Here is a 57,262-nt window from a genome sequence, read left to right on the forward strand (position 1 = left end):
GCCGCAGCACTGGTTCGCCGACGACGTCGTCGAGGGCGTCGGGCGCGTGGCGCGCACGGCCCGCGAGCGCGGCGTCTCCCTGGCGATCCACACCCACGTCAACAGCGCCCAGTCGGTCACACCGGCGGTGGCGCGCGCGTCCAGGGCCATGCTCGAGGCCGGCGTCCGTGACGTGCGCAACCAGGGTGTGCTCATGCGCGGTGTCAACGACACCCCCGAGCGGCTCCTCGACCTCTGCTTCGCCCTCGCCGACGGCGCGATGATCACGCCGTACTACTTCTACATGTGCGACATGATCCCGTTCGCCGAGCACTGGCGCGTCTCGCTCGCCGAGGCCCAGCGCCTCCAGCACGAGATCATGGGCTACCTGCCCGGCTTCTCGACCCCGCGCATCGTCTGCGACGTGCCGTTCGTCGGCAAGCGCTGGGTGCACCAGGTCGAGCAGTACGACCGCGAGCGCGGGATCTCCTACTGGCGCAAGAACTACCGCACCTCCATCGAGGGCGCCGACACCGAGGCGCTGTCGCGTGAGTACGTGTACTACGACCCGATCGACACCCTGCCCGAGTCCGGCCGGCAGTGGTGGCGCGACGCCGTCGACCACGAGCAGGTGCTCGCGGCCGCCACCGAGCAGGCCGCCTCGAGCCGGGCCGCCGCACAGTCCCAGCTCGTCTGAGCGACGCCGCCCCGGACACGTCCCGGGGCGGTACGGGCCCCGACCGTAGACTGCGGCGGTGACCTCCCGCTCCCCCGCCACCCGCGTCCGCATGCCCCGCGCCGAGCGAGAGGCGCAGATGCTCGAGGTGGCCGAGGGCGTGTTCTCCGAGCGCGGCGTCCAGGCCGCGACGATGGACGAGATCGCCGAGCGCGTCGGGGTCACCAAGCCCCTCATCTACGACTACTTCGGCTCCAAGGAGGGCCTGCTCGCCGCGACGATCGAGCGGGCCCGGGGCCAGCTCATGTCGGCGCTCATCGACGCCTGGGAGGGCGCCGACGACGCACCGGTCCGCGAGCGGGTGGCCGGCGTCGTGCACGCGTTCTTCGCCTTCATCGACGCCCATGACGCGGCGTTCGCGCTGCTGCGCACCGAGGGCGCCCTCATCGGCGAGGCGTCCGACTCGGTCGAGCGGATCCGCCAGCAGACCGCCAAGGCCTTCGCAGAGGGACTGCTCGCGCTGCCGCAGTTCGCGGCGCAGGCCCCGACCCGGGTCACGGCGATGGCCGAGGTGCTCATCGGCGGCTGCGAGCGGCTCGCCGTCTGGCGCGGCACCCACCCCGGCGGCATGGATGCCGACGAGGCCACCGAGATCGTCGTGACGACGATCTGGGACGGCCTCGCGAGCATCGGCGCAGGTGCTCCCCGCCCGACCACCCCGTGAGCCGCCGCCAGCAGGGCCCGGCCGGTCCGACGACGCAGGCGACCCTCGCCCTCGACCGTGCGAAGGTGGCCTGGACCGGCCACCCGTACGACCACGACCCCGCCACCGCGAGCTACGGGCTCGAGGCCGCGGAGGCCCTCGACGTCGAGCCGTCACGCGTGCTCAAGACCCTGCTCGTCGACACCGGCCGGGGCCTGGCCGTCGGCATCGTGCCCGTCGACGGCCAGCTCGACCTCAAGGCTGTCGCGACGGCGCTCGGGGTCAAGTCGGTGACGATGGCCGACCCGGCCGCCGCCGAGCGGAGCACGGGCTACGTCGTCGGCGGCATCTCCCCGGTGGGCCAGAAGCGCGCCCTGCCCACGGTCCTCGACGCCTCGGCCCTCGAGCACGACACCGTCCTCGTCTCCGGCGGCCGACGCGGCTTCGACGTCGAGCTGACCCCTGCCGACCTCGCGACCGTCACGCGCGCCGTCACGGCCCCGATCGCGCGCCGGTGAGGGCCGTCGCCGGGACGACGCGGCTCGGGCGCGTGCGTCTCATCCTCATCCTCGCCGCCCTGACCATGGTCGGGCCGTTCTCCATCGACACGGTCTTTCCCGCCTTCGACGTCATGACGCGCGAGCTCGGCGCCGACGCCGTGGCGATGCAGCAGACGCTGAGCGTCTACCTCGCGACGTTCGCCGTGGCGAGCCTCTTCCACGGCTCGCTGTCCGACGCGGTCGGGCGCAAGCCGGTGATCCTCGTGGGCTGCGCGCTCTACGCCCTGACGAGCGCCCTGTGCGCCCTCGCACCCAGCATGCCCATGCTCCTGGGGGCCCGCGCCGTGCAGGGCCTCGTGGCCGGTGCCGGGATGATCGTCGGGCGCACCGTCGTTCGCGACCTGTTCGACGGGCCGGCGGCCCAGCGGTTCATGTCGCACATCTCGGTGATCTTCGCCGTCGCGCCGGCGCTCGCCCCCATCGTCGGTGGCTGGATCCTGGGCTGGGGCCAGTGGCGCACGATCTTCTGGGTGCTGACCGCCTACGGGGTCGTCCTCGTCGTGGCGACGCTCGTCGCGCTGCCCGAGACGCACCCGGCCTCCCAGCGGATCCCGTTCCGGCCGCGCCCGCTCGTGGCGTCGATCGCCTCGGTGGCCGGGGACGCGTCGGTGCTGCGACTCGGCGCGGCCGTGGCCCTCAACTTCGCGGCCCTGTTCCTCTACGTGTCGTCGGCGCCGGCCATCGTCGTCGACCACCTGGGCCTCGGCCCCCGCGACTTCGGCGTGCTCTTCGTGCCGCTCGTCGTGGCGATGATGATCGGCTCGCTGCTCACCGGGCGGCTCGCCGGACGGGTGCGCCAGGGCGTCTTCGTGCTCGCCGGCTTCGTCGTGTCGCTCGCGGGCAGCGCCTTCGCGGTGGTCTACCAGGCCGTGGCCGGCACGCCCACGACGCTGTGGACCGTCCTGCCGGTCGGGGCGATCTCGCTCGGCGTCTCGCTCGTCTTCCCCATCCTGACGATCGCGATGCTCGACCTGCGCCCTCGTGAGCGCGGCACGGTCTCCTCGTTCCAGTCATTCCTCAGCACGTGCGCCAACGCCCTCGTGGCGGGCGCGCTGTCGCCGCTCGTCAGCGGGTCGCTGACGACCCTCGCGGTCGTCGCGGGCGTGCTGACGGCGGGCGCGATGGCCCTCTGGGCGTGGCACCGCCAGACGCACCTCGCGGCGTCTCGGGCCCCCGTCCCGGCCGACGCGCCGGCCGAGGAGCCTGTGGCCCGGCTCTGACGCGTCCGGCCGGCGGCCGGCCTGCGACCGGCTGGACGTAGGCTCGGGCGAGTGATCCAGCGCCGCGACGTCGACGAGGCCCTCACCCGCATCCGCGACCACGTGCGGACCACCCCAGTCATCGAGGTCGGCCACGACCTCGACGACGTCCTGGCTCCGGGGGCCCGCGGTGTGCGGATCCTCCTCAAGCTCGAGCTGCTCCAGCACACCGGGTCGTTCAAGGCGCGCGGCGCCTTCAACCGGATCCTCGCGGCCCGTGAGCGTGGGCTGCTCGACCCGGAGGTCGGCGTCGTCGTCGCGTCCGGCGGCAACGCCGGCATGGCCAACGCCTACGCCGCCGTGCACCTCGGCGTTCCCGCGACGGTCTTCGTGCCGGAGACCGCCCCTGCCGTCAAGGTGGCCCGCCTCGAGGCCTACGGGGCGCGGGTCGTCCGTTCCGGCACCGAGTACGCCCACGCCTACGAGGCCGCCCAGGTGGAGGTGGCCCGGTCCGGCGGCCTGCACTGCCACGCCTACGACCAGCCCGAGATCGTCGCCGGCGCAGGCACGCTCGCCCCTGAGCTGCTCACCCAGGTGGGCGAGGTCGACACCGTGGTCGTCGCCGTCGGTGGGGGCGGCCTCATCGGGGGCGTCACCGCCGGGCTCGACGGCCGGGCACACGTCGTCGGTGCCGAGCCCACGGGAGCCCCGACGCTGCACCGGGCCCTCGAGGCCGGGAGGCCCGTCGACGTGCCGGTGTCCGGGGTCGCGGCCGACTCGCTGGGAGCCCGTCGGCTCGGTGACATCGCGTTCGAGGTGACCTCACGGCTCCCGGTGCAGAGCGTCGTCGTCGGGGAGGACGCGGTGGTCGCGGCCCGGGCCCTGGTCTGGGACCGCTGGCGCGTCGTCGTCGAGCACGGGGCCGCCACGGCGCTCGCGGCCCTGACGTCCGGGGCCGTCACCCCCGTGGCGGGCGAGACCGTCGTCGTCGTGCTCTGCGGGGCCAACACCGACCTGTCGACGCTCTGACGCGTCCGGCGCGGGCTGCCCTGCCCCGCAAGGGCGCCGGGCGCTAGTCGGACTCGCGGGGCAGCGCGGACGCGCTGCGCCCCTCCCACGGCGTCGAGAGGACGACCGTCGTGCGGGTCGAGACGTTCGCGGCAGACCGGATGCGTGCGAGGAGGTCCTCGAGGTTGCTCGGCGTGCCGACGCGCACCTTGAGGATGTAGCTCTCGACGCCGGCGACCGAGTGGCAGTCCTCGATCTCGGCGATGTGCGCGAGGCGCTCGGGCACGTCGTCGGGGGCGCTCGGGTCGAACGGCGTGACGGAGATGAGCGCGGTGAGCGACAGGCCGATGGCCTCGGCCGACACGGTGGCCGTGTAACCGGTGATGACCCCGCGCTCCTCGAGGCGCCGGACGCGCTGGTGCACCGCGGACGTCGACAGGCCCGTCGCCTTGCCGAGGTCGGTGTAGCTCATGCGGCCGTCGGCGAGCAGCAGGCCGACGAGGCGACGGTCGAGTTCCTCCATGGCCGAAGGGTAGACCAGCGCCCGGGTGCCGGACGCGGTGTTCCTCATGGCGGTACGGGCGCGAGTCCCGACCCCCTCCCGCGGCCCCGCTAGTCTCGGCGCATGGCGACTCCCCGGCTCGTGCTCCTCGACTCCGCCTCGCTCTACTTCCGGGCCTTCTTCGGTGTGCCCGAGGTGGTCGGCCCGAGCGGCGTGCCGACGAACGCCGTGCGCGGCCTCCTCGACATGATCGCCTCGCTGGTCGAGCGCGCCCGCCCGACGCACCTGGCCGCCTGCTGGGACAACGACTGGCGTCCCGCCTTCCGCGTCGAGGCGATCCCCTCCTACAAGGCGCACCGGGTCGCGAGCCGGGGCGAGAACGAGCTCAACGGCGAGGAGGCACCGAAGGCGCTGTCGGTGCAGGTGCCGATCATCATCGACGCCCTCAAGGCCCTTGGCCTGGCCCGGGTCGGTGTCGACGGGCACGAGGCGGACGACGTCATCGGCACGCTCGCCACGACGTGGACCGGGCGCATGCCCATCGACATCGTCACCGGCGACCGCGACCTCTTCCAGCTCGTCGACGACGCGCACGACGTGCGGGTGGTCTACACGGCGCGTGGCGGCGTCCGCTCTCCCGACTTCGTCGACGAGGCCTTCATCGCCGAGAAGTACGGCGTCCCGAACGGTCGCGCCTACGCCGACATGGCGGCCCTGCGCGGCGACACGAGCGACGGCCTGCCCGGCGTGGCCGGCGTCGGCGAGAAGACGGCCGCCAAGCTCATCACGACGTACGGCACGCTCGAGGCGCTCCGCGCCGCGATCGACGGCGGCGACCCCGCCATCAAGGGTGCGCAGCGCGCCCGGCTCGAGGCGGCCTCGGACTACCTCGACGCCGCGCCCCGCGTCGTGGAGGTCGTGCGCGACGCGCCGATCGCCGACATCGACCTCGCGCTGCCCACGGCCGTCGCCGATCCGGCGCTCATGTCGCGGCTGGCCGTGGAGCACGGCCTCACGTCGTCGTTCGACCGCATCGTCAACGCAATGGGCATCGACTGAGCGCTGCATTTCCGGACCGGGCCGGTTTCGGCCCATACTGGATGGTGCCTGCTCAACGACAGCCCCGACGTCATCTCGCCAACAGCCCCTTCCAGCGTGACCCAGTGCCGGAGGTGGAGAGCTACGCCGTCGGCGACCGCGTCTCCCACGTCCGGCACGGCCTCGGCGTCGTCATCGCGACGACGGCGCACACGGTGACCGTCAAGTTCGCCTCGGCCAACGTGCGCGTCGAGAGCCCCTACGCGCGGCTCACCCGCCTCTGACGCTCTCAGCGACCCCCGCAGACGACGAGGAGGTCGGCCCCGGACGGGACCGACCTCCTCACCGCGGCCTCAGCGGCCGCGGACGTCAGAGTGCGTCAGCGTTGCTCAGAGAGCGCGGACGCGCATCGCCTGCGGGCCCTTCGGGCCCTGCTCGACGTCGAACTCGACGGCCTGGTTCTCCTCGAGGCTGCGGTAGCCGTTGCTCTGGATCTCCGAGTAGTGGACGAAGACGTCCGGACCCTCGGTCGGAGCGATGAAGCCGAAGCCCTTCTCCGAGTTGAACCACTTGACTGTTCCCTGCGCCATGTCTGGCTCCTTCAGGTTGTTGGATGGACCACCCGGTCGGGTGGTCCGGTGTCGCCACAAACGCGCGACTCCAGAACCTTCAGGAGACGAACGCTCGCTCACGTACCTTGCGAGCGTGCTGAGAACACGAGCACCACAAAACGTCGACGGACGCGAAGCCTAGCCGACGGGGCGCTCGGGCGGCGACTCGTCAGTCGATGCGGTCGGCGGCGACGACGCCGCGGAGCACTCCGTCGGAGGCGCGTCGCGCGGTCTCCTGCAGGGCGGGGTCACCGGCATCGGTCAGCTGCCCGAGCAGGTCGACGACCTGCTTGCACCGCCGCACGAAGTCGCCCGCGGCGAGGTCGGTGCCGCGCAGGACGTCCTCGAGGCGCTGGCCACTCGCCCACCGGTGCACCGACCAGGCGATCCCGGCGTCGGGCATGCCCGTGCGCGGCAGCGCCAGGGCGCCCTCGGCGTCCTCGAGGTCGGACCACAGCGCGACCATGCGGTCGTAGGCCTCGCGCACCTCGTCGTTGGGCCAGCGCGGCGCGAGCCCTCCGTCCTCGCGACGCGGCTCGTGCACGAGCGTCGAGACGACGGCCGCGAGCGACGGTGCGTCGAGCCGGCGCCACAGGCCCGCTCGCAGCGACTCGGCCGCGAGGAGGTCCTTCTCGGTGTAGAGCCGGCGCAGCCGGTCGCCCTCGACCGTGACGCGCGTGCCACCGTCGGTGAGGTAGCCCATCTCGCCGAGGAGGTCACAGATGCGGTCGAAGGTCTTGGCCACCGAGTTGGTGCGCCCGTCGATCTTGCGCTGCAGGCCCTGGGTCTCGCGCCCCAGCCGGAAGTACCGCTCGGCCCAGCGGGCGTGGTCCTCGCGGTCGGGGCAGCGGTGGCACGGATGGGACCGCAGGTCGCGCCGCAGCTCCTCGATGCGCGCCTCCGTCGGGTCCTGCGGGGGTTCGGCGGACCGTCGCGGCGGCGGGTCGTGCGGCACGGTCGCCCGCATCGTGGCCGCGAGGTCGCGGCGGGCCTTGGGGTTGCGGGCGTTGAACTGCTTCGGCACCCGCATCGTGCCGAGCGGCTCGACCGGCGTCGGCACGTCGTGCAGCGTCAGACGACGCAGGTGGTGGTCCTCGGTGACGACGGTCGGCGAGGCCGGGTCGCCCTTGCCGCCCCGGTTGGGCATGACCACCACGGCGAGGCCGCTGTGCCGGCCGGCCGGCACCCGCACGATGTCGCCGATCTTGAGGTTCTCCAGCGAGATCGCCGCCGCAGCGCGCATCGAGGCCGAGCGACGCTTGGCGCCCTCCTTCTCGAGGGTACGGATCTCCTCGCGCATCGCCGCGTACTCGGTGAAGTCGCCGAGGTGGCAGGTCATCGACTCCGCGTAGCCGGCGAGGGCCTCCTCGTTGCGGCGCACCGTGCGCACGAAGCCGACGACGGCCCGGTCAGCCTGGAACTGGGCGAAGGAGGTCTCGAGGATCTCGCGGGCGGTGTCGCGGCCGAACTGGCGCACGAGGTTGACCGCCATGTTGTACGTCGGCCGGAAGCTCGAGCGCAGCGGGTAGGTGCGCGTCGAGGCGAGGCCGGCGACGGCACCGGGGTCGAGCCCGCGGCCGTACAGGACGACGGCATGGCCCTCGATGTCGATGCCGCGACGCCCGGCACGGCCGGTCAGCTGGGTGTACTCGGCCGGGGAGATGTCGACGTGGCTCTCGCCGTTGAACTTCACGAGCCGCTCGAGCACGACCGTGCGGGCGGGCATGTTGATGCCGAGCGCGAGGGTCTCGGTGGCGAACACGGCGCGGATGCGTCCCTGCGTGAACAGCTCCTCGACGACCTCGCGGAAGGTCGGCAGCATGCCGGCGTGGTGGGCCGCGAAGCCGCGCGCGATGCCGTCGACGAAGTCCCAGTAGCCGAGCACCGAGAGGTCCTCGTCTGCCAGCCCCGCGACGCGCTCCTCGACGACCCGGCGGTTGCGCTCGCCGTCGGCCTCCGGGATGAGGCGCATGCCGCTCGCGAGCAGCTGTCCGACCGCGGCCTCGCACCCGGCACGGCTGAAGATGAAGGTGATGGCCGGCAGCAGGCCCTCGCGCTCCAGGCGCGTCACGACCTCGGCGCGGGTGGCGCCGCCGCCGGGACGGCCACCCCGGGCGAAGCCGTTGCCGCCCTCGCCCCCGCCGGGACCGCGGCCGCCGCCACGCCGGCCACCGTTGTTGCCACCACGCCCCGGACGACCCTTGTTCCGGCCGCCTCGGTTGCTGACCCAGTGGCTGTCCCAGGCGCCGCGCTGCTCGGTGCCGCGGATCGCGTGGACGAGGTCGGGGTTGACGCCCACCTCGACCGTGGGTCCCGACGCCGACGCCTCCTCCTCGACGAAGAGGTCGAAGAGCGTCTGGCCGACCATCATGTGCTGCCACAACGGCACCGGACGGTGCTCGGAGACGATGACGGCGGTGTCGCCGCGGACCTCCCCGAGCCAGGCCCCGAACTCCTCGGCGTTGCTCACCGTCGCCGACAGCGACACGACGCTGACATCGGGCGGCAGGTGGATGATGACCTCCTCCCACACGGCTCCGCGGAAGCGGTCGGCGAGGTAGTGCACCTCGTCCATGACGACCCAGCCGAGCCCGCGCAGCGTGGCGGAGCCGGCGTACATCATGTTGCGCAGCACCTCCGTCGTCATGACGACGATCGGCGCCTCGCCGTTGACGGACGAGTCACCGGTGAGCAGGCCGACCTTGTCGGCGCCGTACCGACGCACGAGGTCGGCGTACTTCTGGTTGGACAGGGCCTTGATCGGCGTCGTGTAGAACGCCTTGCGGCCGGTGGCGAGGGCCAGGTGCACGGCGAACTCACCGACGACGGTCTTGCCCGCACCGGTCGGGGCCGCCACGAGCACGCCGCGGCCCTCCTCGACGGCACGGCAGGCCTCGGTCTGGAAGTCGTCGAGCGGGAAGTCCAGCCCGGCGGTGAACTCGGCCAGCTGGGGCCAGGTGGGGATCATGCCGCCTCCCCCACCGAGTCGGCAGGGTCGGCGGGCACGACGACCGCGAGGGCCCCCGGCACCACCTCGGCCTCCACGGGCAGGTCGGCGAACGCCTCTCCATCGGCTTGTGAGTGGATACCGCTCGCCTCCAAGCGAACTCGCCGGGCGCGATGGATCTCGACGGCCGGGTGGGTGGTGTGCGCGCCGGAGTAGACCTTCGGGAAGACGCGCAGGAAGGACGGGATGGACAGGGCGTGCACGACCATGACGTCGAGCAGACCGTCGGCGACGTCGGCATCCGGACACACCTTCATGCCGCCGCCGAACGAGGACGTGTTGGCCACGGCCACCAGCATCGCCCGGGTCTCGAGCCGCTGCCCGTCGAGCTCGACGACGTACGGGATGGGCCGGAACACCGGCAGCTCGCGCAGGACGGCCAGGTTGTAGCGCATCTGGCCACGCGGCCACCGCATCCGGCGCGCTCGCTCGTTGACGACGGCGTCGAAGCCGGCCCCGAGAACCCCGCCGAACCACTTCTCCCCCGCGACGCCGTGGCTGACCCGGCCGAGGTCGACGTGCCGGGTGCGCCCGCTGGTCAGCAGGTCGACCGCGGCGGCCGGGTCGCGCACCGGCAGCCCGAGGTTGCGGGCGAAGTCGTTGCCGGTGCCCGCCGCGACGACCGCGAGGCGCGTCGAGGACGTGGCGCACAGGTTGACGCCGAGATGCACCATGCCGTCGCCCCCGACGACGACGAGCGTGTCGACGCCGTCGGCCACGGCGGCGAGCCCACGGGCCCGCGCCTGGGCGTAGTCGGTGCCGGACACGTCGGTCACCTCGTGACCGGCCGCGACGAGCAGACGACGCGTCTGTTCACCGAGGGCGGCGCCGGCCCCCTTCCCGGACGTGGGGTTGACGACGAGGGCGACGCGGTCGGGCACAGCCGAACGCTACAGGGCGGACGCCTCGTCGTCCGAGACCTCCAGCCAGTCGGGCCGGTCGCCCTCCTTGCGGCGGTCGAAGAGGAAGGCCAGGCCCACCGACGCGAAGTACAGGGCGATCATCGGGGTGGCGAGGAAGAGCATCGTGTACGCGTCGGGCGTCGGGGTCATGACGGCCGCGAAGACGAAGATGATCATGACTGCCGGACGCCAGCCCTTGAGCATGGCCCGGGCCGGCAGCACCCCGACGAGGTTGAGCGCCACGAGGAAGACGGGCAGCAGGAACGCGCACCCGAAGGCGACGATGAACTTCAGGACGAAGTTGAGGTAGGACGTGGCGTCCTGGAGGTTCGCCGTGCCGGCCGGGGTGAAGCTGAGCAGCACCGTGACGGCCTTGGGCACCATGACGAAGGCGAAGAGGCAGCCCGCGAGGAAGAGCGGGACGGCGGCGACGACGAACAGCCGCGCAACCATCCTCTCCTTCTTCGTCAGGCCCGGGACGATGAAGCCCCAGATCTGGAAGAGCCAGATCGGCGAGGCGAGGATGACACCGGTGAACAGCGACACCGTGATCTGGGTCGCGAAGGGGTCGGTCATCCCCGAGAAGTTGATGTTGATGAGGCCCTGACGCTCGGCCGCGAGGTCCTTGAGCGGCTTGATCAGGGCGTCGATGAGGCGGTCGTAGTAGATCCACCCGACGACGCCGCCGACGAGGATCGCGACAGCGCTGATGACGATGCGGTTGCGCAGCTCGCGCAGGTGGTCACCGAGGGACATGCGCCCTTCGGGATTGCGCTTGTGGAGCAGCGATGGCATTCAGTGCCGCCGTGACGGGTCGGGCTCGGGCAGGGTGGTGGTTCGCGCCACCGCTCAGAGGGTCGTGTCGCGGCGGACGTCGGACGTCGCGTCCGTCGTGCTCGCGGTGGTGCCGTTGCCCGCCGAGCCGGGGCCACCGGCGGGGCCGGACGCGGCGCGGAGCCGGTCGGCCTCGGCGCGAGCCTCCGCCGCGCGACGCTCGGCGTCGGCGAGACGGGCCTCGGCGGCCAGACGCTCGGAGTCGGAGTCGACGGCCTCGCCGGGCACGGTGGAGCGTGCGGCATCGCCGGACTGGCCCGCCTTGCCGTCCTTCTTCAGCTCGTCGACCTCGGACTTGAAGACGCGCGCCGAACGACCGAGGCTGCGCGCCATGTCGGGCAGCTTCTTCCAGCCGAACAGGGCGATGAGCACGATCGCGATGACGATCAGTTCAGGGCCACCAGGAAGCTGCATGGTCAATCTCCTCGTTGAAGCGCGGCCCGGACGTCGGGCCGTCAGGTGCAGCATCGGCGCTGCAGGTGACCAGCATACGTGCGCGTGGTGAACACCGGCCTCCCGACGCCGCGTTGACCACGATGTGGGCGGACGGCCCGTCGGTCGGTGGTCGGTGGTCAGCCGGCGGTGTCGTAGGCCGCGAGGGCCGCACGCGCCTCGCCGGCGACGGCGTCCGCGAGCTCCGGAGGCGACACGACGCGCGCCTCGCCACCGAGGCGCAGCACGAGCCGCCGCACGAGCGCCGGGTCGGCCACCTTGAGCGTCACCCGCAGCGAGCCGTCGGCCAGGCGCTCGACGCCCTCGTTCGGGTAGTAGTCGGCCACCCAGGCGGCCCACCGGCTCGCCTCGAGCACGACGGTGAGGTCGTCGGCACTGGGCACGAAGACGTCGTCGAGGTCGCGCGGGCGGGCCTGCTCGGGCGGGGTGCCGTCGGCCTCGAGCACCTCGACCGCCTCGATGCGGTCGAGCCGGAACAGGCGCACCGCCTCGGCGCGGTGGCACCAGCCCTCGACGTACCACTGGGCGTCGAGGTTGACGATGCGCATGATGTCGACGTCGCGCTCGGTGCGCTCGTCGCGGGTGGCGACGTAGTAGTGCAGGTGCACGCGACGGCCACGCGCGAAGGCGTCCTTGAGGGGGGCCATGGCCTCGTGCTGGCTGCCGTCGTCGAGGTCGAGCGCGATGCGCCCGGCGGGGTCGCCGGCCGTCGTGGCGACGGCGCGACGCAGCTTGCCGAGGGTGCGCTCGGCGACGTCGGACCCGACGAGGCTCGAGCCCAGGGCCTGCAGGCCGGCGGTGAGCGTGATGGCCTCGTCACGCGTCAGGCGCATCGGCTCGGCGATGTCGTCGGCGTTGTCGAGGTAGATGTGGCCGCTCTCCCAGTCGGCGTCGATGAGCTCGGCGTGGCCGTAGCCCGGCGTGCCACAGACGAAGAGCAGCTGGAGGTCGTCGACGACCTGCTCGGGCGAGACGCCGAACTCGGCCGCGGCGTCGGCGATGGGCACCCCGCGGTGCTGGAGCAGCCAGGGCACCATGTCGAGCAGCCGCCCGAGGCGCTGCGTCGCGGTCTCCTGCGGGCGGCGCGCCGCGGCGCGTCGGGTGTCGGTCATGCCTGCTCCCCCGTGCGTTCGTGAGCCCCTTCGTGAGCCCCTTCGTGAGCCCGTGCGGCGCCCGTGAGGGTGGCCCGGACGGCGTCGACGAGCTCGGCCGGCGACACCGCGACGGCGTCGACCCCGAGGGCCACGACGTCGCGCTCGGTCACCCCTCGTCGGTAGGGCACCTCGACCTCGTCCCAGCGCCCGCCCAGCTCGGTGGTGCGGGCGGCGTGCCGGCGCAGGGTGTGGCCCCGGCCGGTGCGCAGGCGCACCACCGCCGTCCCCTCCGGCTCGGCGGGCTGGGCCTCGAGCGCCACCTCGGGCACGTGGTCGGCGGGCACGACGTACGACCCGGCCCGGCCCTTGCGGCGCACCTGGCCCTCGAAGCGGCTGAGCCGGAAGGCCCGCTCGTCCTGCCGGTCGACGTCGAAGCCGGTGACGTACCAGCGCCCGTGCCAGTTCTTCAGCGCCCAGGGCTGGACGTGCCTAGTGGTCACCGAGCCGTCGTTCTTGCGGTAGTCGAAGGTGATCGGCTGCAGGGCCGTGACCGCGGCGTGGACCGCCTCGAAGGCCGGCTCCTTGGTGCGAATGCGCGGCTCGGCACCGGCCGCGACCGACTCGTCGATCTCGACGCCGGACAGGCGCAGCTTGCGCAGACCGGCCGACGCGGCACCCGAGACGCTCGCCGTCGACCACGTGCGGGCGGCCAGCGCCAGTGCGGCCACCTCGTCGGGCTCGAAGGCGATCGCCGGCAGGGTCGTCTCGCTCGAGTCGATGCGGTAGCCGACCTCGTCGTCGAAGAGGACGTCGATGACGGTCGTCGAGATGGGGATGCCCATCTCGCGCAGCTCGTCCTTGTCGCGCTCGAACATGCGGTCGAACGCCTCGTCGGAGCTCGCCTGGGCGTAGGCGGGCAGGGACTCGCGGATCCGCTGCTTCGACACGGGTCGGCGCGCGGACTTCAGCGCGAGGATGAGGTTGAGCAGCCGTTCGGTCTTCTCGGCCGAGGCGGACGCGGGCATCGACGGCCTTTCCTGCTGTCGTGGACCGGCTGGGCGCCGGGCAGTCCGACGCTACCCGAACATGCGATCGATAGGGTTCACCCATGATCCAGTGGCGCCGGGGTGTCGTGGCGCAGGTCCGGGCGCGCTGGGCCGGCGCGGTCGAGTACACCGTCGACCTCGAGTCCGGGGAGGCGCTGCGCGCCCTCGGCTACGTCGACGCCGTGGGGGTGCTCGAGCCGGGCACCGGCGTCCTGCTCAACACGACGGCCCTCGAACGGGGCCTCGGCACCGGCGGCCTGGCGCTCGTCGTGGCGGCGCCCGACGCCCTGCCGGCACCGGTCGCCGACGTCCACGCGGTGCCGGGCCACCTCGTCAAGGCCCGCTACACCCCGACCCAGACCATGGTGCTCGGTGTCGACGAGCAGGACAGCGAGCACCACGCGGTGCTGCGCGACGCCGACGACCTCACCGGGATGCCGGTCGTCGTCGCCGACCTGCACTCCAGCCTGCCGGCCGTGCTCGCCGGCCTCCGTGACGCTGACCCGACGCTCCGGGTCGCCTACGTCATGACCGACGGGGGCGCCCTGCCGATCGACTTCTCCCGCACGGTCGCCGGGCTGCGCGAGGCCGGCTGGCTCGAGGCGTCGGTGACCGTCGGGCAGGCCTACGGAGGCGACCTCGAGGCGGTGAACGTCCACACCGGCCTGCTCGCTGCGCGGCTCGTCGCGGGGGCCGACGTCGCGATCGTGGCCCAGGGGCCGGGCAACCTCGGCACCGGCACCCGGTGGGGCTTCTCGGGCACCTCGGCGGGAGAGGCGGTCAACGCCGCCGGCACCCTGGGCGGGCGCCCGGTCTGCGCGCTGCGGATCTCGGAGGCCGACCCGCGCGAGCGGCACGTCGGGGTGTCCCACCACAGCCGCACCGCCTACGGACGCGTCGCCCTCGTGCCCGCCGACGTCGCCGTCCCCGTGCTCGAGGGGGCGTTCGGTGAGCGGGTCCGCGCCGAGGCGCGCGAGCTGTGCGACGCGTCGGGCGGGCGGCTCACGGCGCGCGAGGTGGGCGTCGACGGCCTCGAGGAGGCCCTGCGGGCCACGCCCGTGGCGCTGCGGACCATGGGCCGCGGATACGACGACGACCGCGCCGGTTTCCTCGGCGCGGCCGTCGCGGGGCGGTTCGCCGCCAGCCTGCTACAGGGTCTGTGAGCTCTTACCTCACATCATCCAGGTCGACGACGAAGATGAGGGTCTCGCCCGGGGCGATGGCGCCGCCGGCGCCGCGCTCGCCGTAGGCCAGGTGCGAGGGGATCGTCAGCTTGCGACGCCCACCGACCTTCATGCCCTGGATGCCCTTGTCCCAGCCGGGGATGACCATGCCGACGCCGAGGCGGAAGTCGAGCGGCGCGCCACGGTTCCACGAGGAGTCGAACTCCTCGCCGGTCGAGTGCGCGACGCCGACGTAGTGGGCGCTGACGGTGTCACCGGCCTTGGCCTCGCGGCCGTCGCCCTCGATGAGGTCCTCGACGACGAGGTCGGCCGGCGGCTCCCCCTCGGGGAAGTCGATCTCGGGCTTGGTGCGGTCGGGGTCGAGTGCCATGCTGCGTTCCTCTTCCTCAGGTCGGGGGTCGGCGCCCAGTCTGTCAGTCCGCGCGCCGGCCGTGCAGCCGGCCGGACGCGGACCGCGTGGACCGTGTGCGCCGGCGCTCAGTACGCGTCGAGGATGTCGACGACGAAGACGAGGGTGTCCGTACCCGAGATCTTCGGCGGGCTCCCGGCCTTGCCGTAGCCGTCGGCCGGCGGGATGGCGAGCAGGACGCGGCTGCCGACCTTCTTGCCGACGAGCGTCTTGTCCCAGCCCGGGATGACGGCGCCGACGCCGATCGGGAAGTCGGCGGCCTGGCCACGCTGCCACGAGGAGTCGAAGACGCTGCCGTCCTTCCAGAGCACGCCGTGGTACTGCGCGGCGATCGTCTGGCCCTTCTTGACGACCGGGCCGCTGCCCTCGACGAGGGTCGCCTGCTGCAGGGTCGTCGGGGCGGCCGACTTCGGGATGGTCACCTTCGGCTCCTTCGCGGTGCCGTTCGGGAACGTGACCGTCGGCAGGCCCGCGGGGCTCGCGGCCTGGGTGCCGTCCACCTTCGTCGGGCTCGCGTGGACGTCGGAGACGTCGGCGACGACGACGATCGTGTCGGTGCCGGAGACGCCGAGCTGCTGGTTGCCGGCCGAACCGAAGCCCTTGGCCGGCGGGATCGTGAAGGCGATGCGACCACCCTTGGTGGCCCCGACGAGCCCCTCGGTGAAGCCCGCGACGATGTCGCTGCGACCGAGGCGGTAGCCCTCGACCCCGCGGCCTTCGGCGTAGCCGTCGTCGATGAGCTTGCCGTTGGTGCCGTTGTAGATGCGGGCCTTGAGCAGGACCGTGTCGGCCTTCGTCGCCGCGGGTCCGCTGCCCGGGGTCAGCACCTTGTGCTCGACGTCCGCGCTCTTGATCGGCGTGGCACCGAGGGCGACCTTCGGGACGGTCTTGAGGTCGACGGGGCCGGTCGCGCTGACGCCCTTGAGGGCGACCGACGCGGCCACGGTGCTCGACGCGGTGCTCTGCCCGGAGCCGCCGGACTGCGAGCCGCAGGCGGTCAGGGTGGTGGCGCCCAGGGCGAGGGCGAGGAGGGCGGCGGTACGGGCCGCGGGTCGGTGGGAACGCACAGGGGTGTCTTCCGTTCGGGTCTGGCGGTCAGTGACGGTGCCGGTCGGAGGGGCGGCAAACCCGGCCACTGTAACGCCGACGCCTAGGCGGCACCCACAGCGTCCTGACAGGTCGCCGTGCGAGCCCCGTGCGAGTCGTCGTGCGACCGCCCGCGCTCAGAGCGGCCGCTGCACCACCGGCGAGCGCTCGATGGTCTCCATGAGCCGCTCGACGCGCTCGTCGACGGAGCGGAACGGGTCCTTGCACAGGACGGTCCGCTGCGCCTGGTCGTTGAGCTTGAGGTGCACCCAGTCGACGGTGAAGTCGCGGCCGTGGGCCTGGGCGGCGCGGATGAAGTCGCCGCGCAGCTTGGCCCGGGTGGTCTGCGGCGGGCGCACCTTGGCCTGGAACACCTCGACGTCGGAGGAGACGCGGGCGGCGCGGCCGTGCTTCTGCAGGAGGTAGTGGAGGCCGCGTCGGCGGTTGATGTCGTGGTAGGCGAGGTCGAGCTGCTGGATGCGCGCGTCGCCGAGGGTCAGCCCGTGCTTGGCGCGGTAGCGCTCGATGAGCCGGTACTTGATGACCCAGTCGATCTCGGTCTCGATGGCGCCGAGGTCCCCGGCGCCGATCGCGTCGAGGGCCCGGCCCCACAGCTCGATGACCTGCTTGGTGTCCGGGCTGTCCATGCCCTCGCGGTCGATGAACTCGATCGCCTTGTCGAGGTACTCGCGCTGCATGTCGAGCGCGGACAGCTCGCGGCCGTTGGACAGGCGCACCGTGGCGCGGCCGGTCGGGTCGTGGCTCATCGTGCGGATGGCCCGGATCGGGTTCTCCATCGACAGGTCGCGCATGACGACGCCGGCCTCGATCATCCGCAGGACGAGGTCGGCGCTGCCCACCTTGAGCAGGTTGGTCGTCTCGGACATGTTGGCGTCACCCACGATGACGTGCAGGCGGCGGTAGCGCTCCGCGTCGGCGTGCGGCTCGTCGCGGGTGTTGATGATGGGGCGGCTGCGGGTCGTGGCCGAGGACACGCCCTCCCAGATGTGGTCGGCGCGCTGGCTCACGGCGAACGACGCCCCGTGCGCGGTGGCGACGACCTTGCCGGCGCCGCACGTGATCTGTCGGCTGATGAGGAACGGGATGAACATGTCGGACACGCGCTGGAAGTCGCCGGTGCGCCCGAACAGGTAGTTCTCGTGGCAGCCGTAGGAGTTGCCGGCGGAGTCGGTGTTGTTCTTGAAGACGAAGATCTCGCCCTCCACGCCGTCGTCGCGCAGGCGACCCTGGGCGTCCTCGACGAGGCCCTCGAGGATGCGCTCCCCCGCCTTGTCCTGGATGACGAGCTCGCGCACCGAGTCGCACTCGGCCGTGGCGTACTCCGGGTGGGACCCGACGTCGAGGTAGAGGCGGGCGCCGTTGCCGAGGAAGACGTTGCTCGAGCGGCCCCAGGCGACGACGCGGCGGAACAGGTAGCGCGCCACCTCGTCGGGTGTGAGCCGCCGTTGGCCCTGCGTCGTGCAGGTGACGCCGTACTCGTTCTCGATCCCGAAGATCCGCCGCTCCATGCACCAACTCTAGGCACCGTCTTCCGCCCCCGGCGTAGGACCTGCCGCGTTCGGTGCGCCGGAGGCGTGCGCGTGGTGTGCTGGCGCCATGACCTCACCCGCGTCCTCGGTCCTCGTCCTCGGCGGCACCTCCTGGCTCGGTGGCCGCGTCGCCGCCCTCGCCCGGGAGGCCGGGCACGACGTCACCTGCCTGGCCCGGGGCGAGTCCGGCACGGTCCCCCAGGGCGTCACGCTGGTGCGGGGCGACCGGTCCCGGCCGGACGCCTACACCGACCTGCCCGACCGGCGCTGGGACCTCGTCGTCGACGTCGCCCGCCAGCCCGGGCACGTGCGCAGCGCGGTGGGGGCCCTCTCGGACCGGGCGGACGCGTGGGCGTTCGTCAGCTCGTGCTCGGTGTACGCCTCGCACGCCGACCACGCCGCCGACGAGTCGGCCGCCGTGCTGCCCGCTCTCGAGGCAGACGAGGCGACGGCCGAGCAGTACGGCGAGGGCAAGGTCGCGTGCGAGCAGGCGGTGCTCGACGCCCGCGACGGCGCCGCCCTCGTGGCGCGCTCGGGCCTCATCGTCGGCTCGGGCGACCCGAGCGAGCGCTTCGGCTACTGGCCCTCGCGCTTCGCGCTCGCCGCCCGCGACGGCGGCCCGGTCCTCGTGCCCGAGCAGACCGACAGGCCCGTGCAGTGGGTCCACGTCGACGACCTCGCCGCGTGGCTGCTGTCGGCCGGCCTGGCCGGAACCACCGGCGTCGTCAACGCCTCCGGGGCCACGACGCCGCTCGGCGCGGTGCTCGACGCGGCCGCGGACGCGTCGGGGTTCGTCGGCGAGCGGGTGCCCGCGAGCGACGAGGCGCTCGCAGCCGCGTCGGTCGAGGAGTACATGGGGCCGCGCTCGCTGCCCCTGTGGCTGCACGACGTCGACTGGCTCGGCTTCCAGGACCGCGACACCTCGGCGGCGCGGTCCCTCGGCCTCGCCCAGCGCCCGCTCGCCGACACGGTGCGCGACGCCCTCGCCTGGGAGGAGCACCTCGGGCTCGACCGTCCGCGCACCAGGGCCGGGCTCGACCGGGCCGACGAGCTCGCCGTCATCGCCGGGATCCGTTCTCGCTGAGACGGATCCGGGTCAACCGGTCGGCGCGAGGTCCGCGTAGTCCGAGCGCGCGACCGGCGTCGACGTGAGGGCACCGCGGGCGTCCGGCACCGGCACCACGCGCGTACCGCTGACGAGCTGCACGTCGCTGGCCAGCGTGTTGGCGCTCACGGTGAAGACGATCTGGGCGACGGCCAACTGCTGGTCGCGCAGGGCGAGCCGGTCGAAGCCCGTCGGGACGGTGACGCGCGCCGTCCCCTGCATCGTGAGGTCGGCCGCGAGGGAGCGCGTCGACACCGGGACCGCCGAGCGCAGCCCGTTGGCGAGCTCGACCTCGTTGAGCGGCTGGGTCAACGCGTCCAGGACCGGCCCCATCCCGATCCCCTCCGGCACGGTCCGGGTGACCCGCTGGAGCCGGTCACCGTGCACGAGGTAGACCTGCATCGTCAGGGGCACGGCGTCAGTGCGTGCGGTGCTGCTGGCCCGGTCGGGGCCCGGCGGCTCGGGCAGCTGGAGCGGGACCGGCTCGGCCTGCGGCGTCAGCGTGCATGCGGCAGGCAGGAAGAGGGCCGTCAGGCCGAGCACGGCCGCGGCACAGCGCCGGCCGGGTCGACCGGACCGACCGTTGCCGTTGCCGTGCTCAGCGAAGTGGGAGGTCGACGACAAGCCGGGCACCCCCTTCCGGTGACTCCTCGGCGTGCACCGTGCCCCCGTGGGCGGCGACGTGGCGCTGGACGATGGCCAGGCCCAGACCGACGCCCTGGCCCGGGTCGCCCCCGGCCCGGGAGAACCGGTCGAAGACCCGGGTGCGCTGGGCGGTGGCGATGCCGGGCCCTGCGTCGTCGACGGTGATGTGCGCGGCGTCACCGACGCGTTCCACCCGCACCCTCAGGCAGCCGCCGCCGTGCGTCTCGGCGTTGCCGACGAGGTTGGCGACGACCCGCTCGAGGCGTCGCTTGTCGACCGCGCCCAGGAGGTCGGCGCCGTCGGCGACGCTCGTCACGGCGCGCCCGGCAGCGGCGTCGGCGGCCCGACGCGTCAGCTCGCCGACGTCAGCGCGCTCGAGGACGAGCCCCTCCCCCGCGTCGTGGCGCGAGATCTCGAGCAGGTCGACGACGAGGGTGCGGAACCGGTCGAGGTCGTCGGCGAGCAGGTCGACCGGCTCACGGACCGACTCCGGGAGCAGGGCCCTCCGGTTGGTGATGACCTCCATCGAGTTGAGCATCGTCGTCAGCGGAGTGCGCAGCTCGTGGCTGACGTCGACGGCGAACCGGGAGTCGGCCCGCACCCGGTGCTCGAGCTCGTTGACGGTGCGGTTGAACGACGCGGCGAGCGGGTCGAGGTCGGGGTCGCCACGTGGCACGAGCCGCGCGTCGAGGCGACCGCCGGCCACCTCACCGGCGACCCGCGTCAGCTCGGTCAGGGGCCGCAGCGCGACGCCGCTCGCCCACCGCCCGAGTGCCGCCCCGACGAAGGTCGTGACCACGGCCACCGACGCGAGGACCCACCCCATCGTCGCCAGCGTCTGGTCGAGCTCGACGAGCGAGAACACCTCGAACACCGCGTCGCCCGGACGGTTCACCGGCATCCCGACGACGAGGTAGAGGCCGCCGTCGACGCCGACCCGCTGCGTGGCGCCCTCGCCGTGCGAGACCGTCGCGAGCAGCGCGTCGGGGATCGCCCCCGGCGCGAGCTCCGACTTCGTGCCGTACCAACGCCCGTCGACGAAAGCCACGGACGCCGCGGCGTCGTTCGAGGGCAGCCCGCTGACCACCGACGCCGGCGAGGCGCCCGGCCGGGACAGGCCCGCCTCCAGGGAGGCGCGGTCCAACGCCGTCTCGGTGACGGCCACCTGCTCGCGCTGGGCGAGCAGGTAGCGCGACACGACGACCCACGACACGACCGAGAGCAGCGCCGAGATGGCGAGCGCCAGCAGTCCGAAGGACAGCTCCAGACGGGCCCGGAGGGAGAGCGCGCGCCACGGCCTCGCCCGACGCCGTGGGCGCGAGACGCTCTGCGCCGCAGGCACGTTCGCCGCCTCAGCCTGCGAGCCGGTAGCCGAGGCCCCGAGCCGTGACGACGTGCCGCGGGTTGGCCGGGTCGCGCTCGACCTTCGTGCGCAGCCGCCGGATGTGCACGTCGACGATGCGGCTGTCGCCGAAGTAGTCGTAGCCCCAGACCCGGTCGAGCAGCTGCTCCCGGCTGCAGATGCGGCCCTCCGCCGTGGCCAGCTCGACGAGGAGCCGGAACTCGGTGCGGGTCAGGCCGACCGGGGCTCCGGCGAGCGTCACGACACCCTCCTCGACGCCGATGACGAGGTCGCCGGACACGATCTGGCGCGGCGCGCGGCCACCGAGCAGCGGCTCGGTGCGTCGCAGCAGGGCGCGGATGCGGGCCGCCAGCTCCTTGGCGACGAGGGGCTTGGTGACGTAGTCGTCGGCGCCCGACTCGAGGCCGGCGACGACGTCGTGGCTGTCGGTGCGCGCCGTGACCATGATGACCGGCACCTCGCTGCCTCGGCGCACCTCGCGGCACACCGAGAAGCCGTCGCGGTCGGGCAGCATGAGGTCGAGCAGCACGACGTCCGGCTCGCCCTCGGCAAGCCGCTCGAGGCACTGCCGGCCATCGGCCGCCTCCAGCACCGTGAAGCCCTCGTCCTCGAGGGCCAGCCGCAGGACGCGCCTGACGCGGGCGTCGTCCTCGACGAGAAGCACCCGTCGCCCCATGGCGTCAATATACGTCGGCGTCCGTCGAGGGGCCGGAAGACGAGTCGGTCCGTGACGGCTGCGTGACCACCGGGACCGCTTGTGTGACGGTCACTTTGCGATCTCGTGACATCGCCGCGGACGCCCTCGGCGCAGGACCTCCACCTGCCTAGCGTGGCGACGACGGCCGCCGCACCACCGGCGGCCGCACCGGCCGGCGGTCGGTGACCCCGACACCAAGGGAGAACGAGATGCCACACAGGACGTGGACAGTGGGCGCCATGGCGGCCGTGACCGCCGGCGCTCTCACGCTCGCCGCCTGCACGTCCAGCGGCGGAACCGGCGGCACCACCACCGGCGCCAACGGCGGCTCCTCGGCGACGCCGGTCAAGGGCGGCACGCTCAACATGCTCGGCAGCGGCGACGTCGACTACATGGACCCGAACGTCAGCTACTACTCCATCGGCTACCTCGCCCTGCGGCTGTGGAGCCGGCAGCTGTTCACCTACCCGGCGCTCGACGGGCAGACGACCAAGCCGGTGCCCGACCTGGCCGAGGCGGTTCCGACGCAGGGCAGCGGGATCAGCAACGACGGCAAGGTCTACACGATCAAGATCCGCTCGGGCGCCAAGTGGAACACCTCCCCGCCCCGCCAGGTGACGGCGGCCGACATGGTGCGCGGGGTCAAGCGCACGTGCAACCCGGTGCAGCCCTTCGGCGGACTGCCCGACTACCAGAACCTCATCGCCGGGTTCAAGGCCTTCTGCGACGGGTTCGCCAACGCCGGCAAGACGCCGTCGGCCCTGGCGGCCTACATGGACAAGACGCCGTTGCCCGGCGTCGTCGCCAAGGACGACCAGACCGTCGTCTTCACGCTGAACAACCCGGCCAGCTACTTCGTCGACATGCTGACGCTGGCGGCGTTCTCGCCCGCGCCGAAGGAGTGGGACGCCTACCTGCCGGGCAGCGCCGAGCTGGGCCAGCACACCCTGTCGGACGGCCCGTACCAGATCGACTCGTACACCCCGACGAAGAGCATCAACTTCAGCCGCAACCCGGCCTGGGACGGCGCCACCGACCCGGTCCGCAAGGCCTACGTCGACAAGGTCGTCATCAACGAGACGGTCACCCAGGACTCGACCCAGCAGCAGCTGCAGACGGGGACGCCGAGCGCCGACATGGAGTTCGACAACTTCCCGCCGCCCTCCCAGCTGCCCGCGCTCATCGCCAAGAAGGACCCGAACCTGACGATCGGGCCGTCGGCGTCGTCGAACCCGTACATCGTCTTCAACACGGCCTCGCCGAGCAACAACAAGGCGATGCAGAACGTCAAGGTGCGGCAGGCGATCGAGTACGCGCTCAACCGGACCAACCTCATCCAGGTGCTCGGCGGGCCGAACCTCAACGAGGCCCTGAGCCACGTGCTCCCCTCGGTCATCGTCGGCGGTGAGCAGAACTTCGACCTCTACCCGTACGACGCGGCCAAGGCCAAGCAGATGCTGTCCGACGCCGGGTTCCCCAACGGTCTGTCCGTCAAGATGCTCTACCGCAACGCCTCGCAGGGCAGCAGCAAGGTGTTCCAGACGGCCCAGCAGGACCTGTCCAAGGCCGGCATCACCGTGCAGGGCGTGCCCTCGCCGAACGCCGACTTCTACACCAAGTACCTGCAGGTGCCCTCGGTCGCCAAGCGCGGCGTCTGGGACCTCGCGGTGGCCGGGTGGGGTGCCGACTGGTACGGCAACGCGGCCCTGTCGTTCTTCAACCCGCTGTTCTCCGGGGAGCCCTCCTTCCCGCCCGTCGGCAGCAACTTCGGGCTCTACGACAACCCGGGGACGAACGCCCTCATCCAGCAGTCCGCCGAGGCACCGACGCAGGAGGGCGCGGCCACCCTGTGGGCCAAGGCCGACCGCAAGGTGATGGAGGACGCACCGTTCTTCCCCATCACCAACCCGAAGCAGGCCAACTACCACGCGAGCCAGGTGATGAACCCCGTCTACGTGCCGTCGATGCAGAACTACGACCCGACGAACGTGTGGCTGACCGCCGACAAGCAGGGTGGCTGACGGTCCACGACCCCGACCGTCACACTCCCACCCGCCGTCCCCGTGGGCCCCTTCCGGGCCCACGGGGAACCCTCCGGAAAGGCGATCCGATGGCCCTGCTCGAGGTGCGCGACCTGTCCGTCTCCTTCGACACGCCCGACGGGGTGGTGCAGGCCGTGCGCGGCCTGTCCTTCCATGTGGAGCGCGGCACGACCCTGGCCATCGTCGGCGAGTCGGGCTCCGGCAAGAGCGTCGCGACGCAGACGATCACCGGACTGACGCGTGGGGCGCGCGTGTCGGGATCGGCGACGTTCGACGGCGTCGAGCTGCTCGGGGCGCCGGCCAAGACGCTCCAGCGCATCCGAGGCGCCCGCATCGGGATGATCTTCCAGGACCCGCTCTCGAGCCTGCACCCCTACTACACGGTGGGCTGGCAGATCGTCGAGATGATCAAGGCGCACCGGCCTGACACGGCAACCGCCACGGCCCGGGCCCGCGCGGCCGAGCTGCTCGCCCTCGTCGGGATCCCCAACGCGGCCGGGCGGCTCGACGACTACCCGCACCAGTTCTCCGGCGGCATGCGCCAGCGCGCCATGATCGCCATGGCGATGGCGCTCGACCCAGCCCTGCTCGTCGCCGACGAGCCGACGACCGCGCTCGACGTCACGGTCCAGGCCCAGGTGCTCGGGGTCATGCGCCGGCTCCAGGAGGAGTTCGGCACCGCGATCGTCCTGATCACCCACGACCTCGGTGTCGTGGCGCAGATGTCCGACGACGTCGTCGTCATGTACGCGGGCCGCGCCATGGAGCGTGCCCCGCGGCGGACCATCTTCTACCTCGGCCACCACCCGTACACCCGTGGTCTGCTCGCCTCGCTGCCGGCCCAGGGCGGCACCCGGGCGCGCCTGACGCCGATCGGCGGCACCCCGCCCTCGCTCATCGACCCACCGACGCGGTGCCCCTTCGCACCGCGCTGCCCAGAGGCGTTCGACCGGTGCTGGCGTGAGCTCCCGGTGCTCGAGCCCGTCGCCAACGACCCCGAGCACACGTCGGCGTGCTTCCTGCCCAAGGACAGCGCCTCGCTCGGCCGGTCGGGCACACCGGAACGCCGCACCCCCGACCGGCAGGAGGAGCCGGCATGACCGCGAACCCCGAAGCCCCGGCGACCACGACGACGCGGCGCTCCCCGGACGCGCCGCTGCTGACCGTCGACCACGTGTCCAAGACCTTCCCCGTCCACTCCGGCGGGTGGCGGCGTGGTGGTGCGGCGGTGCACGCCGTCGACGACGTGTCGCTCGAGATCCGCGCCGGCGAGACGCTCGGCCTCGTCGGCGAGACGGGCTGCGGCAAGTCGACCCTGGCCCGCTGCATCGCCCGTCTGTACGAGGTGACCGACGGCACCATCACCTACGACGGTCGCGACGTCACCCACCTCCAGCGGCGCGACCTGCGCGCCGTGCGCCGCGAGGTGCAGATGATCTTCCAGGACCCGTACGGCTCGCTCAACCCGCGGCGACGGGTCGGGTCGATCATCGGCGACCCCTTCGTCATCCACGGGATGGGCTCGGGCCGGGACATCAAGAAGCGCGTGCAGGAGCTCATGGAGCGCGTCGGGCTCAACCCCGAGCACTACAACCGGTTCCCGGCCGAGTTCTCCGGCGGCCAGCGCCAGCGCATCGGGGTGGCCCGGGCGCTCGCGCTCCAGCCCCGCCTCGTCATCTGCGACGAGCCGGTCTCGGCCCTCGACGTGTCGATCCAGGCCCAGGTCATCAACCTGCTCATCGACCTGCAGGACGACTTCGGCCTGACGTACCTGTTCATCTCCCACGACCTGTCCGTGGTCCGGCACGTCAGCGACCGCATCGCCGTCATGTACCTGGGCAAGGTCGTCGAGATCTCCGCGACGGAGGACCTCTTCTCGACGGCCCGACACCCGTACACCAGGGCACTGCTGTCGGCCCTGCCGATCCCCGACCCCGACGTCGCCGACAGTCGCAGCCAGACCATCCTCGTCGGCGACCTGCCCTCCCCCACCGATCCCCCGCCCGGCTGCCACTTCCACACCCGCTGCCCGCGCGCCCAGGCCGACTGCTCCGCATCGGAGCCACCGCTCGAGTCGGTGCTCGACGACCCGCCGGAGCACCGGACCGCGTGCTTCCACCCGCTGGCCGCCGGCGAGGAGCTCGTCAGCGACGCGGCGGCCCTGCCCGACCTGACGGCCCACCCCGGGGCCGCGGACACCGGCGGCACCGACGCCACGACGACCACAGGAGGTGAGCAACCGTGAGCGGCATCCTGCCCACGCCGGCGTCCAGCGAGGACGTCGCGCCAGAACCGCCCGTCCCGGGAGAGGGCGGAGAGGGCACGGCACAACGGGCCATCGAGGGCCGCAGCCCGTGGCTGCTGGCCTGGCAGCGCCTCCGCCGCGACCGCGTCGCCATGATCTCGCTCGTCGTCATCGTGCTCATCATCCTCATGGCCGTGTTCGCGCCGCTCGCCACGGCGATCACCGGCCACCCGGTCAACGAGCAGTACCGGCAGACGGGACTGACCCCGGACGGCCTGCCGACCCCACCCTCGAGCGAGTTCTGGCTCGGCACCGACGACCTCGGCCGCGACATCTTCGTCCGGATCGCCTACGGCGCGCGGATCTCGCTCCTCGTCGGCGTCGTGGCGACCGCCCTGACCGTCGTCATCGGCGTCATCATCGGGCTCGCTGCCGGATTCCTCGGCGGCATCGTCGACACCGTGCTCGCCCGCCTCATCGACGTGGTGCTCTCGATCCCCTTCATCCTCGTGGCGGTCGCCCTCGTGTCGATCACCGGTCCGAGCCTGCTCGTGACCGTGCTCGTCATCGGCTTCTTCAGCTGGGCGTCCGTCGCCCGCATCGTCAGGGGCCAGGTCCTGTCCCTGAGGGAGCGCGAGTTCGTCGAGGCCGCCCGATCGCTCGGCGCCTCGGACACCCGGATCATGTTCGTCGACGTCATGCCCAACATCCTGGCGCCGGTCATCGTCTACGCCTCGCTCCTGATCCCCGTCGTCATCGTCGTCGAGGCCACGCTGAGCTTCCTCGGGCTCGGCCTGCCGCCCCCCACCGCCGACTGGGGCGGCATGATCAGCGACTCGCAGAACTACTACACGGTGGCCTGGTGGTTCGTCGTCTTCCCCGGCCTGGCGCTGCTCGTCACGACGCTCGCCTTCAACCTGTTCGGCGACGGCATCCGCGACGCCTTCGACCCCAGGGCCGACCGGATCACCGCCGAGGTGCAGGCCAGCACCGTCGAGACCCCGGCCAGCAGCATCGCGATCGAGGCCGGCACCGTCGAGAAGGCCGCAGAGTAGGAGGCTGACATGTCCCGGTTCCTCGTCCGCCGCATCGCCCTCGGCGTGCTCGTCATGTGGCTCATCACCGTCGCGGTCTTCGCGCTGTTCTTCGTCGCGCCCAACAACGTCGCGCGCACGCTCGCCGGACGCCAGGCGACGCCGGAGACCGTGGCCCTCATCTCGCACCGGCTGGGGCTCGACCAGCCGGTGTGGAAGCAGTACCTCGACTTCCTGGGCAAGGCCGTGCGTGGCGACCTCGGCTACGACTACTACCACCAGGTGCCGGTGACCGAGATCATCGGCGCGGCGCTGCCCATCACCCTGTCGGTCGTCGTCGGCGGCGCCATCATCTGGATCGTGCTCGGGGTGACGAACGGCGTCCTGTCGGCGATCCGGCCCCGCTCGGCCCTCGACCGGTCGCTGACCGCCTTCAGCCTGTTCTTCTACTCCATGCCGACCTTCCTGCTCGGCCTGCTGTTCCTCTACTTCTTCTACTTCCGGCTCACCCTCGCGGGGATCGACTTCTTCCCGGCCGGCGGCTACGCGCCCCTGACCGACGGCTTCTGGCCGTGGGTCCAGCACCTGATCCTGCCCTGGTTCACGCTCGCCCTCGTGTCCGCGGCGACGTACACGAGGCTCACCCGCGCCTCGATGCTCGACGTCCTCGGCGAGGACTACGTGCGCACCGCCCGCTCCAAGGGCATCGGCGAGCGGCGTGTCATCCTCCGGCACGGGCTGCGGGCCGCCCTGACGCCGGTCGTGACGCAGTTCGGCATCGACGTCGGCGCCCTGCTCGGCGGCGTCGTCGTCACCGAGACGGTGTTCTCGCTCCCGGGGCTCGGCAAGACCGCGATCGACGCGATCAACCAGCAGGACCTGCCGGTCATCATCGGGATCGTCCTGTTCGCCTCGCTCGCCGTCGTCGTCGCCAACATCGTCGTCGACATGGTCTACGCCGTGCTCGACCCGCGGGTGCGCCTGCACTGACGCGTCACTGACCCGCCCATCCTGAGGAGTGTCTCGGTCGCGAGACGATTCACCGTGCCGTCTCACTGGGCGTCCGTCGGTGTGATACCAACCGGGGTGGGCCTGACACAATGACGGCTGTCCCCTCACGCCCCCCTCCACCTCCCTGCATTGGACGGAAATGATCGACAGACCCAACTTCAAGTTCGCCCGCCGCGGTTACGAGCCGGAGGAGGTCGACTCGTTCATCGAGCAGCAGAACCGGACCCTCCAGGCGGCGAAGAAGGATGCCGCGGAGCGCAGCGTCGAGCTGACCAAGCTCAACGCCGCCCTGACCGACCTGCGCGGACAGCTCGGACAGCAGTCGCGGGTCATGGCCGACCTCAAGAAGAACAGCTCCCCGACGCCGGCGCAGACCTTCGCCGACCTCGGTGAGCGGATCGCCCAGATCCTGACGCTCGCCGACCAGGAGGCCTCCGAGATCCGCGACAAGGCCCAGGCCGAGGCCGAGGAGATCCGCGAGCGGGCAGGCAAGTCCGCCAACGAGCTCAAGTCGACGACGACCTCCTACGCCGAGCAGGCGCGCGCCCGGGCCGACGAGGAGTCGGTGCGCATCATCGCCCAGGCCAACCGCGAGGCGCAGGCCGTGCTCGCCGAGGCCCAGAGCGTCGCGGCGGCCCAGCGCCAGGAGGCCGCTGCGGAGTACGAGAACCACCGTCTCAAGGCCTCCCAGGCCTCGGCCGAGCTCGAGGTCAAGCTCGCCGCCCGCCGCGACGCCTCCGAGAAGGAGTTCGACCAGCGTCGCCAGCAGCAGGAGGCGGCGTTCTCCGAGAGCGACTCGCGCCTGCGCCAGCTGAGCGAGCGCGCCGAGCACGACGCGCAGGAGATGCGCACGCGCGCCCAGCGCCTGCTCGAGAACGCCCAGTCGCAGGCCGACCAGATCGTCTCCGAGGCCCGCGACCACTCCTCCCGCCTGCGCGAGGAGTCCGACCGCGAGCTCTCGGCGGCGACGGCCCAGCGCGACAGCATCACGGCTCAGCTGACCAACGTGCGCCAGATGCTCGCGACCCTCGGTGGCGGCGCGCTCATGGACAGCCTCGGCACCCCGGAGAAGCCGGCCAACGCCACGCCGCCGGTCGAGGCGACGCCCTCGCCGGCCGAGGAGGCCATCGCCGAGGCCCAGCAGCCGGAGCCCGCCGCGGACGCCGAGGACGCCGCGGACGCGACCGACGAGGACGCCCAGGACGACGCCCCCGTCGCCGAGGCGAGCGACGAGGCCGAGGGCACCGACGCGTCGGACGAGGACGACCAGACGTCCGAGGCCGACGCCGAGGAGAGCGCCGAGGGCAAGGCGTCCTACGGCTCGGACCAGGCGTCGTACTACCAGCGCGGGACCGTCGGCACGCGACGCTGACACCCGCTCACGCCACTCCCGGCAGCTCACGATCCGGCCGGGGACACGACGGAGGCCGCCCACCAGCAGGTGGGCGGCCTCCGTCGTCGACGCGGTCGGTCAGGACGGCGCCGGTGTCGTCGGGTCGTCGCCTGACGCGTCGGGCGCCACCGTCCCGGCCTGCGCCTCCGGCGCCTCCGGCGTCCCGGCCGCCTCGGGAACCGGCGTGGCTCCCTCGAGCAGGCGCGTCAGGACGGGGCCGACGACGCGTCGGAAGGACCGGCGCGGCCGCGCACGGTCCAGCACGGCAACCTCGAGCTGTGACGCGTCGAGGATGCGCCGGTCCCCGTTCTCACCCTGGCCGAGGACCTCGACGGCGAGGCGCAGGACCTCACCGAGGTCGAGGCCGGGACGCCAGCGCGTGCCGATCCGTTCCTCGGCGGCGTCGCTCGCACCACCCATGACGACGAACCCGCGCTCGTCGGCCACCGAGCCGTCGTAGGTGAGCCGGAAGATCTGGTCGTCGTCGACGGAGGTCCCGACCTCCGCCACGACGATCTCGATCTCGAAGGGCTTCGACTCCTGGGTGAAGACCGCACCGAGGGTCTGGGCATAGCTGTTGGCCAGGGCCCGCGCCGTGACGTCGGCGCGGTCGTAGGAGTAGCCGCGCAGGTCGGCGAAACGGATGCCGGCCACCCGCAGGCTCTCGAACTCGTTGTAGCGCCCGACCGCCGCGAAGGCGATGCGGTCGTAGATCTCCGAGACCTTGTGCAGGGCCCGCGACGGGTTCTCCGCGACGAAGGCGATGCCGTCGTCGTAGCCGAGGACGACCACCGACCGGCCGCGCGCGATCCCCTTGCGCGCGAAGTCGGCCCGGTCCTTCATGACCTGCTCGGGCGGCACGTAGAACGGCATGCTCATCGCGCACCTCCGGGGTTGTCGCGGCGGGCGGCGACGACGTGCTGGACGTGGCCCTCGAGGACCTCCTGGCCGACGAACCGCGCACCGGCGTGGTCGATGACCGAGACCGTCGGCCAGATCTGGCGGCCCAGGTCGGGACCGCCCGTGGCGGAGTCGTCGTCGGCGGCGTCGTAGAGGGCCTCGATGGCGATGGCCACGGCCTGGTCCTCGCCCATGCCGGGGCGCCAGAGCTTCTTGAGCGCGCCCCGGGCGAAGACCGACCCGGAGCCGGTCGAGTGGTGCCCGCCCTCCGGGTAGCACCCGCCCGTGACGTCGTAGGAGAAGATGCGCCCGATGCCGGAGTCGAGGTCGTAGCCGGCGTACACCGGGACGACGGTGAGGCCCTGCATGGCGAGGCCGAGGTTTCCGCGGATCATCGAGGCCAGGCGGTTGGCCTTGCCCTCGAGGGACATGATCGTGCCCTCGATCTTCTCGTAGTGCTCGAGCTCGACCTGGTAGAGGCGCACCAGCTCGACGGCGATGCCGGCCGTGCCCGCGATGCCGACGACGCTGTACTCGTCGGCGACGAAGACCTTCTCCATGTCGCGGTTGGCGATGAGGTTGCCCATCGTCGCCCGGCGGTCGCCGGCCATGACGACGCCGCCCTCGAAGAGGAGGGCGACGATCGTCGTGCCGTGCGGGGCCTCGATGCTCGTGCCGACCGGCAGCGGGCGACCGGCGGGCAGCAGCTCGGGCCGGAACGCCGACACGAACTCCGTGAAGGAGGACGAGCCCGCCGCGAGGTAGGCGTCGTCCAGGCGTCGTGGGCGGCCCGGCGCGGGAGGGGTCACTGGCCGCCCTTCTGGACGAAGCCGCGGACGAACTCCTCGGCGTTCGACTCGAGGACGCCGTCGATCTCGTCGAGGACGTTGTCGATGTCGTCGTCGAGGCCCTCCTTGACCGCGGCGCCCGCAGGGGCGGCGGGCGGGGCGTCGGGCGCCTCCGGCGGGTCGTCCTCACGACGCTGCGGCTTGGCGTGCTCCTGACCCGGCATGGCGACCTCCTGGATGTTGGTGAGCCCGGCAGACAGGTGGGCTCATCGCTCACCACGACCCTAACGTGTGGGCCCTGTCCGACCGAGCACCATCCGGGCGGCGCCGCACCGGCCAGTGGTGCTGCTCGGCGCTACTCGGGCGTCGCGAGCCCACGCAGCAGGGCGGCGACGTCCTCGCTCTCCTCGAGCAGCCCGCCCACCTGGGCGCGCGTACCGCGCTCGGGGTCGAGGATCGGCACGCGCTGCAGGCTCGCGTGCCCGGGCACGTCGAACACGACGGAGTCCCAGCTGGCCGAGAACACGTGCGGCGTGAACCGGCGCACGCACTCGCCACGGAACCACGCCCGGGTGTCCTCGGGCGGCATCGTGCGGGCGGCCCGGACCTGCTCGGGGGTCACGAGCTCGAGGGTGCTGCCGCGGTCGCGCAGGCGGTGCACGAGGCCCTTCTCGGGGCGCACGTCCGCCCACTGGATGTCGATCGCGGCGAGCCGGTGGTCGTCCCAGGCGAGACCGTCGCGCGAGCGGTACCCCTCGAGCAGGCGCAGCTTGGCGACCCAGTCGACCATCCTCGCGGCCGACCAGACGTCGCTGCCGAGACGCGTCAGGACGTCCTCCCAGAGCGTCATGACCTCGGTGGTGGCCTCAGGCACCGGGTCGTCGCCCCGCGCGTCGAGCCACTTCCGGGCGGCCTCGAGGTACATCCACTGGACGTCGAGGGCCGTCATCGTGCGCCCGTCGACGAGCTCGACCCTCTCGGTGAGCCCGGGGTCGTGCGACACGGCCTGCAGGGCCGCCACGGGACGCCGCACCGACCAGTCGGCGGCGAGGTGGCCGTCCTCGATCATGCCGAGGACGAGCGAGGTCGTGCCGACCTTGAGGAGCGTCGAGACGTCGAGGTGCGTGGCGTCGCCGATGATGACGTGCAGCCGCCGGTAGCGGTCGGCGACGGCGTGCGGCTCGTCGCGGGTGTTGATGATCGGACGCTTGAGGGTGGTCTCGAGGCCGACCTCCGTCTCGAAGAAGTCGGCGCGCTGGGAGATCTGGTAGCCCGCTCCCCTGCTGTCGACGCCGAGCCCGACGCGTCCGGCGCCACAGATCACCTGGCGCGTCACGAAGAACGGGATGAGGTGGCGCACGATGTCGGCGAACGGTGTCCGGCGCGGCATGAGGTAGTTCTCGTGCGTGCCGTAGGACTGGCCCTTGCCGTCGGCGTTGTTCTTGTAGAGGTTGACCGGCGCCTGCCCCGGGCGGGAGGCCAGCAGCCGCACCGACTCCAGGGCCACGGCGTCGCCGGCGCGGTCCCACGTGACGGCGTCGCGCGGCAGGGTGACCTCGGGCGAGCTGTACTCGGGGTGGGCGTGGTCGACGTAGTACCGGGCGCCGTTGGTCAGCACGACGTTGGCGAGGGTCGGGTCCTCGATGTCAGTCAGCTGGCTCGGGTCGGCAGTCTGCCGGTCGAGCTGCCAGCCGCGAGCGTCGCGCAGCGGGTCCTCGAAGGCGTAGTCCCAGCTCGACTGGTTGGACCGGATGCCCTGGGCCGCGGCGTACACGCTGACGACCTGACCGGAGAGGAACATCGGGTTGGCGAGCGGGTCGCCGGGCACCGAGATGCCGTACTCGGTCTCCAGGCCCATGATCCGACGCACCGTCATGGCCCGACCCTAACCGTCCGGTCCGGGGTGCCCGCGGACGCCTCCCACACGCCGGACGCCTCCCGCGCTAGAGGGCGCCGACCTTCTGGAGGCGGTTGAGCGAGAACCAGCCGAACGGGATCGGCAGCCAGTACGTCGCGAGCCGGTAGAGGATGACCGCCGGCACCGCGACCGCGCTGTCGACGCCGATCGCCGTGAGGCCGAAGGACATCGCCGCCTCGATGCCGCCCAGACCACCGGGCGTCGGGACCGCCGAGCCCACGATGGCGCCGGCGAAGTAGACGACCGCGACGGAGGCGACGCTCGGCTCGACACCGAAGGCGCGGGTCGCGAAGACGAGGGCCGCGACGAACGACATGTCGAGCAGCAGGGCCCCGCCGAGCAGCCGCACCAGCCGGCGCGGGTGCTGGAAGGTCTCGAGCACCTGAGGCATGGCCGAGCGCACCTGGGGCAGGACGCGTTCGGTGAGCAGGGTCCGGATCCTCGGGACGGCGAGCAGCCCGAGGGCGGCGATGACGACGGCGAGGATGACGGCGACGAGCACCGGCGACGGGCTGAACGACACCGACGGGCCCGTGCCGGCCAGCACGCCCGAGAGCACGAGCAGCACGAAGTACGAGCAGAACTGGGCCACCTGGGCCACCCCGACGCTCGCGCCGGCCAGGGTGGGGGTCAGCCCGGAGGTCTGCAGGTAGCGCGTGTTGAGCGCGATGTTGCCGACGGCTGCCGGTGCGACGAGGCCGCTGAAGGCGACCGCGAGCTGCGTCATGTACGTGCGCACGAACCGCAGGTGGATCGGGGAGGCGCCGGCCAGCGCGATCGAGGCTCCGGCGAACGTCAGCGCGGCCGCGGCGACGAGCGCGACCATCCAGCGCCAGTCGGCCTGCCTGAAGATCGTCGCGAGGTCGAACTCGGTCAGCTGGGTGAGGATGACGTAGGCCGCGATGCCGCCGCCGATGACGGTGATGACGGCCCGCGCCGACACGCGTCGGAGCTGGACGGGTTCGACGTGCTCGATGGAGGGGCGCAGCTCGACGAGCCGGCCGCGCAGGTCCTTCAGGACGCCGCGGTGCTCGCGCAGCGCCTCCCGGGTGTCGGGCGTCATGGCGACGCTCTGCAGCAGCGGCACGGCACGCAGGACGGCGTCCTCGCCGAGCGTGTCGATGGCGGCCCGGGCCGCACGCTCGGGCCCGACGGCGAGGGCGACGGTCGTCAGCAGCTGGGCGAGGTCGATGCGCAGGCTGATGTCGTCGGCGGCGACGTCGCCGCTGCCGAGCCGCGCGAGCGCGACGCGGTCGCCGTCGACGAGGACGTTCTGCGGGCTCAGCGCCCGGTGCGCGACGCGTCGGCGGTGCAGCGTCTCGGAGAGCCGGAAGACGGCGGCCAGCTGCGCGTCGGTGAGCGCGTCGCCGATCTCGGCCAGCGGCGTGCCCTCCGGCTCGACGTAGGCGATGACGGCGGAGAAGGCCCCGACCTCGGCGACCGACACCGGCCGAGGCGCCGCGATGCCGAGGTCCTCGAGGACCAGGCCCATGAGGGTGCGGTGCTCGAGCTCGGAGCGCAGGGTCAGCGCCGGTGCCCGCGTGAAACCGCTGCGCAGGCGCAGCACGCGCAGGAAGCGGCGACCGGAGGCCAGGCCGAAGGTGTCCCGGTCGACGACGTGCACGTCGAGCGTGCGCGAGTCGCTGGTGGCGGCGTACCGGCGGTCGCCGGCGTCGTTGGCGTCGACGAGCTCGAGCCGGCTCAGCGGCAGACCCGTGGCGACGAGGACGTCGGCGACCTCGCGGCCGGGCGCCCGCGTCGTCGTGACACCGAAGGCGAGGCGGAAGACGAGGCCGACGAGCCAGCCGATGAGCAGCGACGCGGCGAGGGCCGCGAGCGTCATCGCTCCGGACAGCAGCGTCGTGACGAGGGTCGCGATGACGACGGTGACCGCGATGGGCCAGAGCCACTTGCGCCCGGAGATGTCGGCGACGGTGAGCAGCGACACCGTCGTCACGATGACGATGTCGAGCGGGCCGGTGTGCCCGGTGCTCGTCGAGCGGGTCAGGACCTCGGTGAGGAAGCCGCCGTTCCCGGTCTGCACGAGCACGGCCAGGACGATGACGAGGATGCCGGACACGACCGCCGCACCGAGCGCCTGGATCAGCTGCAGGCCGCGGCGGCGCACGACGAGGTCGATGCCGACGCCGATCGGCAGGAGAAGGACGCCGATGCCGCTAAGCCACGCGAGCAGGGTCAGCAGCACGCGGGGCAGGCCGCTCGTGGCCTCCGTGAGGTCCTGCTCGACGGCGCCGCGCGTACCCGAGGCGATGTCGGCCAGGACCAGGCCGAGCACCAGCAGCAGCACCGCGATGACGAGGCGCACGACGTCGGCCGGGCGGCGAACGCGCACGGGGATCGGCGGCTCGAGCACCTCGACGTCGGCGGGCGGCACGGGGGTCGGCGCGTCGACGTCGAGCAGCTGCTCGTCGGTCGGCTCGACCGGCTCGGTCGCGTCGGTCGGCTCGACCGGCTCGGAGGGCTCCGACACGTCGGAACCGTCCGCCGTCGGGGACGTCATGACTGCGCGCGCGGGGTGCTGCTCGCCCTCCGGCGGGGACGGTTCCCCGGCCGTCCGCTGCTCCTCGGGTTGGCTCGACACCTGCTCATGGTGCCTCACGCGGCGGGGTGCTCGGTGCCACCACACCGCCCGGCGAGCCCCCGACGGCCCGAAGAGGCCGCCCGAGGAGCCCGGGAGCGTCCAGAAACGGGTCGTGGCCCGCGCGCCTCCCGGGCACGTCGGCTAGTCTGCGAGGGCACGCGGACCTCGAGAGGGATGGCTCGAAGTGAACGATGTGGTCGTGTTCAGCGGCTCGGCTCATCCGGCGCTCGCCGACCGGATCTGCGCCCACCTCGGGGTGACCCGCTCCCCCGTGGACATCAAGCGGTTCAGCAACGACTGCCTCCAGGCCCAGCTGCTCGCGAACTGCCGCCAGCGCGACGTCTACATCGTGCAGCCGCTCGTGCCGCCCACCCAGGAGCACCTCATGGAGCTCCTCCTCATGATCGACGCCGCGCGCGGCGCATCGGCCGCCCAGATCACGGCGGTCATGCCGCACTACGCCTACGCGCGCTCGGACAAGAAGGACGCCTCCCGCATCTCGCTCGGGGGTCGCCTCGTCGCCGACATGATCACGACGGCCGGGGCGCACCGCGTCCTGACGATGGCGCTGCACGCACCGCAGGTGCACGGCTTCTTCTCGACGCCGGTCGACCACCTCACCGCGATCGGCGTGCTCGCCGACCACTTCCGCGCGACCGACCTCACCGACTCCATCGTCGTGAGCCCCGACCTCGGCAACGCGAAGGTCGCCACCCAGTTCTCGCGGCTGCTCGGGCTGCCGGTCGCCGCCGGGTCGAAACAGCGGGTGGCCGACGACCGCGTCGTCATCGACTCCATCGTCGGCGACGTCTCGGGGCGGCGCGCCATCATCCTCGACGACGAGATCGCCACCGGGGGCTCGATGCTCGAGCTGATGGACCGGCTCAAGGACGCCGGCGCCACCGAGGCGGCCATCGTGTGCACGCACGGCCTCTTCGCCGGCAAGGCCGTCGAGCGGCTACGCGACCACCCCTTCGTCACCGAGGTCGTCACCACCGACACGGTGCCGCCGCCCGTCGACTGGCCCGAGCTCACGGTGCGTTCGGTGTCGGCGCTGTTCGCCGAGGCGATCAGCCGCATCCACCACGGCCGCTCGATCAGCTCGCTGTTCGAGGGGGTCGACCCGACGCACGCCCCGCCGCAGGCCAAGCTGCCCTTCGACACTCCCGCATGAACCGGCCGGTGTCCGCGGTGCTGCGGCGGCCGGTTGTGGCCGCCCTGCTCGACGTCGTGCTCGTCGTCGTGTTCGCGGCGGTCGGGCGCGCCAGCCACGCCGAGTCCAACCCCGTCGCCGGGGCGCTCGCGACCGCCTGGCCGTTCCTCGTCGGAACCCTCGTGGGGTGGGTCGTCGTGCGGGTGCTGCGGGGCCGGTGGCCCGTCGACGTCGGCCCGGGGGTCACCGTCTGGTTCTCCACGGTGCTGTTCGGGATGCTGCTGCGCCACCTCACCGGTGCCGGCACGGCCGCCAGCTTCGTCGTCGTCGCCTCGGTCGTGCTGGCCGTGTTCCTCCTCGGCTGGCGCGGCCTCGCCGCGCTCCTGGCCCGACGCCACGCCACCTCCCCCGCCTGACCGGGCGTCCGGCGTCCGGCGCCGACGCGTGAGGGCCGCGACCCGGATGGGTCACGGCCCTCAGGCGCGAGTTCGCTTGCGGCTCAGAGGTACTGGCCGGTGTTGGCGGTCGAGATCGAGCGGCCGGGCTCGGTGCCGTCCTTGCCCTTGAGCAGGGTGCGGATGTAGACGATGCGCTCGCCCTTCTTGCCGCTGATCCGCGCCCAGTCGTCAGGGTTGGTCGTGTTGGGCAGGTCCTCGTTCTCCTTGAACTCCTCGATGCAGCTGGTCAGCACGTGCTCGACACGGATGCCCTTCTGCCCCGTGGTGAGGAACTCCTTGATCGCGAGCTTCTTGGCGCGGTCGACGATGTTCTGGATCATCGCCCCGGAGTTGAAGTCCTTGAAGTAGAGGATCTCCTTGTCGCCGCCCTGGTAGGTGACCTCGAGGAAGCGGTTCTCCTCCATCTCGGAGTACATCCGCTCGACGGCGGCGGTGATCATCGCCTCGATCGTCGCGTCGCGGTCCCCGCCGTGGACGGCGAGGTCGTGCTCGTGCAGGGGCAGCCCCGGCGTCAGGTACTTGCTGAAGATGTCGCGGGCGCTCTCGGCGTCGGGACGCTCGATCTTGATCTTCGCGTCGAGGCGGCCGGGCCGCAGGATCGCCGGGTCGATCATGTCCTCGCGGTTGGAGGCGCCGATGACGATGACGTTCTCGAGGCGCTCGACGCCGTCGATCTCGGCGAGCAGCTGCGGCACGATCGTCGTCTCGACGTCACTGCTGACGCCGGACCCGCGGGTGCGGAACAGCGAGTCCATCTCGTCGAAGAAGACGACGACGGGCGTGCCGTCGGACGCCTTCTCGCGGGCGCGCTGGAAGATGAGCCGGATGTGCCGCTCGGTCTCGCCGACGTACTTGTTGAGCAGCTCGGGGCCCTTGATGTTGAGGAAGTAGCTCTTCTTGTCGGCGTCCTCGGTGCCCTCGCCGGCGTCGGCCGCGCGCTTGGCCACCTGGCGCGCGAGCGACGCGGCGACGGCCTTGGCGATGAGGGTCTTGCCGCAGCCGGGCGGCCCGTAGAGCAGCACGCCCTTCGGCGGCTTGAGCGCGTGTTCCTGGAACAGGTCGGGGTGCAGGAACGGCAGCTCGACGGCGTCGCGGATCTGCTCGATCTGGCTGCCGAGACCGCCGATGTCCTCGTACGCGACATCGGGGACCTCCTCGAGGACGAGCTCCTCGACCTCGAGCTTCGGGACGACCTCGTGGACGAAGTTCGCCCGGGAGTCGAGCGTCAGCGAGTCGCCGACGCGGATGCGCTCGTGGGTGAGCGGCTCGGCGAGACGGCAGACCCGCTCCTCGTCGCCGTGGGTGACGACGACGACGCGGCCGTCGTCGAGCTTCTCCTTGACGGTGACGACCTCGCCGACGCGCTCGTACCCGTGCGCGGACACGACGTTGAGCGCCTCGTTGAGCATCACCTCGCGACCGACGCCGAGCGTGGCCGCGTCGACGGACGGGCTGACCGCGACGCGCATCTTGCGGCCCCCGGTGAGGATGTCGACGGAGCCGTCGGAGGGTTCGTCGACGACGATCCCATACGTGCTCGGCGGCTGGGCGAGCCGGTCGACCTCCTTCTTCAAGGTGATGATCTGCTCGCGGGCGTCCTTCAGGGTCCGCACGAGGCGCTCGTTCTGCGCCGACAGCGTCGACAGGCTCGTCTGCACGTGCGTCAGGCGCGCCTCGAGCTCGCGGGTGCGCTGTGGCGACGTGCGCGCGGCATCGCGCAGGGCACGGACCTCGGCGCGCAGCGCGTCGAGCTCACGCTGCCCCGACTGCGGGGTTCCGGCACCGCTCACGGCGTCGGGGTCTGGGTTGAAGACGTCGTCGGACATCTCGGCCTCCTCATCCGTCACTCGCACCACGTGCGACGCCTCGACCCTAACCCGGGCGCGGCGGATCTAGTCGGACGTTTCAGCCAGTGACCGCCGGGCGCGGCGGATCGACTTGTCGCTCTTGACGCGCTCCCCCAAGGCCTCGGAGGTCCAGGCATCGTCGGGCACGTCGGTGGAGGCCAGCGACCCGGGGGTCACGGCCGACGCGTCGGTGCCGGTCCCGGCAGGCGCCGTGCCCGTGCCGGTGCTCTCGCCGTAGGCGCCCTTGGCCGGGCGTCGCTTGCGCTCGGGGGCCACGACACCGGGGGCGAGTCGGCGGGTCATGATCAGGAAGCCGGTGTGGCCGTGCATCCGGTGCTGCGGGCGCACGGCGAGACCCTCGAGGTGCCAGCCACGGACCAGGGACTCCCAGGCGGACGGCTCGGTGTAGCCGCCGTGGGCCCGGATGCCCTCGGCGACACGGCTCAGCTGGGTGGCCGTCGCGACGTAGCAGATGAGCACGCCACCGGGCACGAGCGCGTCGCCGACCGCCTCGAGGCACTCCCAGGGCGCGAGCATGTCGAGCACGACCCGGTCGACGGTACCGGCCGGGGCGGCGCCCGGGAGGGACTCGACGAGGTCGCCGACGGTGACGGTCCAGGCCGGGTGGTCGCCGCCGAAGAACGCGCGGCCGTTGCCGCGGGCGATGTCGGCGAAGTCGGCCCGACGTTCGAAGGACAGCAGCCGGCCCTGCTCGCCGATGGCGCGCAGCAGCGACATCGAGAGCGCCCCGCTGCCGACGCCGGCCTCGACGACGGTCGCGCCGGGGAAGATGTCGGCCATCTGGACGATCTGCCCGGAGTCCTTGGGGTAGACGACGGCGGCACCGCGCGGCATCGACATGACCCAGTCGGACAGCAGCGGGCGCAGCACCAGGTACTCGACCCCGCTCGTGTTGACGGCCACCGAGCCGTCGGGGGCCCCGATCAGGTCGTCGTGGCGCAGGAACCCACGGTGCGTGTGGAACTCGCGACCCGGCTCGAGGGTGATCGTGTGCAGGCGACCCTTCGGGTCAGTCAGCTGGACGCGCTCGCCCGCCTCGAAGACGCCGCGACGGCTGTGCGCGGATCCGGACGGGGCAGACGGGACGGCGTCGGTCATGGGAGCACAGTCTAGGTGCCGGAGCGTCGCCCTCCGGACACCCGCCGGACGCGCGCGGCCTCCACCTCGTAACGGCTCGCGCGGCCGCCCGCCACACCGAAGAACCGCCGGCGCAGCGCGCCCTCGACCTCGACGACGTCGCCGGCCCCGAGACGCCCGGCGGTGCGCCGCGCGCCGGCCGCCCAGCAGACGACGTCGAGGGTGTCGACCGTGGCCCGGGCGCCCCGCGGCTCGCCCACCGCCGCACCCGTCGCACCCGTCGCACCCGTCGTCCGTGCCGCGGCCGACGCTGCGCCCCGGACGGGTGGCCGGGCCACGACGACGCGGAAGGTGACGATGACGTCACCGCTCGGCAGGGTCCGCTCCTCCGCCGGCGCACCGACGCGGCCACGCAGGCGCACCTCGTTGCACGGCTCGTTGCCCGGCTCGTTGCCCAGCGCGGTGGCGGCGTCCGGGCTTCCCGAGGCCGCGGCATCCTTCCTCCGGCCGGTGCGGGCGCTGCGGGTGCGGGGTGGCGTCGTCGTGTCGGTGGCCATGGGTGCTCCTCACTCGTCGGGTGGCTCGGGCTGCAACCGTGCCGACGGCGCGGCGCCCGGGCTCCAGCGTCGGGTCGAGCGGGCGTGTCCGCGCGGGCACGCCGCAGCCCTGTGGACGACCGGACCGGACGGGAAGGGGGTGTGGACAGCCCCCGTGCGGCGACCGCCTCAGCGGTGCCCGCGTCGGGCGAGCTCCGCCCCGACGACGGTGTTGATCCGCTCGGCGCTCGCCAGCCCGCGCACCTCGCGCGAGGCCTCGTCGACGACGACGGCGAAGGACAGGTCGCGCGAGCTCATGACGCGGATGAGGTCGGTGAGCACCGCATCGCCCGCCAGGGCCACGACCCAGGACGCGGGCTGCGCGAGAACGACCGAGGACACCGGCGTCCGGTCGCGGCCCTCGGCGGGCACCCGGGAGGCGCTCTCGGCGTCGAGCAGCCCGAGGGGCCAGCCGGCGGGGTCGGCGGCGACGACGTACGGCGTGCTCGCGCCCGCCGCCGGGGCCGCCAGCCCGCGGTCGACCTCGCCGAGGCTCGTCTCGCCGGGGACGAGCACGACGGGATCGAGGACCTCGGTGGCCGGCCCGGCCGTGGCGTCGTGGATCTGCCCCGATCGGATGGCGGCCGAGGCCCCGCGCCAGAGGAAGAAGCCGATCATGGCGGTCCACACGAGGGCGATGGGCGTCGGCGTGCGCCCCTGCAGCAGTGGGAGGCCGACGAACCACAGGACGCTGCCGATGGCGACGACGCGTCCGAGCCAGCCCGCGGCGGTGAGCCCGGTGCCCTTGCGCCCTGTGGCCCGCCAGACGAGCGAGCTGACGATCTGGCCGCCGTCGAGCGGCAGGCCGGGCAGCAGGTTGTAGAGGCCGACGAAGAGGTTGGTGTATGTGACGGCCTCGAGGACGCCGCCGACCACCGCACCGCCCGCGTACGGCTGGACGAGCCACGACAGCGCCGCGAGGGCGAGGTTGGACAACGGGCCGGCGACGGCGACGAGGGCGGTGCTGACGGGCGTGCTCGACGTCGCGTCGTAGACGGTGTGACCGCCCCAGACGTCGGCGACGATGCGGTCGACCCGGTGGCCGCGCCACAGTGCCACGAGCGCGTGCGCCGCCTCGTGGACGAGCACCGACACGAGCAGCATCAGGGCGAACGCGACGGCGATGACGACCGACTGCCCCAGGGACCCGCCGGCGCCGCCCTGGGCGGGCACGACGATGAGCAGGACGAGCAGGACGATGAGCGGCCAGGACCGGCCGAGGTACACGGGGGTCCCGGCGATGACCCCGATCCGCAACCCGGGTCCTGCGTCCGGGCGCGCGGTGCTGCTCATGCCCTGACCCTATGCCCCGTCCGGCAGCCGTCGGCAGTGCGGGGCCTGTGCGAGGGCTGTGCCTGTGGCGGCTCCGTGGGTGACCCCGGGGTGGGCCTGGGCGTGCCCCTGTGGGTGGCGGGAGCCGGTGTCGGCACGGCCCAGTACGGTCGGTGCATGGCCGCAGCACTGTCCCCGAGTCGGGCATCCGACTTCATGACCTGCCCGATGCTCTACCGCTTCCGGGTCATCGACAAGCTGCCCTCGCCGCCGACGCCGGCCACGGCCCGCGGCACGCTCGTGCACGCCGTGCTCGAGCGGCTCTTCGACCTCCCCGCCGCCGAGCGCACGCTCGATGCAGCCGTCTCGATCGTCCCCCGCGAGTGGGAGCGTCTGACGAGCGAGGAGCCCGAGCTGCTCGACCTGCTCGCCGACCGCGACGGTCGCACCGACGAGTGGTTCGCCGACGCGCACGCCCTCATCGGCACGTGGTTCGGGCTCGAGGACCCGACCCGTCTCGAGCCGGCCGAGCGCGAGCTCTACGTCGAGACCGAGATCGACGGCCTGACGCTGCGCGGCTACGTCGACCGGCTCGACGTGGCCCCGAACGGCGCGATGCGCGTCGTCGACTACAAGACCGGACGCTCGCCCTCCGAGCACTTCGAGGCCAAGGCCCTGTTCCAGATGAAGTTCTACGCGCTCGTGCTGTGGCGGCTGCGTGGCGAGATCCCGCGCCGCCTCCAGCTCGTCTACCTCGGCAACAGCGAGATCGTCGCCTACGAGCCCGACGAGCAGGACCTCCTCGGCGTCGAGCGCAAGGTCAAGGCGCTGTGGGCCGCCATCGAGCACGCCGCGAGCACCGGCGACTGGCGTCCCAGCCCGAGCCGCCTGTGCGACTGGTGCGAGCACCGTGCCCTGTGCCCCGCCTGGGGCGGCACTCCCCCGCCGCTGCCCGACGACGCCGCCCAGCGGGCCGTCGACCCGGCGGTCTCGGGCCTCGTCGACGTCGACGCCTGAGGCCGACCCCTGCGGGGGTCCAGCGACCCTGCAGTCGGGGTCCAGCCACCGTTCAGCCGTCCCCGCGACGCTGGTACTGCGGCGCTGTCGGCCATCCGGGCCGGCCACCGCGGGAGGTGGACATGTGCGGCATCGCCGGCTACATCGGGGTCGACCCCGACCCGGGCCTGCTCGAGCGAATGGGCGACGCGCAGCGGCACCGCGGCCCCGACGGCTCGGGCACGTGGGCCGATGCCGAGGCGCGGGTCGGCTTCGCCCATGAGCGGCTCGCCGTCATCGACCGCCCCGGCGGCGCCCAGCCGATGGCCACGCCGGAGGGCAGGCACGTGCTCGTCTACAACGGCGAGGTCTACAACCACGACGACCTGCGCGAGCAGCTGAAGGCAGCGGGCCACCGCTTCACGACGCGCAGCGACACCGAGGTGGTCCTGCACGCCCTCGCGGAGTGGGGCGCCGAGGCCCTCGACCGCTTCGACGGCATGTTCGCCCTCGCGTTCTGGGACCGGGACACCCGCACGCTCCTGCTGGCGCGCGACCACTTCGGCATCAAGCCGCTGCACCTGGCCCGCGTGCCGTCGACGGACCCGAACGGAGCGGACGACCCGGCGGGCTCCGGCAGCCCGGACGGCTGGCTGTTCGCGAGCGAGATCAGGCCCATCCTGGCCACGGGCCTCGTGCCGGCCGTCCCCGACGAGCGGTCGGTGTACCGCTACCTGCGCTTCCGGGTCCACGACGACGACCGCGCCACCTTCCTCGCCGGCATCGAGCGGGTCCTGCCCGGCGAGGTCGTGACGATCGGCCCTGACGGCACGCACCGCCGACCGTTCACGACGCTGCGCGAGGACCTCCTCGCAGCCGCCGAACGCGAGTCCCGCGGCGACCGCCACCAACCCGAGACGTCCCGCCGGTTCCGCACCGAGCTGACCCGCGCCGTGCGGATACGCCTGTCCTCCGACGTGCCCGTCGGCACGTCGCTGTCCGGGGGCCTCGACAGCTCGGCCGTGGCCGCGCTCGTCGACGAGCTGCTGCCCGAACCGTCGGCCCGGGCGGTCGGTGTGCGGCAGCGGACGTTCTCCGCGGTCTTCCCCGGCCACCGCAACGACGAGCGTCGCTGGGTCGATGACGCCCTCGACGGGCGCCGCGACCGGGTGGACCGCCACCTCGTCTCGCCCACGGCGCAGGACTTCCTCACCGACCTGGCCGACTTCGTGCGCACCCAGGAGGAGCCGGTCGTCTCGTCCGGGCCGTACGCGCAGTACCGCGTCATGCGTGAAGCGGCCCGGCACGTCACGGTCATGCTCGACGGACAGGGGGCCGACGAGCTGCTCGCGGGCTACGTGCCCCAGGCCGTCGTGCACCTGCGTGACCTCTTGCGCCGCCACCCGGGGCGCGGCGTGCGGGAGGCGTTCGCGGAGCGCGACGTGCTGCGCGGCCTCGTCTCCAACCGGGCCAGGCGTCTGCTGCCGACGAGCCACGACGCGTCGGTCGCGCCGCTGCTCGCGCCCGCCTTCGTCGACGAGCACCGTTCCGAGACGTACGCGCCCGTCGGGGCGACGATGCGCGAGCGGCTCGTGCACGACCTCTTCGTCGGGTCGCTTCCGGCGCTGCTGCGCTACGAGGACCGCAACACCATGCGGTTCTCCCTCGAGGGCCGCGTGCCGTTCCTCGCCGTCGACCTCGTCCGGTTCGTCTTCGCCCAGCCGGACGCGTCGGTCGTCGGTGGCGGATGGAACAAGCGGATGCTGCGCGAGGCGGTCCGCGATCTCCTTCCCGACTCGATCACCATGCGCCGCAACAAGATCGGCTTCACGACGCCGCAGGACGACTGGTTCCGCGAGACGCCCGGGCTGCTGCGCGACGTCTTCGCCTCCGCGTCGTTCCGCAGCCGGCCGTGGTTCGACGCCGACGCCGTGTCGGCCGCGTACGAGGAGTGGCTCCTCGGGCACGGGGCGCACGACTCCATGGTGTTCTGGCGTGTCCTCAACGTCGAGCTGTGGATGCGCGAGGTGTGCGACCCGGTGGCCTCCTCCCCCACGGCTTCCCGTGAGACACCGCCCGACGCGTCCCGCCCGGCCGACGCGGACGCGTCGACCGGGCGGGTGGTGCCCCTCAGGCGGTGAACTCGTCGGCGACCGACAGCGCCTCGTCGAGGATCGCCAGACCCTCGCGGACCTCGTCGGGGGTGGTCGTGCACGGCGGCACGACGTGCGTCCGGTTGAAGTGGGTGAACGGCCACAGACCGCGCTCCTTGCACGCGGCCGCGAACGCCGTCATCGGCCGGGCGGCGTCACCGGCGGCGTTGAACGGGACGAGCGGCTCACGGGTGTCGCGGTCGCGGACCAGCTCGAGCGCCCAGAAGACGCCGAGCCCGCGGACCTCGCCGACGCTCGGGTGCTTCGCGGCCAGCTCGGCCAGCCCGGGCCCGATGACGTCGGTACCGAGCATCCGGGCGTTCTCGATGATGCCCTCCTCGCGGAAGGCGTTGATCGACGCGACGGCCGAGGCGCACGCGAGCGGGTGGCCCGAGTAGGTGAGGCCGCCCGGGTAGGCGCGCGTCTCGAAGGAGGCGCGCACCTCGTCGGAGATGACGACGCCACCGAGCGGCACGTAGCCGGAGTTGACGCCCTTGGCGAAGGTGATGAGGTCGGGCCGGATGCCCCAGTGGTCGACGGCGTACCACTCGCCGCACCGGCCGAACCCGGCCATGACCTCGTCGGCGATGAGCAGGATCCCGAACTCGTCGCAGATGTCGCGCACGCCCTGCAGGTAGCCGTCCGGCGGTACGAGGATGCCGTTCGTGCCGACGACGGTCTCGAGGATGATCGCCGCGACGGTGTGCGGCCCCTCGACCATGAGGGTGTCGCGCAGGTGCTGCAGCGCCCGGTCGCGCTCCTGCTCGTCGTTCTCGGCGTGGAAGGCCGAGCGGTAGGTGTACGGACCCCAGAAAGTGCACGATGCCGGGGAAGCCGGGCTCGGAGGGCCACCGACGCGGGTCGCCGGTCAGCGTGATCGACCCGGCGGTCGCGCCGTGGTAGCTGCGGTAGGTGGCAAGCACCTTGTGCCGGCCGGTGTGCAGCCGAGCCATCCGGATGGCGTTCTCGTTGGCCTCGGCGCCGCCGTTCGTGAAGAACACGGCCGAGAGCCCCTCGGGCGCGACCTCGGTGATGAGGCGCGCGGCCTCGCTGCGGGCGTCGTTGGCGAAGGACGGCTGGATCGTGGTGAGGCGCGCGGCCTGCTCCTGGATGGCCGCCACGACCTTCGGGTGCTGGTAGCCGATGTTGACGTTGACGAGCTGGCTGCTGAAGTCGAGGTAGCGGGTGCCGGCGTAGTCCCAGAAGTAGGAGCCCTGCGCCCGGGCGATGGGCAGCGGGTCGATGAGCCCCTGGGCCGACCAGGAGTGGAAGACGTGCCCGCGGTCGAGGGCGCGGACGTCCGCCTCGCCCATGGCGTCGAGCTGCTCGCCGATGACGGGGCGGTGGTCGAGTTCGGTCATGGTGGGTGGGTCCTCTCCGAGGTGGTCGGCGGTCAGCGGGTGCGGGGGAAACCGAGGTCGACGCTCGAGGTGGCCGGGTCGGGCCAGCGCTGGGTCACGACCTTGCCGCGCGTGTAGAAGCTGACGCCCTCGGGGCCGTACATGTGGGTGTCGCCGAAGAGGGAGTCCTTCCAGCCGCCGAAGGAGTAGTAGGCGACGGGCACGGGGATCGGCACGTTGATGCCGACCATGCCGACCTCGACCTCGTTCTGGAACCGGCGGGCCGCGCCGCCGTCACGGGTGAAGATCGCCGTGCCGTTGGCGTACTGGTTGCGGTTGATGAGCGCCAGGCCCTCCTCGTAGGTGTCGACCCGGACGACCGACAGGACCGGGCCGAAGATCTCGTCGCGGTAGACGGTCATGTCGGGGGTGACGTCGTCGAGGAGGGTCATGCCGAGGAAGAACCCGTCGGCGGGCACCTGGCTCTCGCGGCCGTCGACGACGACCGTCGCACCGGACTCTGCGCCCGCGGCGACATAGCCGGCGACCTTGTCGCGGTGCTCGGCCGTGATGAGCGGCCCCATGTCGGTGCCGGGCTCGGCGCCGTTGCCGACGGTGAGGCCCGGGATGCGGTCGGCGACCGCGGCGACGAGCCGGTCGCCGACGTCGCCGACGGCCACCGCGACCGAGAGCGCCATGCAGCGCTCCCCTGCCGCGCCGTAGGCGGCCGAGACGATGGAGTCGGCCGCGAGGTCGACGTCGGCGTCGGGCAGGACGAGCGCGTGGTTCTTGGCGCCGCCCAAGGCCTGGACGCGCTTGCCGTTAGCCGTGCCGCGCTCGTAGATGTACCTGGCGATGGGCGTCGAGCCGACGAAGCTGACGGCGGCGACGTCGTCGTGGTCGAGCAGCGCGTCGACGGCCTCCTTGTCGCCGTGGACGACCGTGAAGACGCCATCGGGCAGCCCCGCCTCCTTCCAGAGCTCGGCGAGGAAGAGCGCGGCAGACGGGTCCTTCTCGCTCGGCTTGAGCACGAACGCGTTGCCGCAGGCGATGGCGTTGGCGCACATCCACAGCGGCACCATGACCGGGAAGTTGAAGGGGGTGATGCCGGCGACGACGCCGAGGGGCTGGCGGATGCTGTAGACGTCGACGCCCGCCGAGGCCTGCTCGGAGAAGCCGCCCTTGAGCAGCTGCGGCACGCCGGTGGCGAACTCGACGTTCTCGAGGCCGCGGGCGATCTCCCCGGCCGCGTCGGAGAGCACCTTGCCGTGCTCGGCGGTGATGATCGCGGCCAGCTCGTCGGTGCGCTCGTGGAGCAGCTCGCGGAAGGCGAAGAGGACGGCGGCGCGCTTGCTCAGCGAGCTGGTGCGCCAGTCGCGCGCGGCAGCGACAGCGGTCTTGACCGCGGCGTCGACCTCGGCGGCGGAGGCGAGCGGCACGGCACCGGTGCGGACTCCCGTTGCGGGGTCGTGCACGGGCGAGGTGCGCCCGGACGTGCCCGCGACGCGGGCCCCGGAGATCCAGTGGTCGATGGCGGTCACGGCAGGGGTCGTCATGGCTGTCACGTTACGTTCCAACCCGGTGCCACACAAAGAGTTCATTGCTACGTTACAGAGGTGCGTGCCGTCATCTCCGACCTCGAGGAGCGCCTCGAGCACCCGACCGCCAAGGGCCTGGCCCAAGCGGTCTCCCGAGCGATCCGCGACGGCCGGCTGGGCCCCGGCGACCAGCTGCCAACGATCCGCCAGGTGGCCCAGGAGCTGATGATGTCGCCGACGACCGTGAGCGCGGCCTGGCAGCTGCTCTCGCGCTCCGGCACGATCCGAGCCGACGGCCGACGCGGCACGACCGTGGCGCAGACGCGTCGGGGCGGCGAGCGCTACACGCGCGCGCTGCGGCACGACTCCCCCGTCAGCCTCGACCTGTCGACGGGCATCCCCGACGCCGCGCTGCTGCCGTCCCTGGCCGGCGTGCTGTCGGCCCTCGACGAGCCCCGCGTCCCGAGCAGCTACCTCGACGACCCGGTGCTGCCGCGGCTGCGCGAGGTGCTCCTCGCCGACTGGCCCTACCCCCCGGACGACCTGCTCGTCGTCGACGGCGCGATGGACGCCCTCGACATCGTCTCGCGCACCCTGCTGCGCCCCGGCGACACGGTGGTCGTCGAGAACCCGGGCTTCCCGCCACTGCTCGACCTGCTCGAGGACCGGGGCGTCGACGTCGTCGGCGTCCCCCTCGACGCCACCGGCCTCGACGTCGACGCGCTCGAGCAGGCGCTGGCCCGACGCCCGGTGGCCCTCTTCCTCCAGCCGCGCGGGCAGAACCCGACCGGCGTCTCGATGTCGCCGACCCGGGCCCGGCGCCTGGCCGGGCTCGTCCGCGGCCTCGACCTCGTCGTCGTGGAGGACGACTCGAGCGGCCCCGTGGCCAGCTCCGCACCGACGAGCCTCGGCACGTGGGTCCCCGACCAGGTGCTCCACGTGCGCAGCTTCAGCAAGTCGCACGGCCCCGACCTGCGCCTCGCCGCGATGAGCGGCCCCACGGCCCTGCTCGCACCGCTCCGTCACGCCCGATCCCTCGGGCAGGGCTGGTCGAGCCGACTGCTCCAGCGTGTCCTCGCGGGGCTGCTCACCGACCCCGACGCCGTCCGCTCCGTCGACCGCGCCCGAGCCGAGTACGCCCGCCGCCGCGAGCTCGTCGTCGACCGTCTGGCCGCACTCGGGGTCGAGGTCCCCGGCACCGAGGGCCTCAACATCTGGGTGCCGGTCCGCGACGAGGCGGCCGCGGTGCTGCGCCTCGCCAGCCAGGGCATCGCCGTGACGCCGGGTTCGCCGTTCTCCGTGGAGAACGGTGGCGCGGCCGCCGGACACGGCGGGCACGTCCGCGTGACGACTGGGCTCGTCCGGAACGAGCACGAGGCCCTGGCCGAGCTGCTCGCCGAGGCGGCCGACGCCGGCGCCTGGACCGCCCAGCACCGCTGACCCGCGAGCCGGCTGCACTAGCCTCGTCACCGACCCACCGCCCCGCTCGACCCCGCGCCCCGACGCCGCGGCCGTCCCCCACCAGCCCTGAGGAGCACGCCATGACCGACGCCTTCCGCGTCGACTTCGTCGCCGGCGTCTCGCCGGACAAGTGGGCCCGACGGTGGGAGCGACGGGTCGCCGACCGGGCCCTCGAGCTGGTGCCGGTCACCGCCGACGTGCAGCTCGACGCCCTCCGCGCGGCCGAGGCCTCGATGGCCCTCGTACGGCTGCCCGTCGACCGCGAGGGCATGCACCTCATCCCCCTCTACGAGGAGGTCCCGGTCGTCGTCGCCTCGCGCGATCACGTCGTCGCCGCCTTCGAGGAGGTCGACGTCGCTGACCTCGCCGAGGAGGTGCTCGTGCAGGGTCCGGACGCGGTGCCGGAGTGGGCAGCCGTCGCGACGCCCGACGCTCGTGAACGGGCCGCCGGCATGCCGCCGATGACCGACGCCGAGGTCGTCGAGGTCGTCGCGACCGGCGCGGGGATCGCGATCCTGCCCATGTCCGTGGCCCGGCTGCACCACCGCAAGGACGTCGTGCACCGGCCCGTCCACGGCGTCGCGGGCTCGCGGATCGGCCTGGCCTGGACGGTGGAGGACCCGGACCCCGGGATCGAGGTGTTCATCGGCATCGTCCGCGGGCGCACGGAGAACAGCAGCCGCGGTGCAGGCGCGTCGATCGATGCCGACGCCCCACGCGCGTCGGGTGGCAGGGAAGCGTCGGGCGGCAAGCAGGCATCGGGCAAGGAGGCATCGGGCAAGGAGGCATCGGGCAAGGAGGCATCAGGCGGCAAGGGCGGGCGGCAGCACGGCCCCGGTCGTACGCTCCCCCAGCGCGGCGCGGCACCGCGCCGCGGCGGCACCCGCAACCGGCGTCGCGGCCGCTGAGTCCCCTGGGGAGGTCCCCGGTGGACGGCGTCCTACAAGATTGGTCGAGCGCTGTGGGTGAGCGCTGCGCCTCTCAGTCGCGCGCGCTCGGGGCCACCTCGCGCACCATGACGCAGTTGCCCTGCCCCTTGGGCCGGTCGTAGGTGAAGCCCTCCCGCTCGTACATCGTGCGGGTGCCGTTGTAGAGGAACGACGAGTTCTTCTTCCGGACCCCGCCGGTGTCGTGCGGGTAGCCCTCGACGAGGCCGCCGCCGGCCCGGGCGATGAGGTCGACGGCACCGCGCAGGGCGACCGCCGCCAGGCCCTGCCCGCGGTAGGGCCGCTCGACCTGGATGCACGTGACGCGGTAGTCGGGCAGCCGCTCGGCCGTGGCGACGTACTCCTTGCGGTGGTGGATGTTCGGCAGCTCGTCAGGCGACCCGTACTCGGCCCAGGCCACGGCCTTGTCGCCGTCGTAGACCAGCGCGGCGTGCGCGATCCCGTCATCGACGAGACGCTGCTTGAGCGCCTTGTTGCCCTCAGCGGTCTGGCCCTTCTCGGCGCACGCGGGGTGGAAGTGGGTGCACCAGCAGCTGGCGAACATGCCCTTGTTCCGCTCGACGAGGGCAGCGAAGTCGGCGAACGTCTCCGGCGTGAGTGCCTTGATCCTGAAGTCGGACATGGCGGCAACGTACTCCGGCTTGCGGACGTTCCGCGTCCGGAAGCTCACGCCTCCCAGCGGCCGGCGTCACGCCACGGGACGGGCGTCAGGGAGGTCACGAGGTCACAGGCCGAGCGCCACCGGCGCGCGCGGGATGTCACCGGCGATCAGCGGCGCCAGCGGTGTGGCGAGGTCACGGGGTGAGAACAGGTCGGTGCCGTGGTATTCGGCGATGTCCGCGTACCGCCACCACCGCATCCCGCTGATGTGCTCGGCGGCGAGCTCCTCGTCCGAGAACGCGCCGCGGGGGTCGAAGTGCGAGGTGCGGACGAGGAAGTAGTCGTTGACCAGCCCGTCGTAGCCGTCCGCCCGGCCGGCGGTGGCGACCTCCTGGTGCCAGACGTGCGGGGGGTCGGCGTCGAGGACGAGCCCCGTCTCCTCGTGCAGCTCCCGGCGCAGGGCCTCCAGCGGCAGCTCACCGGGCTCGACGCCACCCCCGGGGGCCGCCCACACGACCGTCGCGCCCGCCGGTACGGCTGGATGCGGAAAGCTGAAGCGGCACAAAAGGACTCGGTCGTCCTCGGCCAGGATGACCGCCCGGACGGCACGTCTTGTCCTCGCTGCTGCAGGCGTCTCGTTCACCTGCAGATGATCAGGGCACCACGGCCGGGGCGCAACCCGTGCTGCGCGTCAGTGGTCCTTCGCGGCGGCGGACGTGTCGACGCAGAGAACTCCCCGGTTGCCGTCCTGGTCGGCGATCACGGTCAGGGAGGGGGCATCGCTGTCGTCCACGACGGTCCCACCCGCGGCGAGGACGGCGGCGATCCGGTGCTGCGCCGTCTCGGGCGCCACGTACACCTCGAGGTGGAACCGCGGCCGCGCACCATCGCGCTCGTCGGCGTCGCCGAACCACAGGTTCGGCACGCGTCCCGTGGCGTCCCGGATCTCGTCGCTGGGCGTCCCGAGACCCTGCGACTCCAGGCTCCCGGTGAGCAGGGCGGCCCACACCGGGGCGATGGTCGCCGAGCTCGCCGTGTCGAGGCCGAGCTCCATCTCGCTGACGGCGCCCGGGTCGGCGGAGATCTCGTGGTCGGCGGCGATCTCGGTGATGCGTCGCGCCAGGTCGACGTCCTGCTGGGTCACCCATTCGACGACGTGCTCGGTGCCCTCGTCGTCACGGTAGATGGCGTCGTCGGTGACCAGCTCGAGGTCGACGTACCCCGCGCCGATCGACACGCGCGGATGGTGGCCGACGGCGTCGCCCGCCTCCCCCACCGCGGTGACGAACCGTGCGCCGCTCCCGAAGCTGCTCACCAGGAACCGGGCGTGCAGCCCCTGGGCCAGCTTGCGCCACTCGGTCAGGTTCGCTTCGGCGATCTGCTCGCCCCTGAGCATGTCCATGCATCGGGACCATATCTCTGATCCAGACGCAGCTCGGTCATTGCGACGAACCCGTGTCCGGAGGGCGTCTCCCCACTCAGCCCGGTGGCGGGCCGGAGCGTGACGGGGTGAGGTCGACGAGGTGCAGGTGCAGCGTGCCGCCGGTCGGGGCGGGGTAGGTGCGCCCGAGGCTGGGTGTCGGTCGCGGACGTGGTCCTGGACGCACCTGCCGGGCGGGAGGGTCGGTGCCCGCGGCGGGGACGGCCGACAACGTCGGAGGGCGCGGGCCGTCGTCCGCATGCTCGGGCTCTGGACGGTCGGGGTCGGGAGCGGCGGGTACGGCCGGCGGTCGCGATGGTGGGCCGATGGGCCAGCCCTGTCGGGTGTCGAACCGGAGCCCGTCCGCTGTGGTGGGGTCGCCGGTGATGGCGTACTCGCCGCGGTGGTGGCTGTCGTGGTGGAAGGTGCACAGGCAGGCCAGGTTCTCCAGGTCGGTCAGGCCGCCGTCGCGCCAGTGCGTCAGGTGGTGGACCTCGAGGTAGTCGCCGGAGCTGGTGGAGCAGCCGGGGAACCGGCAGCCCCGGTCGCGGTCCAGGACGAGGACCCGGGTGCGGTGCGGGACGACGCGGTGGGTGCGGCCGACGTTGACCGGTGAGCCCTCGGTCTCCCACACCGGGGTGAGGGTGCCGTCGCAGGTGAGCCCGTCGACGACGTGCCGGGGCAGGCGTGGGGTGCCGATGAGCCAACCGCCGGTCGTGTCGAGGTGGACCTGCACCCGGTACCGGGCCCGACGCGCCGGAGTCTTCTCGGTGCCGGCATCGAGGGACCGGGTCGCGAGCAGCACGAGCGCGTCGGCCCAGGTGATGCGCCGCGGGCCTGGCGTGGTGGCCGGGTCGGTGTACGGGTCCCGTTGGTGCTGGGCGTCGTCACCCTCGGTGGTGTGGGTCGTGTCGGTGACGGTGTGGAACAGGTGGTCCTTCGCCTCGGCCAGAGCCGCCCTCACGAGCTCGCCGACCTCCGCCGGGGCGTCGTACCGCAGCCGGAACCGGCCATCCGCGTCGACGCCCATCGACAACGTGGCCGGCTCGACAACCTCTGGCTTCGCGGCCGGGTCCTGCTCGGCGGGCAGGAGCCGGCCCTCCTCGTCGAAGACTCGGGGTTCGAGGATGAAGTCGTACCGGGCGACCGACCGCTGCAGCTGCGGCACCGTCGCGGACTGCGCGAACTCGGCCACCGTGGCATCGAACGCCGCCGGAGCGTGCCGTGCGACGACCGCGGCCTGGTCGGGGCTGATCCGCCCCTCCCGCAACGCCGCCGCCGTCTCCGGCAGCTCACCCGCCCGGCGCGCCATCAGCACCACCGCGGATGCATGCCCCCGCGATAAACCCGCCCGGACCACGAGCCAGTGCTCCGGCGACCGGATCCCGGCCGCCTGCCACGACCCCTCCACCAGCGCCACCGCGACCGCGTCCACGAGCCGGCCGTGCGCGTCGTGCAGGTCGGCAGCCAGGGACGCGACGAGGTCCCAGTCCTGCTCGATAACTGCTTGCGATATGACCCGATCGTACAGGTGTTCGAATCAGGCCGGAGGGGTTGTCCACACCCAATCCCTCGGGACCGCAGTCCGTTTCGCACTTTCAGGTGCCGCCGGCGCGACGGCTCCGGTCACCCACCCAGAGCTCGCCCAGCCCGCGCGTCAGGACGCGACGCGCACCGCGGAGACGATGCCCGTGAGGTCGCTGGCTCCGACGCCGGCGAGGGTGTCGATACGAACGGCACCTGGCACCGTCGGCACCGGCACGACGTGCGGGATGGCGATCGTCGGCACGCCTGCTGCCGCCGCCGAGCGCACGCCCGCCGGTGAGTCCTCGATGGCGACGCAGTCGGCCGGCTCGACCCCGAGCAGCCGCGCCGCCGCGAGGTAGGGCTCCGGGTGCGGCTTGCCGTGGCTCACCTCGTCGCCGGTGACGAGCGCGTCGAACGCGCCGTCGGGCAGGTTGCGCACGACCGTCTCGGCCAGGGACCGCCACGACATCGTCACGAGGACGTTGGGCACGCCGAGCGCCCCCAGCTCGAGCAGCAGCTCGCGGGCCCCCGGTCGCCACGGGACGCGTCGCTCCACCTGGGCGATGACGCGCGACAGGAGGGCGTCGATGATCTCCGGCACCGTCAGCTCGATGCCGGACTGGTCGATGATGAGCTGGGCCGAGACCTCGAGGGCGTTGCCGACGAGCTGGTGGGCGAACTCGTCGGTCCACACCCCACCGTGGGCGGCCACGAGCTCGTGCTCGGCCTCGATCCAGTAGGGCTCGGTGTCGACGAGGGTGCCGTCCATGTCCCAGAGGACGGCCGCGGGCAGAGCCGGGCGGTCCGTCCGGGCGGGGGCAGCGGGGGCGGTCACGGGGTCAGTCCTCCGGGTCGTAGGCGAGGTTGGCCGAGAGCCAGCGCTCGGCCTGGGCGAGGGTCCAGCCCTTGCGTTGGGCGTAGTCGGCCACCTGGTCGCGGTCGACGCGGCCGACGACGAAGTACTGCGACTGCGGGTGCGAGAGGTACCAGCCTGACACCGACGCGCCCGGCGACATCGCCATGCTCTCGGTGAGCGAGATGCCGGTACGGGCCTCGACGTCGAGCAGGCTCCACAGCGTCTGCTTCTCGGTGTGCTCGGGGCAGGCCGGATAGCCCGGCGCCGGACGGATGCCGGCGTACTGCTCCTTGATGAGGGCGGCGTTGTCGAGGTGCTCGTCGGGGGCGTAGCCCCAGAACTCCTTGCGGACGCGCTCGTGCAGCCGCTCCGCGAAGGCCTCGGCGAGCCGGTCGGCGAGGGCCTCGAGCAGGATGGCGTCGTAGTCGTCGAGGCTCGCGCGGAACTGTGCGACGCGCTCGGCGCTGCCGAGTCCGGCCGTGACGGCGAAGCCGCCGACCCAGTCGCGGGTGCCCTTGGGTGCGACGAAGTCGGCGAGGGACCGGTTCGGCACGCCGGAGCGGTGCTCCCCCTGCTGGCGCAGGTGGTGCAGCACGGCGAGCGGGTCAGCGCGGTTCTCGTCGGCGTACACCTCGATGTCGTCGCCGACGCCGTTGGCCGGGAAGAAGCCGAGGACGCCGTTGGCCGTCAGCCAGCGCTCCCGCTCGATCCGGTCGAGCATCGCCTGGGCGTCCTCGAACAGCTTGCGCGCGGCCTGCCCGCTCGCCGGGTTGTTGAGGATGTCGGGGTAGGTGCCCTTGAGCTCCCACGCGGAGAAGAACGGCGACCAGTCGATGTACCGGCGCAGCTCACCGAGCGGGTAGTCGCGCAGGACGCGGACGTGCTGCGGGGCCGTGCGCGAGCGGGTGATCGTCGAGACGTCCTTCTCCTGCTGCAGGAGCAGGTGCGGGTGCGGGGGCCGGTAGCCGCTCCAGTCGATCGGCGTGCGGCGCTCGCGGGCCGCCTCGAGGCTCAGCAGCTTGCGCTCGGTCTTGGCCGAGTGTCGGGCCCGCAGCGCGTCGTAGTCGGCCTTGACCTGCTCCAGGAGGCGCGGGCGCTGCTCGTCGGAGAGCAGCGCGGCCGCGACCGGCACCGAGCGCGACGCGTCCTTGACCCAGACGACCGGCCCGTCGTAGCGCTGGTCGACCTTGACCGCGGTGTGCGCGCGCGAGGTCGTCGCGCCGCCGATGAGCAGCGGGATCGTCATGCCGGTGCGCTGCATCTCGGCCGCGAACCCGACCATCTCGTCGAGGGAGGGCGTGATGAGCCCCGACAGCCCGATGAGGTCGGCGTCGTGCTCCTTGGCGGCGTCGAGGATCTTCTGCGCCGGCACCATGACGCCGAGATCGATGACCTCGTAGTTGTTGCACTGCAGGACGACGCCGACGATGTTCTTGCCGATGTCGTGGACGTCGCCCTTGACCGTCGCCATGACGATCGTGCCGTTGGTGTCCTTCTGCCTCGCCAGCTCGGGGTCCTTGGCCTTCTCCTCCTCGATGAACGGGATGAGGTAGGCGACGGCCTTCTTCATGACGCGGGCGCTCTTGACGACCTGCGGCAGGAACATCTTCCCGGCGCCGAAGAGGTCGCCGACGACGTTCATGCCGTCCATGAGGGGGCCCTCGATGACCTCGATGGGCCGCCCTCCCCGCTCGGCGATCTCGGCGCGGAGCAGCTCGGTGTCGGCCTCGACGTGCGCGTCGATGCCCTTGACGAGGGAGTGCGTGATGCGCTCGCCGAGCGGCAGGGCGCGCCACTCCTCCTCGCTGACCTCGGCGGCCTCGCCCGTCTTGTTGTACTCCTCGGCGATCTCGAGGAGCCGCTCGGCCGCGTCGGGCCGACGGTTGAGCACGACGTCCTCGATGCGCTCGCGCAGCTCGGGGTCGACCTCGTCGTAGACGGCCAGGGCGCCCGCGTTGACGATGCCCATGTCGAGGCCCGCCGCGATCGCGTGGTAGAGGAAGACGGCGTGGATCGCCTCGCGGACGGGGTTGTTGCCGCGGAAGCTGAAGGAGACGTTCGAGATGCCGCCGGACACCCGCGCGCCGGGCAGGTTCTCCTTGATCCACCGCGTCGCCTCGATGAAGTCCCTTCCGTACGAGGCGTGCTCGTCGATGCCGGTGGCCACGGCGAAGACGTTGGGGTCGAAGATGATGTCCTCGGGCGGGAAGCCGACCTGCTCGGTGAGGATGCGGTACGCCCGCTCGCAGATCGCTGTGCGGCGCTCGAGGGAGTCGGCCTGGCCGTCCTCGTCGAAGGCCATGACGACCGCGGCCGCGCCGTAGCGGCGCACGAGGCCCGCCTGCCTGAGGAAGGGCTCCTCGCCCTCCTTGAGGGAGATCGAGTTGACGATGGCCTTGCCCTGGACCTGCTTGAG

50 protein-coding genes and 2 pseudogenes (1 of these 52 cut by a window edge) are annotated in these 57,262 nt (G+C 72.6%); 21 read left to right on the forward strand and 31 right to left on the reverse strand.

What is annotated here, in order from left to right; translation table 11 throughout:
* The 5 genes and pseudogenes from RY076_RS15990 to RY076_RS16010 form a co-directional block, all read left to right on the forward strand.
* Window positions 1-676 (forward strand): annotated as a pseudogene (locus RY076_RS15990) (lysine 2,3-aminomutase); the annotation flags it as partial.
* Between the two features lie 58 nt (window positions 677-734).
* Window positions 735-1,379, forward strand: a complete 645-nt coding sequence (locus tag RY076_RS15995; protein WP_323099849.1) for a TetR/AcrR family transcriptional regulator — start codon at window positions 735-737, stop codon at window positions 1,377-1,379.
* Complete coding sequence (ybaK, locus tag RY076_RS16000) at window positions 1,376-1,876, forward strand: Cys-tRNA(Pro) deacylase (RefSeq protein WP_323099850.1); 501 nt, start codon at window positions 1,376-1,378, stop codon at window positions 1,874-1,876. The genes RY076_RS15995 and ybaK overlap by 4 nt, the downstream gene beginning before the upstream one ends.
* A 32-nt stretch (window positions 1,877-1,908) precedes the next feature.
* Window positions 1,909-3,138: a multidrug effflux MFS transporter gene (locus RY076_RS16005; protein WP_323099851.1), complete on the forward strand. Its 1,230-nt coding sequence runs from the start codon at window positions 1,909-1,911 to the stop codon at window positions 3,136-3,138.
* A gap of 51 nt (window positions 3,139-3,189) precedes the next feature.
* Window positions 3,190-4,146: a threonine/serine dehydratase gene (locus tag RY076_RS16010; RefSeq protein WP_323099852.1), complete on the forward strand. Its 957-nt coding sequence runs from the start codon at window positions 3,190-3,192 to the stop codon at window positions 4,144-4,146.
* A gap of 43 nt (window positions 4,147-4,189) precedes the next feature.
* Here the strand turns inward: RY076_RS16010 and RY076_RS16015 are convergent, their stop codons facing one another.
* Window positions 4,190-4,648: an Lrp/AsnC family transcriptional regulator gene (locus RY076_RS16015; protein ID WP_323099854.1), complete on the reverse strand. Its 459-nt coding sequence runs from the start codon at window positions 4,646-4,648 to the stop codon at window positions 4,190-4,192.
* Between the two features lie 102 nt (window positions 4,649-4,750).
* Between RY076_RS16015 and RY076_RS16020 the strand changes: the two genes are divergently transcribed.
* Together RY076_RS16020 and RY076_RS16025 are read left to right on the forward strand one after the other, a co-directional pair.
* Entirely contained in the window at window positions 4,751-5,686 is a 936-nt protein-coding gene (locus RY076_RS16020) for a 5'-3' exonuclease (RefSeq protein ID WP_323099855.1), read from the forward strand.
* Window positions 5,687-5,790: 104 nt separating this feature from the next.
* Complete coding sequence (locus tag RY076_RS16025; protein ID WP_323099857.1) at window positions 5,791-5,949, forward strand: hypothetical protein; 159 nt, start codon at window positions 5,791-5,793, stop codon at window positions 5,947-5,949.
* 105 nt (window positions 5,950-6,054) lie between these two features.
* On the opposite strand, the gene RY076_RS16030 is transcribed toward RY076_RS16025, so the two are convergent.
* The 7 genes from RY076_RS16030 to RY076_RS16060 all read right to left on the reverse strand — a co-directional run bounded on the left by RY076_RS16030 (window position 6,055) and on the right by RY076_RS16060 (window position 13,591).
* Window positions 6,055-6,255, reverse strand: coding sequence for a cold-shock protein (locus RY076_RS16030; protein ID WP_323099858.1), 201 nt, complete (start codon window positions 6,253-6,255; stop codon window positions 6,055-6,057).
* A 190-nt stretch (window positions 6,256-6,445) separates the two neighbouring features.
* The gene (locus RY076_RS16035) at window positions 6,446-9,244 is read right to left on the reverse strand and encodes a DEAD/DEAH box helicase (RefSeq protein ID WP_323099859.1); all 2,799 of its coding nucleotides are present in this window, start codon (window positions 9,242-9,244) and stop codon (window positions 6,446-6,448) included.
* Window positions 9,241-10,164, reverse strand: a complete 924-nt coding sequence (locus RY076_RS16040; protein ID WP_323099861.1) for a diacylglycerol kinase — start codon at window positions 10,162-10,164, stop codon at window positions 9,241-9,243. The genes RY076_RS16035 and RY076_RS16040 overlap by 4 nt, the downstream gene beginning before the upstream one ends.
* A gap of 9 nt (window positions 10,165-10,173) precedes the next feature.
* Entirely contained in the window at window positions 10,174-10,941 is a 768-nt protein-coding gene (gene tatC, locus RY076_RS16045; protein WP_323099863.1) for a twin-arginine translocase subunit TatC, read from the reverse strand.
* Window positions 10,942-11,034: 93 nt separating this feature from the next.
* Window positions 11,035-11,433 carry a Sec-independent protein translocase subunit TatA gene (gene tatA, locus RY076_RS16050; protein ID WP_323099864.1) on the reverse strand — a complete coding sequence of 133 codons (399 nt, stop codon included), beginning with the start codon at window positions 11,431-11,433 and terminating at the stop codon, window positions 11,035-11,037.
* Window positions 11,434-11,591: 158 nt separating this feature from the next.
* Entirely contained in the window at window positions 11,592-12,584 is a 993-nt protein-coding gene (locus RY076_RS16055) for a helix-turn-helix transcriptional regulator (protein WP_323099866.1), read from the reverse strand.
* Window positions 12,581-13,591 (reverse strand): helix-turn-helix transcriptional regulator, encoded by a 1,011-nt coding sequence (locus RY076_RS16060; protein ID WP_323099868.1) that lies wholly within the window; start codon window positions 13,589-13,591, stop codon window positions 12,581-12,583. Before RY076_RS16060 ends, RY076_RS16055 begins: the two co-directional genes overlap by 4 nt.
* Before the next feature lie 83 nt (window positions 13,592-13,674).
* On the opposite strand from RY076_RS16060, the gene RY076_RS16065 reads away from it, so the two are divergent.
* The gene (locus RY076_RS16065) at window positions 13,675-14,775 is read left to right on the forward strand and encodes a DUF3866 family protein (protein WP_323099870.1); all 1,101 of its coding nucleotides are present in this window, start codon (window positions 13,675-13,677) and stop codon (window positions 14,773-14,775) included.
* 4 nt (window positions 14,776-14,779) lie between these two features.
* Here the strand turns inward: RY076_RS16065 and RY076_RS16070 are convergent, their stop codons facing one another.
* The 3 genes from RY076_RS16070 to pafA all read right to left on the reverse strand — a co-directional run bounded on the left by RY076_RS16070 (window position 14,780) and on the right by pafA (window position 17,820).
* Entirely contained in the window at window positions 14,780-15,166 is a 387-nt protein-coding gene (locus RY076_RS16070) for an FKBP-type peptidyl-prolyl cis-trans isomerase (protein ID WP_323099872.1), read from the reverse strand.
* Between the two features lie 107 nt (window positions 15,167-15,273).
* Entirely contained in the window at window positions 15,274-16,272 is a 999-nt protein-coding gene (locus RY076_RS16075; protein ID WP_323099875.1) for an FKBP-type peptidyl-prolyl cis-trans isomerase, read from the reverse strand.
* A gap of 156 nt (window positions 16,273-16,428) precedes the next feature.
* Window positions 16,429-17,820, reverse strand: coding sequence for a Pup--protein ligase (gene pafA, locus RY076_RS16080; RefSeq protein WP_323099877.1), 1,392 nt, complete (start codon window positions 17,818-17,820; stop codon window positions 16,429-16,431).
* A gap of 88 nt (window positions 17,821-17,908) precedes the next feature.
* On the opposite strand from pafA, the gene RY076_RS16085 reads away from it, so the two are divergent.
* Window positions 17,909-18,925, forward strand: a complete 1,017-nt coding sequence (locus RY076_RS16085) for an NAD-dependent epimerase/dehydratase family protein (RefSeq protein WP_323099880.1) — start codon at window positions 17,909-17,911, stop codon at window positions 18,923-18,925.
* A gap of 12 nt (window positions 18,926-18,937) precedes the next feature.
* On the opposite strand, the gene RY076_RS16090 is transcribed toward RY076_RS16085, so the two are convergent.
* Genes RY076_RS16090 through RY076_RS16100 form a run of 3 tightly spaced genes read right to left on the reverse strand, consistent with a single transcriptional unit; the run spans window position 18,938 to window position 21,630 of the window.
* Window positions 18,938-19,570 carry a GerMN domain-containing protein gene (locus tag RY076_RS16090; protein ID WP_323099882.1) on the reverse strand — a complete coding sequence of 211 codons (633 nt, stop codon included), beginning with the start codon at window positions 19,568-19,570 and terminating at the stop codon, window positions 18,938-18,940.
* Window positions 19,545-20,933 (reverse strand): HAMP domain-containing sensor histidine kinase, encoded by a 1,389-nt coding sequence (locus RY076_RS16095; RefSeq protein ID WP_323099883.1) that lies wholly within the window; start codon window positions 20,931-20,933, stop codon window positions 19,545-19,547. The genes RY076_RS16090 and RY076_RS16095 overlap by 26 nt, the downstream gene beginning before the upstream one ends.
* A gap of 10 nt (window positions 20,934-20,943) precedes the next feature.
* A complete protein-coding gene (locus tag RY076_RS16100; RefSeq protein WP_323099885.1) occupies window positions 20,944-21,630 on the reverse strand; it encodes a response regulator transcription factor in 687 nt (228 codons plus the stop codon).
* Between the two features lie 260 nt (window positions 21,631-21,890).
* Between RY076_RS16100 and RY076_RS16105 the strand changes: the two genes are divergently transcribed.
* From RY076_RS16105 to RY076_RS16130, 6 genes are all read left to right on the forward strand, one after another.
* On the forward strand, window positions 21,891-23,672 hold the full coding sequence (locus RY076_RS16105) for an ABC transporter substrate-binding protein (protein WP_323099887.1): 1,782 nt from the start codon (window positions 21,891-21,893) through the stop codon (window positions 23,670-23,672).
* Between the two features lie 89 nt (window positions 23,673-23,761).
* The gene (locus RY076_RS16110; protein ID WP_323099889.1) at window positions 23,762-24,793 is read left to right on the forward strand and encodes an ABC transporter ATP-binding protein; all 1,032 of its coding nucleotides are present in this window, start codon (window positions 23,762-23,764) and stop codon (window positions 24,791-24,793) included.
* Window positions 24,790-25,938, forward strand: a complete 1,149-nt coding sequence (locus tag RY076_RS16115) for an ABC transporter ATP-binding protein (RefSeq protein ID WP_323099890.1) — start codon at window positions 24,790-24,792, stop codon at window positions 25,936-25,938. The genes RY076_RS16110 and RY076_RS16115 overlap by 4 nt, the downstream gene beginning before the upstream one ends.
* Window positions 25,935-26,993 carry an ABC transporter permease subunit gene (locus tag RY076_RS16120; RefSeq protein WP_323099892.1) on the forward strand — a complete coding sequence of 353 codons (1,059 nt, stop codon included), beginning with the start codon at window positions 25,935-25,937 and terminating at the stop codon, window positions 26,991-26,993. Before RY076_RS16115 ends, RY076_RS16120 begins: the two co-directional genes overlap by 4 nt.
* A 9-nt stretch (window positions 26,994-27,002) precedes the next feature.
* Window positions 27,003-27,962, forward strand: coding sequence for an ABC transporter permease (locus tag RY076_RS16125; protein WP_323099894.1), 960 nt, complete (start codon window positions 27,003-27,005; stop codon window positions 27,960-27,962).
* Between the two features lie 160 nt (window positions 27,963-28,122).
* On the forward strand, window positions 28,123-29,355 hold the full coding sequence (locus RY076_RS16130; RefSeq protein ID WP_323099895.1) for a hypothetical protein: 1,233 nt from the start codon (window positions 28,123-28,125) through the stop codon (window positions 29,353-29,355).
* Window positions 29,356-29,454: 99 nt separating this feature from the next.
* Here the strand turns inward: RY076_RS16130 and prcA are convergent, their stop codons facing one another.
* The 5 genes from prcA to RY076_RS16155 form a co-directional block, all read right to left on the reverse strand.
* A complete protein-coding gene (gene prcA / locus RY076_RS16135; protein ID WP_323099897.1) occupies window positions 29,455-30,255 on the reverse strand; it encodes a proteasome subunit alpha in 801 nt (266 codons plus the stop codon).
* Complete coding sequence (prcB, locus tag RY076_RS16140; protein WP_323099899.1) at window positions 30,252-31,085, reverse strand: proteasome subunit beta; 834 nt, start codon at window positions 31,083-31,085, stop codon at window positions 30,252-30,254. Before prcB ends, prcA begins: the two co-directional genes overlap by 4 nt.
* Window positions 31,082-31,288, reverse strand: a complete 207-nt coding sequence (locus RY076_RS16145) for a ubiquitin-like protein Pup (RefSeq protein WP_323099901.1) — start codon at window positions 31,286-31,288, stop codon at window positions 31,082-31,084. The genes prcB and RY076_RS16145 overlap by 4 nt, the downstream gene beginning before the upstream one ends.
* Before the next feature lie 131 nt (window positions 31,289-31,419).
* The gene (dop, locus tag RY076_RS16150) at window positions 31,420-32,940 is read right to left on the reverse strand and encodes a depupylase/deamidase Dop (protein ID WP_323099902.1); all 1,521 of its coding nucleotides are present in this window, start codon (window positions 32,938-32,940) and stop codon (window positions 31,420-31,422) included.
* A 67-nt stretch (window positions 32,941-33,007) separates the two neighbouring features.
* The gene (locus RY076_RS16155; protein ID WP_323099904.1) at window positions 33,008-35,473 is read right to left on the reverse strand and encodes a lysylphosphatidylglycerol synthase transmembrane domain-containing protein; all 2,466 of its coding nucleotides are present in this window, start codon (window positions 35,471-35,473) and stop codon (window positions 33,008-33,010) included.
* A 295-nt stretch (window positions 35,474-35,768) separates the two neighbouring features.
* On the opposite strand from RY076_RS16155, the gene RY076_RS16160 reads away from it, so the two are divergent.
* Both RY076_RS16160 and RY076_RS16165 read left to right on the forward strand, forming a co-directional pair.
* Window positions 35,769-36,758, forward strand: coding sequence for a ribose-phosphate diphosphokinase (locus RY076_RS16160; RefSeq protein ID WP_323099906.1), 990 nt, complete (start codon window positions 35,769-35,771; stop codon window positions 36,756-36,758).
* On the forward strand, window positions 36,755-37,153 hold the full coding sequence (locus tag RY076_RS16165; RefSeq protein WP_323099907.1) for a DUF3054 domain-containing protein: 399 nt from the start codon (window positions 36,755-36,757) through the stop codon (window positions 37,151-37,153). Before RY076_RS16160 ends, RY076_RS16165 begins: the two co-directional genes overlap by 4 nt.
* 83 nt (window positions 37,154-37,236) lie before the next feature.
* Here RY076_RS16165 and arc read toward each other — a convergent pair whose 3' ends face one another.
* The 4 genes from arc to RY076_RS16185 form a co-directional block, all read right to left on the reverse strand.
* On the reverse strand, window positions 37,237-39,021 hold the full coding sequence (gene arc / locus RY076_RS16170; RefSeq protein ID WP_323099908.1) for a proteasome ATPase: 1,785 nt from the start codon (window positions 39,019-39,021) through the stop codon (window positions 37,237-37,239).
* 66 nt (window positions 39,022-39,087) lie between these two features.
* A complete protein-coding gene (locus RY076_RS16175) occupies window positions 39,088-40,161 on the reverse strand; it encodes a tRNA (adenine-N1)-methyltransferase (protein WP_323099910.1) in 1,074 nt (357 codons plus the stop codon).
* A gap of 11 nt (window positions 40,162-40,172) precedes the next feature.
* Entirely contained in the window at window positions 40,173-40,697 is a 525-nt protein-coding gene (locus RY076_RS16180; protein ID WP_323099912.1) for a single-stranded DNA-binding protein, read from the reverse strand.
* A gap of 168 nt (window positions 40,698-40,865) precedes the next feature.
* Complete coding sequence (locus RY076_RS16185; protein WP_323099914.1) at window positions 40,866-42,029, reverse strand: site-2 protease family protein; 1,164 nt, start codon at window positions 42,027-42,029, stop codon at window positions 40,866-40,868.
* 156 nt (window positions 42,030-42,185) lie between these two features.
* On the opposite strand from RY076_RS16185, the gene RY076_RS16190 reads away from it, so the two are divergent.
* Together RY076_RS16190 and asnB are read left to right on the forward strand one after the other, a co-directional pair.
* A complete protein-coding gene (locus RY076_RS16190; RefSeq protein WP_323099915.1) occupies window positions 42,186-43,025 on the forward strand; it encodes a RecB family exonuclease in 840 nt (279 codons plus the stop codon).
* Between the two features lie 122 nt (window positions 43,026-43,147).
* Complete coding sequence (gene asnB, locus RY076_RS16195; RefSeq protein ID WP_323099917.1) at window positions 43,148-45,145, forward strand: asparagine synthase (glutamine-hydrolyzing); 1,998 nt, start codon at window positions 43,148-43,150, stop codon at window positions 45,143-45,145.
* Here the strand turns inward: asnB and RY076_RS16200 are convergent.
* Window positions 45,135-46,518: pseudogene (locus RY076_RS16200) on the reverse strand (aminotransferase class III-fold pyridoxal phosphate-dependent enzyme). The gene asnB and the pseudogene RY076_RS16200 overlap by 11 nt on opposite strands.
* A gap of 32 nt (window positions 46,519-46,550) precedes the next feature.
* Window positions 46,551-48,053: a CoA-acylating methylmalonate-semialdehyde dehydrogenase gene (locus RY076_RS16205; protein ID WP_323099919.1), complete on the reverse strand. Its 1,503-nt coding sequence runs from the start codon at window positions 48,051-48,053 to the stop codon at window positions 46,551-46,553.
* A 60-nt stretch (window positions 48,054-48,113) separates the two neighbouring features.
* Between RY076_RS16205 and RY076_RS16210 the strand changes: the two genes are divergently transcribed.
* Both RY076_RS16210 and RY076_RS16215 read left to right on the forward strand, forming a co-directional pair.
* On the forward strand, window positions 48,114-49,475 hold the full coding sequence (locus RY076_RS16210; RefSeq protein WP_323099920.1) for an aminotransferase-like domain-containing protein: 1,362 nt from the start codon (window positions 48,114-48,116) through the stop codon (window positions 49,473-49,475).
* A 101-nt stretch (window positions 49,476-49,576) separates the two neighbouring features.
* A complete protein-coding gene (locus tag RY076_RS16215) occupies window positions 49,577-50,404 on the forward strand; it encodes a LysR family substrate-binding domain-containing protein (RefSeq protein ID WP_323099922.1) in 828 nt (275 codons plus the stop codon).
* Between the two features lie 73 nt (window positions 50,405-50,477).
* Here RY076_RS16215 and RY076_RS16220 read toward each other — a convergent pair whose 3' ends face one another.
* From RY076_RS16220 to metH, 6 genes are all read right to left on the reverse strand, one after another.
* Window positions 50,478-51,065, reverse strand: coding sequence for a GNAT family N-acetyltransferase (locus RY076_RS16220; protein WP_323099924.1), 588 nt, complete (start codon window positions 51,063-51,065; stop codon window positions 50,478-50,480).
* A gap of 102 nt (window positions 51,066-51,167) precedes the next feature.
* Window positions 51,168-51,686: an NUDIX domain-containing protein gene (locus RY076_RS16225; RefSeq protein ID WP_323099926.1), complete on the reverse strand. Its 519-nt coding sequence runs from the start codon at window positions 51,684-51,686 to the stop codon at window positions 51,168-51,170.
* A 48-nt stretch (window positions 51,687-51,734) separates the two neighbouring features.
* Window positions 51,735-52,445 carry a VOC family protein gene (locus RY076_RS16230; RefSeq protein WP_323099928.1) on the reverse strand — a complete coding sequence of 237 codons (711 nt, stop codon included), beginning with the start codon at window positions 52,443-52,445 and terminating at the stop codon, window positions 51,735-51,737.
* Window positions 52,446-52,521: 76 nt separating this feature from the next.
* Window positions 52,522-53,994 (reverse strand): HNH endonuclease signature motif containing protein, encoded by a 1,473-nt coding sequence (locus tag RY076_RS16235; protein ID WP_323100194.1) that lies wholly within the window; start codon window positions 53,992-53,994, stop codon window positions 52,522-52,524.
* Window positions 53,995-54,120: 126 nt separating this feature from the next.
* Window positions 54,121-54,825 (reverse strand): HAD family hydrolase, encoded by a 705-nt coding sequence (locus tag RY076_RS16240; RefSeq protein WP_323099930.1) that lies wholly within the window; start codon window positions 54,823-54,825, stop codon window positions 54,121-54,123.
* A 4-nt stretch (window positions 54,826-54,829) separates the two neighbouring features.
* Window positions 54,830-57,262, reverse strand: partial view of a methionine synthase gene (gene metH / locus RY076_RS16245; RefSeq protein WP_413785790.1) — the 3' portion only. It continues 1,365 nt past the right edge of the window; 2,433 of the gene's 3,798 nt are visible here — the last part of the coding sequence; its start codon lies off the right edge, out of view; it ends in the stop codon at window positions 54,830-54,832.

This window comes from Intrasporangium zincisolvens (genome assembly GCF_034724055.1).
GTDB lineage: Bacteria > Actinomycetota > Actinomycetes > Actinomycetales > Dermatophilaceae > Monashia > Monashia zincisolvens.

Excerpts from the sequence above, each read along its gene's own strand:
- RY076_RS16015 (WP_323099854.1), bottom strand. The coding sequence starts at position 4,648 with ATGGAGGAACTCGACCGTCGCCTCGTCGGCCTGCTGCTCGCCGACGGC.
- RY076_RS16020 (WP_323099855.1), top strand. The coding sequence starts at position 4,751 with ATGGCGACTCCCCGGCTCGTGCTCCTCGACTCCGCCTCGCTCTACTTC.
- RY076_RS16030 (WP_323099858.1), bottom strand. The coding sequence starts at position 6,255 with ATGGCGCAGGGAACAGTCAAGTGGTTCAACTCGGAGAAGGGCTTCGGC.
- RY076_RS16035 (WP_323099859.1), bottom strand. The coding sequence starts at position 9,244 with ATGATCCCCACCTGGCCCCAGCTGGCCGAGTTCACCGCCGGGCTGGAC.
- tatC (WP_323099863.1), bottom strand. The coding sequence starts at position 10,941 with ATGTCCCTCGGTGACCACCTGCGCGAGCTGCGCAACCGCATCGTCATC.
- tatA (WP_323099864.1), bottom strand. The coding sequence starts at position 11,433 with ATGCAGCTTCCTGGTGGCCCTGAACTGATCGTCATCGCGATCGTGCTC.
- RY076_RS16055 (WP_323099866.1), bottom strand. The coding sequence starts at position 12,584 with ATGACCGACACCCGACGCGCCGCGGCGCGCCGCCCGCAGGAGACCGCG.
- RY076_RS16060 (WP_323099868.1), bottom strand. The coding sequence starts at position 13,591 with ATGCCCGCGTCCGCCTCGGCCGAGAAGACCGAACGGCTGCTCAACCTC.
- RY076_RS16065 (WP_323099870.1), top strand. The coding sequence starts at position 13,675 with ATGATCCAGTGGCGCCGGGGTGTCGTGGCGCAGGTCCGGGCGCGCTGG.
- RY076_RS16070 (WP_323099872.1), bottom strand. The coding sequence starts at position 15,166 with ATGGCACTCGACCCCGACCGCACCAAGCCCGAGATCGACTTCCCCGAG.
- pafA (WP_323099877.1), bottom strand. The coding sequence starts at position 17,820 with ATGGAGCGGCGGATCTTCGGGATCGAGAACGAGTACGGCGTCACCTGC.
- RY076_RS16085 (WP_323099880.1), top strand. The coding sequence starts at position 17,909 with ATGACCTCACCCGCGTCCTCGGTCCTCGTCCTCGGCGGCACCTCCTGG.
- RY076_RS16100 (WP_323099885.1), bottom strand. The coding sequence starts at position 21,630 with ATGGGGCGACGGGTGCTTCTCGTCGAGGACGACGCCCGCGTCAGGCGC.
- RY076_RS16105 (WP_323099887.1), top strand. The coding sequence starts at position 21,891 with ATGGCGGCCGTGACCGCCGGCGCTCTCACGCTCGCCGCCTGCACGTCC.
- RY076_RS16110 (WP_323099889.1), top strand. The coding sequence starts at position 23,762 with ATGGCCCTGCTCGAGGTGCGCGACCTGTCCGTCTCCTTCGACACGCCC.
- RY076_RS16115 (WP_323099890.1), top strand. The coding sequence starts at position 24,790 with ATGACCGCGAACCCCGAAGCCCCGGCGACCACGACGACGCGGCGCTCC.
- RY076_RS16125 (WP_323099894.1), top strand. The coding sequence starts at position 27,003 with ATGTCCCGGTTCCTCGTCCGCCGCATCGCCCTCGGCGTGCTCGTCATG.
- RY076_RS16130 (WP_323099895.1), top strand. The coding sequence starts at position 28,123 with ATGATCGACAGACCCAACTTCAAGTTCGCCCGCCGCGGTTACGAGCCG.
- prcA (WP_323099897.1), bottom strand. The coding sequence starts at position 30,255 with ATGAGCATGCCGTTCTACGTGCCGCCCGAGCAGGTCATGAAGGACCGG.
- RY076_RS16145 (WP_323099901.1), bottom strand. The coding sequence starts at position 31,288 with ATGCCGGGTCAGGAGCACGCCAAGCCGCAGCGTCGTGAGGACGACCCG.
- dop (WP_323099902.1), bottom strand. The coding sequence starts at position 32,940 with ATGACGGTGCGTCGGATCATGGGCCTGGAGACCGAGTACGGCATCTCG.
- RY076_RS16165 (WP_323099907.1), top strand. The coding sequence starts at position 36,755 with ATGAACCGGCCGGTGTCCGCGGTGCTGCGGCGGCCGGTTGTGGCCGCC.
- arc (WP_323099908.1), bottom strand. The coding sequence starts at position 39,021 with ATGTCCGACGACGTCTTCAACCCAGACCCCGACGCCGTGAGCGGTGCC.
- RY076_RS16175 (WP_323099910.1), bottom strand. The coding sequence starts at position 40,161 with ATGACCGACGCCGTCCCGTCTGCCCCGTCCGGATCCGCGCACAGCCGT.
- RY076_RS16180 (WP_323099912.1), bottom strand. The coding sequence starts at position 40,697 with ATGGCCACCGACACGACGACGCCACCCCGCACCCGCAGCGCCCGCACC.
- RY076_RS16185 (WP_323099914.1), bottom strand. The coding sequence starts at position 42,029 with ATGAGCAGCACCGCGCGCCCGGACGCAGGACCCGGGTTGCGGATCGGG.
- RY076_RS16190 (WP_323099915.1), top strand. The coding sequence starts at position 42,186 with ATGGCCGCAGCACTGTCCCCGAGTCGGGCATCCGACTTCATGACCTGC.
- asnB (WP_323099917.1), top strand. The coding sequence starts at position 43,148 with ATGTGCGGCATCGCCGGCTACATCGGGGTCGACCCCGACCCGGGCCTG.
- RY076_RS16205 (WP_323099919.1), bottom strand. The coding sequence starts at position 48,053 with ATGACGACCCCTGCCGTGACCGCCATCGACCACTGGATCTCCGGGGCC.
- RY076_RS16215 (WP_323099922.1), top strand. The coding sequence starts at position 49,577 with ATGACCGACGCCTTCCGCGTCGACTTCGTCGCCGGCGTCTCGCCGGAC.
- RY076_RS16220 (WP_323099924.1), bottom strand. The coding sequence starts at position 51,065 with ATGTCCGACTTCAGGATCAAGGCACTCACGCCGGAGACGTTCGCCGAC.
- RY076_RS16230 (WP_323099928.1), bottom strand. The coding sequence starts at position 52,445 with ATGGACATGCTCAGGGGCGAGCAGATCGCCGAAGCGAACCTGACCGAG.